Source organism: Psychrobacter sp. N25K4-3-2, from assembly GCF_015351755.1.
In the GTDB taxonomy this organism is placed as follows: Bacteria; Pseudomonadota; Gammaproteobacteria; order Pseudomonadales; family Moraxellaceae; genus Psychrobacter; species Psychrobacter glaciei.
In genome coordinates this window covers 576,714-634,384 of the sequence record NZ_JADKLX010000001.1, presented here as the reverse complement: position 1 = coordinate 634,384, position 57,671 = coordinate 576,714, and the positions used below count along the sequence as shown (strand labels likewise).

Here is a 57,671-nt window from a genome sequence, read left to right as displayed (position 1 = left end):
CGTACCACCATAAAACGCCACCAATAATAAAATAATGGTGAGCGCCGAAAATTGAAACAATGACTCAGTTTTCAAACTCATACCTCGCAATTGTTTTAAGTAAATAAGGTTTAGTAAAATTATCTATTCCAAACTATTTAGCATACGACATAGTCTAAAAAGCCCTCATACTAAATGTATGTGGCTAATCTAAATAGCAAAAACAGCAACTGTAATGTTAAGCAAGTGCTAAGTGTCGTGCCCTAGTTTTGATGTCACACATCGTGTTAATTCAAAATGACAGGGGCTACTCTCGATAGGCGTCAGTTAATGGATAAACCATGACGCTATGAATAGGCATACATAAAGGTAGCTGAGTGCTAAAAAAACTCATGTGATGAGTGTCTATAGCGGAATTACGAATAAGCACTAAGCCATGATTACATGACCTGAGCTCTATTTAGACAGCCTTATCAGCTGTAATAAGCAATAGTTAAGAGATTTTTACTCAACTATCGCATTGATGCATCACCTGTAATTTAAATACCAAATCCAATACTGTATGAATAATCAGCACAATGAACTTAGCATTAATAAATAAAACTACAGATCTGTTAAGTGTATGTAACATGTTCGTGAGGGTAGGGTAACCTATTACGTCGTTAACCTCAAACTTTATCCATTGGAATAATTTGAATAGTAAGTGACTCTGCTATCACGTAAAAATCCAGCCAATCCTAAGCCATAGCGCTCTGCAACACGAACGGCAGTACTGGTAGGTGCAGACATACCGACCAGCCAAGGTATATGACTTCGAATAGACTTTTGTACCAGCTCAATCGATAGGCGAGAGGTCATGACCACGCAGTCGATATCTGCCTTGTGTTGCAGCTGCCAACCAATGAGCTTGTCGAGGGCATTATGACGGCCGACATCTTCAAAGAGGTGCAAGTGTTGTCCTTGCATAGTTGCCGCTGCATGGACAGCGCCTGTCAGTTGGTGGGTATGTTGCATGGTATCGATTTTTTGCCGTATTTCTAATAGGTAACCAAGGCTTGGGGTATCTACTTTTACTCTTTTCTTGTCTTGGCGATAGATACTTAAGTCGGGCAGCGCTTGTGTTAAGCCCGTGATACCGCACATGCCGCATCCTGTACGCCCTGCCAGCTGCCGCCGTTGGGCTTGAATGCGCTGATGACTGCGCTGATTTAAGGTCAGTTCCACCACATAAATATCGTAGTCCTGCAGCTGTGCTAAGGTTTGCCCAAAGGAACCAGCCGTATCGTCTTCATCTGAGTGTTGAGTAAATCTTTGATAGCTTGCAACGTCTGTCAGCTGGGTGACTTCCCAATCTAATAAGTCATGGCTGTGTTGAATCAGACCTTCACTGAACAAAAAGCCTATCGCTAAATATTCTAGCTGATAAGGGCTTGCCATCAATACTGCATAATGAATGCCGTTAATGATGATAGAAATCGCTGCTTCTACGACCAAATTTGCCGATTGATCTTCAATATACGCTTGCTGGCTACCACTTGATTCCGTAGGCACATAATAATGTTTTTGTACCAAATGCGCGCGCGATAGTGGTGTCACAGTAGATTCTGCCGTCGCTTCAGGCATGTCGATGGCTGAAGCTTGAGTGTTTAATTTAGCCATCATGAATGCTGACAGCCTTTTATCATTATTAACATTACTCACCTTTCATTTTGCACACGTTTATTAGGCAGAAGCCGCCAGCTCGCCTGCATTGACGCGCTCTAAGACGACGGTAACAGACTTGTAGGCGGGAATGTGAGAGTCTGGCGCATGCGTGTCCAAATCAAACAAGTCATTACATTCAGGATAGTAGGTAGCCACGGCGTTGGCAGCGATATCCATGTCGGTAAGTACCAAAGGCCCCAATGTGCGTTGCTCACCATGGCTGTCTTGACGTGACACCATGATACTGTCGCCTTTTTGCCATCCCAATCGTGTCATTTCATCAGGATGCATAAACAAAACATCACGGCGATTGGTCTGACGATAACGGTCTTGATAGCCAAATATCATGGTATTGAATTGATCATGGCTCCGTACACTGGTTAACTGCCAGACTTTTTGTTCTATGTTTTGACTGTCATTAGTATTTTGGGCGTTTTGGGCATCAATTTTAAACGCCGATGTCTTTTCTGCCATCTGGCTTGCGACATAAGTAATTGGATACTTTGGTACTTCAAACTGCGCTTTGCCGCTATCGGTATTCCATACGCGATGACGCGCCGCATGATATAAATGAAAGCCGCGCTCAGACTCACGGATACGCACGTTAAAGTTCTCAAATCCATCGATAGCTTGGGCGATATAATCACGAATCAAGTCGAAGTCTTCTCCCATCGCTTGCCAAGGAATGGACGAGTCAGAGCCGAACATCTGGGTCGCAATATCGGCGACTATCTGTGCTTCAGATTTTAGCGTATTACTAATGGGCTTGAGGCTACCTTGAGTCGGTACTATTTGACACATCGAGTCTTCAATCGTAGCGAACTGCTCACCTTTAGCAGTGACTAAGTGTTCGGTACGACCAATACAAGGTAAAATGAGATTGTTTTCACCCGGATACAGCATGGTTTCGTTTAGTTTGGTGCCAACAAAGACGTTAAGCTTGTTTTTGGTTAATGCCTGTTGGATATTATTTGAGTCAGGCGCTGCAACCGAGTAGTTGCCGCCCATGCTAAAGAAAGCCTTAATATCACCTTGTATCATCGCTTTTGCCCCTGCAACGACATCAAGACCGTTGTCTTGTGGCATTGGGTGCTCGAACACACGTTCTAGGCTATCAAGTAAGCTTTGCTTAGGACGCTCATGGATACCCATGGTGCGATCGCCCTGTACGTTGGAATGACCTCGCACAGGTGATGCACCCGCACCGTCAATACCTATCATGCCCATCAGCAATAGCAAGTTGGTAATCATAGCGACATTGTCATCGCCCTGCACATGCTGGGTAATGCCCATGCCCCAAGTGCAAATAGTCGCTGGACTGTCTGCTACGAGCTTAGCAAGATTAATAATTTCTGCTTGAGAAATGCCGCAACCAAGCTGAATATCTGCCCATGATTGCTCGGTCAACCATTGTTTCAATGGCTCAAAACCTGAGGTATGGGTGGTAATAAAGTCGGTATTAATTTTATCATTCTCAATCAGCCATTTAGCCAGACCCGTCAGTAGAGCAGCATCACCACCGATTTGAATTTGAACGACCTCATCGACCATGTCATCGCTCTGTCCTGCTGCCATATGTGTCGGTTTTTGCGGGTTTCTAAATTTACTTAATCCTTGTTCACGCATAGGATTTATCGAGATGATTCGGCATCCTTGCTCGTGAGAGTGGGCAAGCATCTCAAGCATACGGGGATGGTTGGTTGCTGGATTTTGCCCGAACATCAATATCAGTTTGGCTTGCTCAAAATCTTCTAACTTCACCGTCGCTTTGCCGATGCCTAATTGCTTGCCAAGCATGACCGAGGTTGGTTCGTGGCACATGTTAGAGCAGTCTGGTAGGTTATTGGTACCGAAACAGCGGACGAATAATTGAAATAAAAATGCAGGCTCATTAGTGACACGGCCTGAAGTATAGAACAATGCTTCGTCAGGCGAATCAAGCTGTCCCAACTGCTCAGCGACATGCTCATAAGCGGCCTGCCAAGAAATAGGTAGATAATGATCTTGCACAGCATCGTAGTATAACGGTTCGGATAATCGACCGATATGTTCTAGCTCGTAGCCCGACCATTTCTGTAGCTCAGTGACAGTATGGTCTAAAAAGAATTTAGCGTCTGCCTTTGTGGTCATCGTTTCACTTGCCAGCACTTTGATACCATTTTCACAGACATCAAGCATTTTATGCGATTTATGATCAGGCCATGCGCAACCCGGACAATCAAAGCCACCTTGAGGTTGGTTGCTTTTGAATACGCTGACACTGCCACGCAAAAAAGTTTGATAGTCCATCAGTTTACGAGTGGAGGAAATCAGAGCAGGCCAACCAGCAGCAGGGTGAGTATAAACAGGAATTTTGCGCATGACAGACCTCATAGATGAATAATGATAAGTGGGTACTGATATATAACAACTATATAGTGACTAATGAAAAGTTTGTACAAGCATTAACTATAGATAACAAAAAACGCCTGCTATGGAACAGGCGTTTTCTATTTTTCAGCTTAGATTTATTTAACTGAATTCTTTAACTCAAAATCAAGCTGTCATCTTCCACTTTCTCACCGCGCGTTTGCTCAAACATATCGAGCAAATCATGCACCGTCATACCCTGACGCTTATCTCCTGCCACATCTAGCACCACTTGTCCTTGATGTAGCATGACAGTTCTAGTGCCATGTGCCAAGGCTTGCTGCATCGAGTGCGTGACCATCATGGTGGTCAGTTTATTATCCGTGACGATTTTATCGGTCAGCTCTAACACAAAGGCGGCTGTCTTAGGGTCAAGGGCGGCAGTATGCTCATCAAGCAAAAGTATCTTGGATGGCTGTAGTGAGGCCATGAGTAAGCTTACCGCTTGGCGTTGGCCACCAGATAATAGCCCCATACGATCCGTTAGACGATTCTCTAATCCAAGCTTGAGAACAGCCAGCTTTTCTCGAAACAGTTCACGGTTATTTGGGTTTAATGCAAAACTCAAACCGCGTTTACCACCGCGCTTATAGGCCAACGCCATGTTTTCTTCAATGGTCAGTGCTTCACACGTACCAGCCATGGGATCTTGAAAGACACGAGCAACCCAATGGGCGCGTTGGTGTGCGGTCTTTTTAGTAACATCGATGCCATTTAATAAGATTGAACCGCTATCCACACGTGTCGTACCACTTACTGCATTTAAAAAAGTCGATTTCCCCGCGCCATTGGTACCGATAACGGTGACAAATTCACCGTCAGCGATGTTCAAATTAATACCACGCAGGGCAGGGTTTTCGATGGGTGTGCCGGGATTAAAGGTCAACCGCAAATCTGTGGCTTGCATCATAATCGTTATTCCTTATATTTGCTTCAAGCTTGGCGGATGGTTATCGCCTATCATCGCTTTAGTCGTTTGATATTAAGCCCGTACTTTACGGCTCAAAAACTTGGTTTTGGCTTTTGGTAACACCAATGCGAACACCACCAGCAGGGCAGTAATCAAGTTCAAATCTTGCGGGCCAAAGCCAATACTACGCAATGTGTCGCTTGATAGTGCCACTTGAATAAATAGTTTATAAAGGATGGCACCAATGATCACGGCAACGGTAATCAACCAAATACGTTTGGCAGGAATAATCGTTTCACCGATGATGACGGCTGCTAAACCAATAACAATCGTACCAATACCAATAGAGATATCCGCGCCGCCCTGAGTCTGGACGAATAGCGCCCCTGCAAGGGCAATCAAACCATTAGATACGGCCATACCGATGATGGTCATCCATGAAGTATTGATACCTTGTGCTTGTGCCATGCGCAAGTTAGAGCCAGTCGCACGCATGGACAGTCCAGTTTCGGTATTATAAAACCAATCCAGCAACAACTTTGCGGCTATAACGACCACGCCAATAATTAAGCAGCGCATCCAGTAGCCATTACCATCGGTGACTAGCGTACTGAATACGGTAGTTTCACCCAGTAGCGGTAAGTTTGGTGCGCCCATAATACGTAGGTTGACTGAATATAGTGCCACCATGACCAAAATACTGGCCAATAACTGCAATATACCAAGCTTTACATGCAACCATGCAGTGACAATACCAGCGACCGAGCCGGCCAGCATACCAAAGGCACATGCCAGCCAAGGATTGACACCAGCAACGATAGAGATACCAGCGACTGCGCCCCCTAATGGAAAACTACCGTCTGCCGTTAAGTCGGGAAAGTCGAGAGTACGAAATGAGATAAGTACGCCAAGTGCGACGAGGCCGTAAATCAGACCACTTTCAAGTGCACCAAAAAAAGCAATTAAAGACATAAGGTATCAGTAAGTCATAATCAAGCGTTTAGCGATTATTATCATAGATAAACAGGCAAGCAGCAATGAATAGTGCTTTCTATAATCTAGAGTAATCTAAACGGCTAAGCGGTGAATTTAACAGATTAAGCAATCTGCGGTTAGGGTAAACCAAAACATCTTCCTATGAGGAATGAGCATAAAATACCTTGGTTCGAAATTCGGTTTTAATGCTTATATCACATTAAAAATAACCCAGCTCATATACCAGTAGCTGGGTTATTTTTACACTGAAATAATAGCAGTAAACACAAACGACAATCTATCATTAATATCATCGTTTGACTCGATGCTTATATTCAGAGGACGCTATTCTACCACTTCTTTTGCTTTATCAATAACGGCTTGTGGCAATGTAATGCCTTCCGCTTTAGCATTTTTTGGACTGACATATAAATCAAGTGCTTGAGGGGTATAAACAGGGATATCACCTGCTTTTTCGCCATTCAAAATACGCACCACAATTTTACCGGTTTCGCGGCCAAGGGCATAATAGTCAACGCCTAATGCAGCAATAGCACCACGTGCAACAGAGCTGGTGTCTGAGGCAACCAGTGGGATTTTGCTTTCTTTGGCGACTTGGAACAGCGACTCGTAAGCAGAGACCACGTTATTATCGGTTGACGTATAAATCATATCAACCTTGCCAGCCAAGCTACGTGCTGCCATGGCAATATCCGTACTGCGCTGAGCAGGCGCTTCGTGTACGGTGATGCCCATTGGTGTCAGTTTTTCTTTTAGATTTTTTAGGATAATAGTAGAGTTCACTTCACCCGGACTATAAACATAGCCCACATTTTTTAAGCTTGGAATAATTTGGCGCATCAATTCAATTTGTGGCTCATAAGGGAGCGCATCAGAACCGCCAGTCACATTGGTGCCAGAACCATCAAGCTTAGATACCAGTTTGGCTTCTACTGGGTCAGTCACCGCAGAGAATACCAAAGGAATAGTGCTGGTAGCTGCCGCAACCGACTGCGCTGATGGCGTACCAATGGCAACGATAACATCTGAGTTGTCTGCAACAAATTGCTTGGCAATCTGCCCAGCGGTTGCCGTGTTACCCTGTGCGCTTTGGAAATTAACAGTTAAGTTTTCACCTTCTGTAAAGCCTGCTTCAGCAAGCTCTTCAATCACCCCTTTACGCACGTCATCAAGGGCTGGATGCTCAACGATCGCCGTAATGGCAACGGTTTTCATAGCGGTTGCCGCATCGCCAGTGGCCGCGCCATCATTGGCCGTAGTGTCTTCTGCTGACTGGCTACAACCGGTCAAAATAGCGGTACAAACGCCGCCCCATAGTAAGGCTTTAGCAAAACGATTCTGATACAACATGGGTGTTACTCCTAAAAATAATAATGTGTCCATACATAAATAGTTAACGTGCTTATTGAGCGCTTACGGCTTGTACTGCGGGTTACTTGTTATCGGTTTTTGCTTTGGTATCAACGTTGACTGCGTTTTTCATCATCTCTGCTGATAGGCTAACGCCTTGTGCTTTGGCATGCTTCGGACTGACATATAAAGTTAAGTCATTCATGATCTCAGGCTTGATGGTGCTGACAGCCTCGCCATTTAAAATTCTATAAACCATTTTGCCGGTCTTGCGACCAAAGTCATAGTCATTAACGCCTAAAGCAGCAGTCGCCCCGCGCTGAACGCTAAACTCATCAGAGGCCACAATCGGCATTTTTAGCTCATTTGCGGCTTGTGTCATGGCTTCAAAAGCAGACGCTACGTTATTGTCCATTGAGGTATAGATGATATCCGCGCGTCCTTGTAAGCTACGCGTTGCCATACCAATATCGGTTGGACGGTTGGCAGGTATGTCGAGTATAGACAATCCACGCGTTGGCAAGATTTCTTTTAGCCTATCACGCAGTGCTACTGAGTTGGCTTCACCAGGGCTATACACATAACCGATGGTTTTGGCGTTGGGTTTGATTTGTTGTAATAAGTCAATTTGTGGCTCTAATGGCAACTGGCTTGACAGTCCGGTCAAGTTATCTTGAAATGGAGTGCCATCTGCATTGATGAGCTTGGCTGCAAGTGGGTCTGAAACCGCCGTATATACAATTGGCACGCTTGTGGTGGATGCTACGACCGATTGTGCTGACGGGGTAGAGATGGCCACAATAGCATCTGGATTGTCTCCTGCGAACTGTTTGGCAATTTGTCCAGCAGTTGCCGTATTTCCTTGCGCGCTTTGGAAGTTAATAGTCAGATTCTGGCCTTCGATATAACCATTATCTGCTAGTTCATCAATGATGCCGCGGCGCATATCATCTAGCGATGGATGCTCAACAATCTGCGTGATGGCCAGCGTTTTGGCTGGTTTATCTGTCGTTGTCGTGCTATCAGTAGTTGCCGTATCGTCAGTATTTGAGCAGCCGATTAGGCCGAGCGTACTGAGGGCAATGCTGCATAGGCTTAGGCGTAGAGTAGAAGCAATGGTCATTATTAGTCTGGCTCATAGGTTAGAGAGTGCAGGTCAGCCGAATGACAGCAGTATCAGTTCTGTAATATCAGTTCTGTGATGTCAATTCTGCGATAGTAGGCTAACATTGAGGTGATCGATTCCTTGATCATGATGGCTATATTATGACAGCAATGTAACTTATCGCAATAAAAAATTAATTTGCGTTTGTTATGGTGATAGATAGAATGAAAATCATAACTTTTTTTTGATATTTTAAAGATTGCCATAAGAAAAAGATGCCACTAAGGACATTTTTTTGTTCAATAGAATTACAATTAAAAAGCCTACACGCTAGCAACGCACCTATTACGAACTCACTTTATAATTAACGTAAGCTAATTTTGATACGAGAATTATTGTGAGTCTAAAATTTTTACCATTCCATTATTATGCTGGCGTGGTGAATGTACAGCACACTCTAATATCTCCTTAAGTTTTTTCGAATGAATATTTTAAGGATAATAATATGAACACTGCTAATTTTAAACTATTAACCATTGCCGGTATCACGGCTACTTCATTAATTTGCTTGCCTGCTATGGCAAAAGACAATCATGGAAATGGTAACGGTAATGGGCACGGAAACGCCAAGGGTAACTCTGCTCATATTAGTAAAGATTACAAGCATAGTGGCAACGCCCAACCAAATATCAACGCTTATCGCAATGCTAGCTCGAATGCCTCATTTAAGCGTGATCTCGATAAATATGGTTACAGAGTAGTCGGCAATATTGATAGAAGAGATTATGATCGTTCTGTCGTTTTGGACCGTTATGATGATCGTTACGTCCGTCTTCGCACGCCAGAAAATAACATTGTGACGGTGATTAATGATACGTTGCAGATCATCGATGTTTTAACCAGATAAATATAAGATTCGATTTTTAACCATTGTATAAATCAACCATAAAAAAGATGCCGCTAGGGCATCTTTTTTATTTTTTACTACTAAAAATCACCGTTAAGCAAGCACATCACCGACGATACAAGCATCAGGCAAGGTAACGACCGTCAATCCTGTCTTTGGATCACCAGTTGATAGCACCATGCCTTCTGATACGCCAAATTTCATCTTGCGCGGCGCAAGGTTGGTCACGCAAATGACCTTTTTATTAACCAGTTGCTCAGGCTCATAAAACTTACGGATACCACTGAACACATTGCGCGGCTTGTCTTCACCAACATCTAGCGTGAACTGTAATAGCTTGTCCGCACCTTCTACATGGTTACAGGCTAAGACGTGAGCCACTTTCATTTCAACTTTAGAAAAATCGTCAATACCGATATAGTCAGTTTGGTCAGCATCCGCATCTGTTGCAGGTGTTTTATCCTTTGCGGCAGACTTGCTACTTTCAGTTGCGGCAGGAGCGTCTGCTTGAGCTAATGATGCTTTAGAATCTTCAACCATCGCAGCAACATCTTTTTCTTCGATACGCTGCATGAGTGGTTTGAATTTATTGATTTTGTGACCCAGCAACCATTGGTTACGGCTTGCGAAGTCTAAGCTATCAATGTTCAAAAACTCTTTTGCATTGGCGGTCAGTTCAGGCAAGACAGGAGCAAGATAAACCATTAACTGACGGAAGATATTGATAGCTACCGAGCAGACATCTTGAACTTCTTGCTCTTTGCCTTCAATTTTGGCCAGTGACCATGGCTTTTTGTCATCAATGTATTCATTGGCCTTGTCTGCACACTGCATGATCAAGCGCATGGCACGCGAGAACTCACGGTTCTCGTAGGCAGCAGTAATCTCATCACCCGTTTTGGTGATATCTTCTAATAATGCCGATTCTACGCAAACTTCTGACAGCATACCGTCGTATTTTTTCACCAAAAATCCAGCGCTACGACTGGCGATATTGACGACTTTACCAACCAAGTCAGAATTGACCTTTTGCATAAAGTCTTCTAAATCTAAGTTAATGTCTTCAACTTTGTCAGACAATTTGCTGGCAAAGTAATAGCGCAAGTATTCAGGATGCAAATGCTCAGCATAGGTTTCGGCTTTAATAAAGGTGCCGCGTGACTTGCTCATCTTTTCGCCATTGACCATCAAAAAGCCGTGAGCAAAGACGCCAGTTGGTGTGCGGAGTTCGCTACCAGCTAGCATCGCTGGCCAAAACAAGGCGTGGAAGTAAACGATGTCTTTACCGATGAAATGATAGACTTCGGTTTTGTGCTCGTTTTCTTGCATCCAGTAACGGTCAAAATCAAGCGCTTGGTCTGTACCTGCACGTTTATCGCATAGGTTTTTAAAGCTTGCCATGTAGCCAACTGGCGCATCTAGCCATACATAAAAATATTTGTCTGGCTCATCGCTTGGCGTATCTGGAATTTGGAAACCAAAATAGGGCGCATCACGTGAGATATCCCAAGTGGCCAAACCCGCTTCAAACCATTCTTGTAGCTTGTTGGCAACAGAGGTTTGCAAACGGTTATCGCTGCGTGTCCAATCTTTTAAGAACTGCTCAAACTCTGGCAAATTAAAGAAATAATGCTTAGAGGTTTTGAGCACAGGTGTCGCGCCCGATAGCGTAGACTGTGGGTCTTTAAGTTCGGTGGCATTATATGTTGTGCCACATACTTCACAGTTGTCACCGTATTGGTCAGCTGATCCGCATTCAGGGCAAGTGCCTTTGACAAAGCGATCGGCCAAAAACAATTGCTTTTCGGGATCAAAAAGTTGCTCAACATCTTTAGTGCTGATATGCCCAGCGCTATTAAGACGACGATAAATCAGCTCAGAGAAATGCTTGTTTTCTTCTGAATGGGTTGAATGATAATTATCAAAATCAATCAAAAATTTACTAAAATCGGCCTCATGTGAAGCTTTAACTGTCGCAATCTGCTCTTCTGGTGTGATGCCGTTATCTTGAGCTTTGAGCATGATCGCCGTACCGTGTGCATCATCCGCGCAGACATAGGTAACCTGATGACCTTGCGCTTTCATCGCGCGCACCCAAATGTCAGTCTGAATATATTCTACAAGATGCCCCAAATGGATATAGCCATTGGCGTAGGGCAGCGCACTGGTTACTAGAATCTCACGCACAAAATCACCTATATTTTTATATAAACGGGTTAGTTATCGAACATCTTAAGCAGTTAGTCGCTCGTCGATGCGATGTTATTAATACTAAAAATAATAAAAATTCAAAAAGTGTGCCTATGATACCGTAATTCAGATAAATTTGTGATATTCCTTAGTAATTACTTATCGTTTGTCAGGCATCTGTCAGCCATAAACAATAGGCTTGCGCCGTATTTGATAGTTATAGAATGGTTATAGAGCAGCCACAAAAAACCCACCAAGCATTTTGCCAAGTGGGTTTTTTATTGAGGTGTTACTTATGTAGGTATTAATAGTCGATACTGAGAAGCGACTTATAGGCTAACTCAATTTAAAATGAGCCAAACATGGTACCTAAGGTAATAACAGCGACCACAGCCACTAATGGAATGACCATCGTAACCATGGCTAAGTTTAAGTAAGACTGCTTATGGGTCAAACCACAAATGGCGAGTAAAGTAATGACCGCGCCGCTGTGTGGCAGCGTATCTAAACCACCCGCTGCCATAACGGCCACACGGTGCATTAGTTCAGGGTCGATACCAGCATTGACCGCCATTCTCAGATAGTCTTCACCCAATGTCGACAGCGCAATACTCAAACCACCAGACGATGAACCTGTGATACCAGCAAGTGTGGTCATAGCGACCGCTTCTGAGATGAGCGGGTTATCAGGAGTTAAGTTTAGAATGCTGTCACGAATGATAAGAAACCCTGCTAATGAGGCGATAACCGCACCGTAACCAACTTCTGATGCGGTATTAAAAATCGGCAACATAGAATCATAAGTACCACGGTTAATGGTTTTCTGTAGATTGTTCCAATGACCAATACGCAGCAAAATTAACACCACACAAGCCAAGACTAATGAGATGATAATCGACCACAGTCCAAGCGATCCAGCTACATTTAAGTCTGGGAACTGGGCTTGTAGACTACTGAAGTCTATCGAAGGAAAAATTGCATAAGTTAATAAGGCATTCAAGCCGATGACCAATACCAGCGGAATCATAGCAACCGTAAATGAGGTCTGATGAGTGCTTAATACCTCAGCTTCTTTTGCCGTTGCGCCAACGCCGCCCACATCTTCATCATCATGCTGACCATAGCCTTCGCCTGCTGCATTGGCTTTTTTGGCGCGTGATTGCAACCACAACCAACCGCAAATAAACATGATAGTACCGCCGATAATACCCAAAATAGGCGCGGCAAATACGTTGGTGTTGTAATAAGGAATCGGTATGGCATTTTGAATGGCTGGCGTGCCCGGTAATGCAGTCATGGTAAAGGTAAATGACCCAAGCGCAATGGCAGCTGGAATTAAGCGTTTCGGAATATCCGCGGCTTTAAACAAGTCTTTGGCGATTGGATAAATGGCAAATGCCACGACAAATAACGACACACCGCCGTAGGTCAAAATGGCACAGACCAAAATCACAGCAAGAATGGCTTTGCTGGCACCGAGCTTTTCGACGACCGTATTGGCAATGGCGGTTGCCGCGCCAGAGTCAGCCATCAAACGCCCGAACAGTGCACCTAGCAAGAATATAGGGAAGAACTTGAGTAAGAATCCACTCAATGCACCCATAAATACATCAGTATAGGCAGGGATCGTACTTAAAAAATCTCCTGACAGTAAGACTGCTAGTGTCGCCATAATCGGTGCTAAGATCAGCACAGAATAACCGCGATAAGCAAAAAACATGAGTAATAATAGAGTAATGACAATAGCAAGCGTACTAAACATGACGGCCCTCCTTGGCAAAATTAAAGTAGCGAGTATTTAGAGCATATCAATAGGAGTCAATGGTAAAATTCAGCAGTACAGCATGGTAAATGGTTGTTATGTCATGCATATTTGTACTGATGAAGTGTTGATAGGCGATACACTCAGCGGCTGCGCTCTTCCTTATGGTTTCTGTCTTATGGATATCCTCTAGTCGCTATGAGAATAATGTGCTAAGTTAGCATAAGTGTTTTATATATGATATACCGATATAGAATGTATTACTTTAAATAATAGTTCTTATAATTTTGAATGTTAAGGGGTGCTCTCATTTTTATCACCATTTTTTAAAATGAGGACACGCCCTAGTAAAGCTGCATATAAAATATTAAATAAAAAAGGAGTTTAGTATGAGTCAATCAAAAGTATATAGCAGTGCCGAAGAAGCATTAAAAGGCATCGTTAGTGATGGGCAAACCCTTGCTATCGGCGGCTTTGGTCTATGTGGTATTCCTGAAGCGTTAATCGAAGCCCTGCGCGATAGTGGGGTGAAGGATTTAACTTGTATCAGTAATAACGCAGGTGTCGATGATTTTGGTCTTGGTCTGTTACTACAAACTCGCCAAATCAAAAAAATGATCTCCTCTTATGTGGGTGAAAACAAAGAGTTTGAGCGTCAATATTTGGCAGGTGAGTTAGAAGTTGAGCTGACCCCGCAAGGAACGTTGGCTGAAAAACTACGTTCGGGCGGCGCAGGTATTCCTGCATTCTACACAGCAACTGGTGTCGGCACACTGGTAGCTGAAGGTAAAGAAACACGTGATTTTGATGGCCGCACTTATGTGCTTGAGCATACATTGCGTGCTGATGTGTCATTAATCAAAGCGCAAAAAGCGGATAAATCGGGCAACTTAATGTTTAACAAAACTGCCCGTAACTTCAATCCAGACTGCGCTATGGCAGGCAAAATTACCATTGTCGAAGTAGAAGAGATTGTAGAGACTGGCACGTTCGATCCTGATGAAGTGCATCTGCCTGGTATCTTTGTGCAGCGTATTGTATTAAATAACAGCCCTGAAAAGCGTATAGAAAAGACGACAATCAAGGCAGCCGAAGGCGCTTAATTGATAGCGTTGTCGAAATATTTCTAAAAGATGACATTAATAATAAAATATTGTAATACCATTTCCGAAAATTTGAGTAGCAAGGAAAACGAGTGAAAGTGCTACATTTAGTAGACTAAGCGAGTTTGACACCGCTAATCATATTTTTTTGGGTGGTTATAAAAATAAGGAAGTTACCATGGCATGGACAAGAGAGCAGATGGCACAGCGTGCCGCAAAAGAATTAGAAGATGGCTATTACGTAAATTTAGGTATTGGTCTACCAACCCTAGTTGCCAACTATATTCCTGAAGATGTGGATGTCTGGCTACAGTCAGAAAACGGCCTGCTAGGTATCGGCGAGTTTCCAACGGCAGACAATGTCGATGCTGATTTGATTAACGCTGGCAAGCAAACAGTGACCGCAGAACCAGGCGCCAGTTATTTTGGTAGTTCAGAGTCGTTTGCGATGATCCGTGGCGGTCATGTCAACTTGGCGATCTTGGGCGCGATGGAAGTCTCAGAAAAAGGGGATTTGGCCAACTGGATGATTCCCAAAAAAATGGTCAAAGGCATGGGCGGTGCAATGGACTTAGTCGCTGGCGTGCAGCGAGTCATTGTGTTGATGGAGCAAGTCAACAAACACGGAGAACCAAAAATCCTTGCCAATTGTGAGCTACCATTAACGGGTAAAGGGGTCGTTGATCGTATCATTACTGAGCTTGCGGTACTCGATGTGACTGACAGTGGCTTGAAGTTAGTTGAGCTGGCAGACGGGGTCAGCTTCGAAGAACTCCAAGAAAAAACGCCTGTGAGTATTGCCCAATAAGTAAGCATTGCCCAATAATAGTATTCAGAAAAGCTATGTAATGAAAGGACATAAAATATGGCGACTCAATTACAGCACGATTTGACAGGGAAGGTAGCGTTGGTCACTGGCTCTGCAAGTGGTATCGGTCGTGACATTGCTGAAACTTATGCAAAAGCAGGCGCTGCGGTTGGTATTGCAGATATTAATCTTGAAGCAGCGCAGAAAACAGTTGATGCTATCGAAGCGGCTGGTGGGTGCGCATTGGCAATTGCCATGGATGTTACTTCAGAGGATGCGGTAAACGAAGGTGTGCAGCAGCTAGTCGATACCTTTGGTGGGATTGATATTCTCGTCTCCAATGCTGGTATTCAAATCATCGACCCAATCAGTAAAATGACATTTGACGACTGGAAAAAAATGCTCGCTATTCATCTAGACGGGGCATTTTTGACCACCAAAGCCGCTGTACAGCATATGTATAAAGACGATAAAGGCGGTACGGTCATCTATATGGGTTCTGTGCATTCGCATGAAGCATCAATGTTTAAAGCGCCTTATGTGACTGCCAAGCATGGACTACTTGGACTGTGCCGAGTATTGGCAAAAGAAGGTGCTGAGCATAATGTGCGCGCGCATGTGATTTGTCCTGGATTTGTCAAAACGCCATTGGTCGAAAAACAAATCCCGCAACAAGCGGCTGAAAAAGGCATCAGCGAAGAATCCGTAGTGAATGATATTATGTTGGTCAATACTGTCGACAAAGAATTCACGACGGTCGAAGACATTGCTCAGTTGGCACTATTTTTAGCAGCATTCCCAAGCAATGTATTTACGGGTCAGTCTATCGTTGCCAGTCATGGTTGGTTTATGAATTAATATACAGATATAACTATGTAAACCACAACGTCAGTCCTACTGGCGTTGTGGTTTTTTTATGCGTCCAATTCAGCTACACTGTCATCATAAAAGGTTTGGCTAACATGCTCATGAGCTATATTGTTTACGCTATTTACGACAGTATTCACTGAGTTTTTACCATACCTAACCACTTGTATAGGCAGTAACGGTCACTATGTTTAACTTTATGAAGAAAACCTCCACCAAAAAACCAGAAACACCAGAGCAGCGGGCAGAGCGCGATAGTGCTGTGGACAAGGTACTGCTTGGTTACGAAGTAGGTACCATTAGCATTGCCACCATGGTCACAGGACTTGAGCGCGATGGCGATCAGCTTACCTTAGATTTGCGTCTACCTGTAAATAGTAACCCTGAAATCATCCAACAAGAGCTCGGGCAGCTGCTACATCCGCACGGTATCAAAGCGATTCACATGAATGTCCGTCTGCCAGCACCAGCGAAAGGGACAGGATCAAGCTTACCGAAGGCAATGCCCAAGACCACCAATGCAATGGACAGCCAAAGCAAGTCGTCAGAAACGACTGGTAGTAAGACAACTGATGCCGAACCGCCGATTACCAAAGCCGCACCGACACAAGCATCATTGACAGCGCATCCGCGTATTCGTCATATTATCGTGGTAGCGTCGGGTAAAGGCGGTGTTGGTAAATCAACCACTACCGTCAATATCGCCTTGGCATTACAAAAGCTCGGCAACCGTGTTGGCGTGCTCGATGCCGATATCTACGGCCCTAGTATGCCAACCATGCTGGGCGTCGATAATGTCAGACCTGAGCTAGAGAATGAGCAGTTTGTTCCTATCAATGCGCATGGCATGGCAATGCTATCGATTGGTAGCTTACTCGACGGTGACAATACGCCTGTCGCGTGGCGCGGACCAAAAGCTACTGGTGCCTTGATGCAACTGTATAATCAAACCAACTGGCCGCAGTTAGATTACTTAGTGATTGATATGCCACCGGGTACGGGCGATATTCAGCTCACCCTAGCTCAGCGTATTCCGGTGACTGGCGCTGTCATTGTCACGACGCCACAGCATATTGCCTTACTTGATGCGCAGAAAGGCGTTGAGATGTTTAACAAAACCAATATACCAGTGCTTGGCGTGGTCGAAAACATGGCGCTGCATACGTGTAGCAACTGTAATCATACCGAAGCTATCTTTGGCACAGGTGGCGGTGAAAAAATCGCTGAGCAATATCAGGTGCCGCTATTAGGTCAGTTGCCATTGGCGAGTGGTATTCGTGCACAAGTGGATAAAGGTGAGCCAAGTGTCTTAGCCGATGATGAATTTGCCCCTTACTATATGAGCATTGCTAAAAATATCGAAGCCAATATTAATAAATTTGCCAAGCCTATCGATGATAAGCGTATTTTTTAATGGCTTCTAGTAATAGTTAAATAGCCTAAGTAAGTAAATCTTGAAGGGCTTAGATTTTTAAAAAGGGAATATTGTGAGCTTATTGATTTATCAACGTCATTTAGACAATATTCCCAAACAGTATAGGTTACTGAAATTATTCCGCCCACCGATATATGTGATTGAACTCTCAAACAATCAATTGATTGCCGTTTGCTACTATAAAGATGGGAGTAGCAAACGCTATGAAGTCCATGCTGATTTTAGTAATCGCCGAATGGTGATTGCCGATTTTTTTAAAGCATTACAGGCGCTGACTGATCTACTGCTTAAATTTCCCAAACATCCATTTGGCATAAATGGTTTTGCCGTAGCCAATGTGACTGAAGAGCTGGCAGATGGATTAACGTCGATAGAGATTAAAGCGGTGAGAGAGGCAATTTGGGCAGCGTCAAGACAGGCAAAAAGAAGCGTTATAAGTACCGCAGTCAGCTACCAAGGACAGGTAGTTTCTCAATGAACTATGGCTAGGATGCCTTAATCATGAATCAAAGTCGCAACGACCAAAACCAACAACACTTAACTACCTGCATTAAGCCAGTTGTTCTCAATGAGCTTATTCAAAACGGTCAGCCTACTTTTGGCATCTTTGCTCACGTCAAAAATATCAATTATTTGGACTATCACAGCCATCTTATCTCACAAAAAACCTTACCAAATTGGCGCAAAGAATTAAAGGCCAATCAATTCTGCTTTATCCAAATTATTCAGCCACCTTATCGAATCTGTCTAGCATTGGCGACGATTAAGCTGGCAACCAGTGCTTTTGTTTATCTTTACAACGATGAGACGGATGAGTTGGAGGTTTGTGAAGCATTGCAGCCGTTGACTCGTCATACGTTATTGGAAGGTGATTGTCATCAAGGGCAAATGGCGTTTTTCCATGCGAATTTAACCGTGACATTAGATTTTATGCCTTCACAAATTAAGGTAGCGCTGGACAGTGAATATCTTGCACTCAATGCGACACTGGCGCGGCAAGCGCAGCCACTGGCTATCTGCACACCAACTGGCAGGCGTGGCTGGACGTTTACGCAAAAAGAGCCATTAACAGCCATATCTGGTCATTTGCTTATTAAAGCCAATTCAAAATTTAACACTGATGCTCAAGCCAAACAAATCCACTTTTCCCAAACGACTATTTCCAATCTAGATTGGACGCTCGGCTATATGCGTCACAAGACCAATTGGTTCTGGACCTGTATTAACAGCTATTTACCCGATGGTCGTCATTTTACGTTGAACTTGTCGATGGGCGTCAATGAAACAGGGGTTAGCGAAAATGCGTGCTGGCTGGATGGGCAGATTTATTATCTACCACCAGTGCTATTTATACGTAAAGATTGGGATACATCCGTGCAAAATACTTGGCGTGTCTATCATCAAAATCTAGGCTGGAGCAACGTGGATATTGACTTAACCTTTACACCGATGACCGTTTATAAGAAGACGGATAACTTTGGTGTGCTTGCCAGTATCTTTGAGCAATGGCTTGGCTTTTATAGTGGTGAGATTCGCATCAAAAATGAGGTGATGAAGTTTGATAAGGTGATGGGCTTAGCAGAAGATCACTTTGCCAAATGGTAGATTGTAAAATATAGGTTGATGATAATTAGGCTATTGGACGTATTAATTTTAAAGTCGCCATTGCTCTATAAATTGAGCCCTCAATTCCGTATAATCGTCGCTATTAAATATTTGCTAAGGAACAACAATGTCTATCAAATCTGACCGCTGGATTCGTAAAATGGCCGAAGAACATGGCATGATTGAGCCATTTGAAGCGGGTCAAGTACGATTTAATGATGCAGGCGAGCGTTTAGTCAGCTACGGTACGTCAAGCTATGGCTATGATGTGCGCTGTGCCCCTGAATTTAAAGTTTTCACCAACGTACATTCAGTCGTCGTTGATCCTAAAAACTTCGATGAAAAAAGTTTTATTGATATCGTCGGTGATGAGTGCATCATTCCGCCCAACTCTTTTGCATTGGCACGCACCATGGAATATTTCCGTATTCCACGTGACGTACTAACGATTTGCCTGGGTAAATCAACGTATGCCCGTTGCGGAATTATCGTCAACGTCACACCGCTTGAGCCTGAGTGGGAAGGGCATGTGACTTTAGAATTTAGTAATACCACCAATTTGCCAGCGCGTATTTATGCGGGTGAAGGCGTGGCACAAATGCTATTTTTCCAAAGCGATGCCGATGATGTATGTGAGACCAGTTACAAAGATCGCGGTGGTAAATATCAAGGACAGCGCGGTGTGACTTTACCAAGAACCTAAGCGTCAAAAACCCAAGCGCCAAAAACCTAAGCGTTTTAAAAGCCGTTACACTTTTAGACTGACAACAAAAAAGCTGGCCGTATTCAATACGACCAGCTTTTTTAGGTAGAAAAACCGACTATTTTAAGACTTTTAAGCCTGCTTTATTATCACGTTTCGGCTTGGGTGCTGCTGTTGGGCTTTTCTTAGCAGCAACTGGTGAATCGCCTTCAGGCTGATAATTGTCATATTCATTGGGATCAAAAAACATCCCTTGCGAGTTCTCTTTCGCATAAATACCTAGCACCGCCGTCAGTGGTACCCAAATATCTTGTGACACGCCGCCAAAACGCGCACTGAAATGTATATAGTCATTTTCCATACTCATATTACCAGTGGCACGGCTGGCGATATTCAAGACAATACGACCATCTTGCACGTGTTCGGTTGGAATTTGCACGTTTTCAGCCGTTGCATCGACCATCAGATAGGGAGTCAGGTCATTGTCTTCTATCCACTGGTATAGCGCACGTACCATGTAGGGGCGGGTCGGAGTAATAGAGGTGGTTTCGCTCATCTGATGATTTCCTATACTAATGATATTTTATAATTAAAAGACAGTTATTTCAGTAATTTATCAGAGGATAAAGGCTACTTAAGGCCTGTTTTATTGGTACTTATTCTAGGGCTAATTTTTATACTTGTCTAATTAACGCACGCTTTTTTGAAAGCTACTGCGCTCAAAGACTCTCGTTTGATAGTCAAACAACGGACGACTAATAGCCCGAGGTAGTTCGATGCCCATCTCCTCAAGTCGCCATAATAAAGGCGCGAGTAGTACATCGCACCAACCAAACTCATCCGCCATAAAGTAAGACTTGTGAGCAAACAGAGGCGATAAGGTAATCAATGAATCAGCGAGTTGCTTTTTTGCCAAGGCAGCTTGTGCTTTGTTAAAGCTATCTGGATGCATAAGCAGTCGCTTACCGAGTACCAACCAATCACGTTGTATACGCCATGCCAATTGACGAAACTGAGCCCGCTCTTGTGGAGTGTCAGGCAGCAATTTATTGGCGTGATAACGTTCCTCAAGATATTCAAAGATGACGTTAATTTCATAGAGCGCAATCTCGCGCTGTTGCAGAACAGGCAAGGTGTGATAGGGGTTGAGCTCAGTCAAATCTTCAGGACGCTCAGAATGCAAACGTGATAAATAATAAGCGAGCTTCTTTTCTTCAAGTAATAGGCGTACTACATGACTGTCGTAGCCGTCATCAGCGTATAAAATCAGCTGACTACTGGGAATGTCATTCGCATCAATCATGAAAGCCTAATGTTAATAGTGAAGGTTGTCATCGTAAACAAAGTCGCTGTGTTTATCAAGGTAACTCGCGTAAATGTTGCTGGTGAGCGCTTTATTTGTCTGATGTCTTGAGTTTTCATTAGATATTAAACCATTAAAACATAAAAAAGGCACTACCGAAGTAGTGCCTTATATAATGCTTGGTTTTTATGCTATCTACTTCTATTTATTTTACATCTTTCCAGAACTCTTTGTTGAGCAAGTAGACTGGGATGAGTAAAACCAATAAGAAGATAATGACGAAGAAACCAATTACTTGACGGTCGTGACGAGCAGGCTCACCCATCCACGCCATAAAGTTAACCAAATCACCGACCTCAGACTCGAACTCTTCTTGACTCAATTTTTCTTGCATATTGTGCAAGACATGAGGCATTGCAGCGTTTGCAAGCACTAGGTTATTGGCGCCCCAAGGACGACTTGGATCTTCATAAAATGATAGTAGGTAAGTATATACCCAGTCATCGCCGCGCAGTCTTGTCTCAAGTGACAAATCTGGTGGCGCAGCACCAAACCATGAGGCCTGAACCTCAGGGTCAATCTCAGCATTGATATGATCACCGATCTGATCGGTCGTCACCATCAAGTATTTTTCGACCAGCTCAGGTGGAATCTCTAAATCTTTAGCGATGCGAGAGTGACGAACATACTGTGCTGAGTGACAACCTGCACAGTAATTCATAAAAGTCTTGGCACCGTTTTGTAGCGAGCCTTTATTGGTAAAGTCAATAGGGGCTTCACTACAGAGCAAGTGCTCTTCGACACCCTCAGCATTGGTGAATGTACCACACCCACTGCCCGCTGCCAGTGCAGTACCAGCAGTCAAAGTCAGTGCCGCGCCTAAGCCTAAACCAGCTAGGGATTTAATTAGCGTGCTCATTAGTGACCTCCGGTAACGCGTTCTGGTGGCTGTTTACACTTCTCGATAGAAGTATAAATTGGCATCAGTAAGAAAAACAAGAAATACAAGACAGTGAAGATACGAGCCATCAATGTTGCTGTTGGTGTTGTTGGCGTCGCGCCTAAGTAACCTAAAACTAAGAAACTAATCGCAAACACGGTTAAAGCAATTTTAGATAAAATGCCTTTATAACGTATAGAGCGTACCGGCGATCTATCGAGCCATGGTATCAAGAACAATACGGCAATCGCACCACCCATCGCAATCACACCACCCAGCTTGTCAGGGACTGCACGTAAAATGGCATAGAATGGCGTGTAATACCATACTGGTGCAATATGAGCAGGCGTCTTCAGCGAGTTCGCTGTCTCAAAGTTTGGTGGCTCAAGGAAGAATCCGCCGCCCTCTGGGAAGAAGAATACCACTGCAAAGAACAGGATAAAGAACACCACAATACCAACCATATCATGAACGGTGTAGTACGGATGGAACTCAATACCGTCTAATGGCACGCCGTTCTTATCTTTTAGCTTTTTAATGTCGATGCCATCAGGGTTGTTCGAACCCACATGATGCAGTGCCACTAAATGCATAAAGACCAAGCCCACGAGCACTAAAGGAATAGCGACAACGTGTAAGGCAAAGAAGCGGTTGAGGGTAATACCGGAGATAATATAATCACCACGTACCCATTCTGCAAGACCGTCACCAATCACTGGCAACGCGGCAGGTAAGTTCAAGATAACCTGTGCACCCCAGAATGACATGTTGCCCCAAGGTAGCAAGTAACCGAAGAAACCTTCTGCCATCAATGCTAGGTAAATACCCATACCGATGAGCCAAATAAGCTCACGTGGTTTTTGGTACGAACCGTAAAGCAAGGCTCTAAACATATGCAGATAGACCACCACGAAGAACGCCGAGGCGCCAGTGGAATGCATATAGCGAATAAGCCAGCCGCCTTTCACATCACGCATGATGTATTCAACAGACGCAAATGCCCCTTCGGCACTTGGGTTGTACATCATCGTTAGCCAGATACCCGTCACCAATTGGTTGACCAGTACGACCATAGATAACACGCCAAAGAAGTACCAAAAGTTAAAGTTTTTTGGTGCGTAGTACTTGGACATGTGATATTCATAGGTTTCGGTCGCCGGAAAGCGCGCGTCCACCCAGTGCATGATTTTTTTACCCATACTCATATTAAGCCTCCCCAACCGTCAAGATGGTACCATCCATATTATACTCTGGGATGGGTAAGTTAAGCGGTGCTGGAACGCCGTTAAAGACGCGACCTGCTAAGTCATACTTAGAACCGTGGCAGGGGCAGAAAAATCCGCCATACCAGTCATTACCGCCTAAGTCAGCGGCACCAACGTCAGGGCGATAGTTCGGCGCACAGCCCAAATGCGTACACACGCCTTCAACGACCAACACAGTTGGTTCTAAAGAGCGCGTAGGATTCGTACAGTATTCAGGCTGTAAAGAGGCAAGAGAGTTTGGGTCAGACAGCAATGGTTCGACTGACTCTAATCCTGCAATCATATCTTCGGTACGCTTAACCACATAAATAGGTTTGCCACGATATTTGATGACAATCATTTGTCCATCTTCGATAGAACCGATATCTTGGGTCACTGCAGCTCCTGCAGCTTCAGCTTTTGCGCTTGGCGTCCAAGAGCGGACAAAAGGTGTTGCCAAGGCAGCTACCCCAGCTGCACCAATCGCGGCAGTCGAGGCAATAAGAACTCTACGGCGTTTTACATTAACGCCTTCGGCATGGCTCATTAATACTTCCTCCAGGTGAATGAAATGGGATTATCCCACACTGGGTTTGTGGCTTAGAGAATATTGGCTTAAAAAATATAGATACAATATCAAGCCACTTTAGCTGTGCCTAATTTTGCTAATTGTTGCTATTCTAAGCTATTTTGGTCATAAAATAAATTATTGCGTTAAAAATAAAGCAACCTTGATAGGGCATAGTATGAGGTTGAACAACATTATTTGTCCACGATGGCTTGGATATCGCCGTATCGTTACTGTTTTTATGCCAGCAAGGTTTGTCAGCGCGATGACCTTATAATTAATAAGGGTATTTAGCAATAGCGAATGATACTTGAAATCGAGGGAATGTTCACTAACTTTCAGTCCCTAATCTCTGTGTAAGTGGTCGTAAACGAATAATCACCACACTATTAATAGCGTGGTGATTATTTTGGCCTTTAAATATGCCATGGATAGAAACTTGAAATATCGGTTCATGGAATGTGTCTATTTAAAAGTACGTTTTAGCGACTCATTCTAGCCTTCAAGTGTGCTCCAGCGCTCAAGCTTGCTCATCATTTCATCTTCAATCACTAGTAAGCGCTCACTAGCTCCTGTTGCCGCATCGAAGTCTTTATTAAACCATGAGCCGTCAGCCAGTTTTTCTTGCAGCTCATTTTGTTCAGCTTCAAGCACTGCAATCTCTTTTGGCAAATTATCTAACTCACGCTGTTCATTATAATTGAGCTTTTTGGCTGTGATACTGGGTTTTGCTACGGCTTGCTTGCTAGCTGATTTATTTGCTGCATTTGTATTACTTACTGGCGCTCTAGCAGCTTGTGCTGCTTGCTCACGATTTTTTTGTACCAGATACTCTTGATAGCCACCGACGTACTCTTTGACGATCCCTTTGCCATCTTCATCTTCGCCGAATACCCATGTTGAGGTAACGACGTTATCCATGAATGAGCGATCATGGCTGATGAGCAAAATCGTACCACCAAAGCTTGCGACTGATTCTTCTAATAGCTCAAGTGTCGCCATATCCAAATCATTGGTTGGCTCATCGAGTACTAGAATGTTGGCAGGCTTCAATAGTTGCTTGGCAAGTAGGACGCGGTTACGTTCACCGCCAGACAATGCCTTAACAGGTGTACGTGCACGCTCTGGAGCAAATAAGAAATCTTGCAAATAGCTCATAATATGTGTCTTACGACCGCCAACTTCGACGAAGTCTGAGCCTTCTGAGACGTTTTGTGCAACACTCGCTTCTAAATCTAGCTGATCACGTAACTGATCGAAAAACGCGATTTTTAAGTTGGTTCCTAGCTCAACGCTGCCGGTCTTCGTGACTTCGTCATCAGACATGTCGAGTAGAGCTTTAATAAGTGTGGTTTTACCCGCGCCATTAGGCCCGACAATACCGATTTTATCACCACGCATGATAGTCGTCGTAAAGTTATCAACCAATACATTGCCATCATACTCAAGATGTAAGTTCTTAACTTTGCAGACCAGCTTGCCGCTTTTCTCGCCTTGACCCATGGTGATGTTTACATTGCCCACTTGCTCACGGCGGTCGCCACGCTCTTCACGTAAGGCTTTTAGCTCACGGACACGGCCTTCATTACGGGTGCGGCGAGCTTTAATTCCTTGACGAATCCAGACTTCTTCTTGCGCCAATTTTTTATCAAAGTTAGCGTTGTTCTTTTCTTCAGCCAGTAACTGTAGCTCTTTTAGCTCTTGATAGCGTGCGTAGCCACCTTCACCTTGGGTTACGTCATAGCTGGTCAACTGACCGCGATCAAGCTCAATGATGCGCGTCGACAGTTTATTCACAAATGCTCTATCATGGGTAACGAACAATAATGTTAAACCTTGCCAATCCAATAAGAAGCGCTCTAACCATTCAATACTCTCAACGTCCAAATGGTTGGTAGGCTCATCGAGAAGCAGCACATCAGGCTTGGTAACTAGTGAGCGCGCAAGTAGTACACGGCGCTTACGACCACCAGACAGCGACGACAAGTCATCATCTGGATCAAGTCCCATCGTAGTAATAAGGCGAGTGGCATCACGCTCTAAATCCCAGCCATGTACTGCATCGATATCATGCTGTAAGTCGGCCATACGCTCACAGGCATCCATATCGCCATTGGCACACATATCGACTTGCTTATTATAGTTAACCAGCAGATCAGCAGTGCGACGACTACCACCCATGACGATATCCAGTATGCGGCCACTGGTTTCTGGTACGTCTTGCTCAAGCATCGCAACACGTACACTACTATTGATGATGACTTCACCACTATCAGGCTGCAGTGAGCCATTGATCAACTTAAACAGAGTGGATTTGCCTTCGCCATTGCGACCAATCAAACACACACGCTCGCCAGCATTGATCGCAAAATCAACGCCATCAAGAACGGGAGCCACGCCAAATGCGAGGTGAATATCTTTTAGATGTATCAGTGCCATAAAATATCTTAAGCTTATATAATAGTGAGGTAGGGGTTGTTGCAAAATTGGCAGCAGTATAACATGCCACCACCTGACTGTAGTGCGAGTAAATGGTTTATCAGTACTATTTTATTGCTATTTATTGGTAGTCAATATGCTATGCATGTTATCGCTTATGAATTGCTAGCATTTCACGGTCATCAATCAAAAATGAATATTCCAGCAAATTCAGTATATGAATGCTATCACTTAGAGAAAAATATGGATCAATCTGTCCCACCAACGACACCTTTAACCAACCCTCAAGGCAATTCATCTGCTACCCAAAGCGATCTACAACTTCAAGTGATTGAGTTACAGATGAACATGGCTCATCTGGAGCTAACGGTAGAGCGACTCGATGAAGTTATCGCTCGGCAAGACAAGCATATTCAGACTGTACAACGTCAATTGCAGCTTATTTACAAGCAAGTTGAAAGCCAAGATACCGAAGGAGGAATTGCTCCATTTGATGTTATGTCTGATAGGCCACCGCATTATTAAAAACCGTTAAAATAAGAGAAGTTGTCTCTATTTAGAATATATTCTTACTTTTGAATATGGTTAATGGTCGATGACTGTCTAGTCATAATTCGGTAATAATGTATTTTTACAGTTGTCTTAAGGTAAAAAAGACATTAGTATCCTTCTCCTTAGCTGCTGCCTACCTAGCAATTTTTGGTACGGCGGTAAAACAATGCGGATGTTTGGAGATACACAATGCGGGCCACCTTTCACCTAAAAACCCTTACAGTAGCGATTGCTGCTTTCTCTGTCGCTAGCGCTGCTAGTGCTGCTGGTCTTGATCGTTCAGGACAAGACGTTACCGCATTTTTGCAAGACGGTACCTACGCTGAAGCGGTTTACACTTACATCGATGGTGATGTCAGTGGCCATGACAATGCTTATGTCGGTCCTGATAAAAAGGCTTATGAGCAAGGCAAAAAAATCGATGATATCGCTGAGTCTTATGATTTTTTCCGTTATGGCGTAAAAGCAGATATCAATGATACATTCAGTGTTGGTATCTTATACGACGAGCCTTTCGGTGCTGCTGCTGACTATAGTGGTGATAATAATTTTGTGGCTAGAGGTGATTTGGATGCTTCGGTTAATGCCATTTCAGGTGGCAAAGCAAGCAGCGCAGCAGATGCGGGTCTGAAAATTGGTCAATTGACGGCAGGCGCAACACAAGCAGGTGCAGCAGCCGCAAATTTTGCAGCCCAAGCGCAAACCGCGACGACCCCACAAGCAGCAGCAGGATTCGCAGAGCAAGCGCAAGCTGCCCAAACCCAAGCGCAAACGCTAGCAGGTCAAGCCCAATCTCTTGGCGCAGCAGTAGCAGCAGCACGTGCAGAAGCAGCGACTACCGGTGAAGGTACTAACGTAGAAGTTCGTACCGAAAGCGTCACGGGTATCTTAGGTATGAAACTTGGTGAAAATAAAAACTTCCAAGTATATGGTGGCCCTGTGATGCAGCAAGTCCAAGCCGATGTAGCCCTACGCGGTATTGCTTACGGTCCTGCTACTGGCTATACCACTCATATCAGCTCTGACCAAGATTACGGTTGGTTAGCCGGTGTCTCTTATAGCAAGCCTGAGATTGCATTACTAGCTGCATTAACGTATCGCTCAGAGATCGATCATAGCTTGAATATTGATGAGACTTATCCGCTAGTTGCCGCATTAGGTGGTGATCCTGTTCAGGGTAACAAAATTGATATCACTACACCTAAGTCAGTCAACTTTGACTTTCAAACAGGCGTGAATCAAACGACGTTAGCTACCGCAAAAGTACGTTGGGTACCTTGGACTGATTTTGCAATCGTGCCACCCCTTTATAACGAAGTCAGCAAGCGTTCAACAGGTGATGATAAAGGTCTTCCTTTAGTCAGCTATGATGAAGATCAATGGTTAGTAGAGTTGGGTCTTGCCAAGCGTTTGTCGCCAGCATTAGCTGTTACGGGTACGGTCGGTTGGGATAGTGGCGCTGGTGATCCAGTGACCTCGCTAGGCCCTATCGAGGGATATTATAGTGCTGGTCTTGGCGCAAAATATAACCTCACTGAAAACTGGGCGGTATCAGCCGGTGGCAAGTATCTATGGTTCGGCGATGCTCAAGGTCAAATCCCAACGAAAACTATCGTTAGTGATTTTGACAGCAATGATGGCTATGCACTTGGTGTAAAAGTATCTTACCAAGCAAAATAGTATCAAACTAAAACATATCTAGTTTGGTTATCTATTTGACGATTTGGCAGCAAAAAAGCGATCCTAAGCGGGTCGCTTTTTTTTGCTCAAAATAAGGATAGTCAAATATGTACACTCTATTATCAGGGTATGCTTCTTGATGACGGAGCATGAAGAAAAAAGACGATTTTAGTCCAGTAAAAAGTAAATTCAAAAGAGAATTTTACTAAAGTAAACAAGTGTTTAGTTTGTCAGTTACATGTAATCTGTACTGTTCAGTCATATTTAGGAAATAAAGTGCTTTAAGTGTTGTTTTAGTGTCAAAAAGCCATTATTATCGAAATCAGGACACTGTTTTTATAATTTAAATTTGCGTGCACCATGGCCAATTTTAGATTCGTAGGACGGTTAAACAACTAGGATGTTTGGAGATACATAATGCGCGCTACCTTTCACTTAAAAACCCTTGCGGTAGCTATTGCTACTATTTCTGTAGCCAGCATGACGCATGCTGCCGGTCTAGATCGTTCAGGTCAGGACGTCACTGCTTTCTTTCAAGATGGGACTTATGCCGAAGCGGTTTATACCTATATTGACGCTGATGTCAGTGGTAAAGACAGTGCTAACAATGTTCCTTCTAGTAATACCTATGTCGAAGGTGGTGACACGGGTGATATCGCTGAAGCTTATGATTTTTTCCGCTATGGCGTAAAAACTGACATCAACGATACGTTCAGTATTGGTATTTTATACGATGAGCCTTTTGGTGCAGCTGCCGAGTACACAGGCGATAGCAATTTTGTATCGAAGGGTGATCAAAACGCGTCTATCCAGCAACTGACTAATGGTCAATTCAATGGTGCAACGCTTGGTCCTACAATAAATGCTTTGAGAGCTCAAGCTGCAGCAGAACCTGATGCAGAAGTAAGAGCAGGCATCGTGCAACAAATTACAAATCTTAGTACTGTAGGCGCAATCGCTCAAGCTGAGGCAGGCAATGCAGGTGAAAACACCAATGTAGAGGTTCGTAGCCAAAGTTTGACAGGTCTACTTGGTATGAAGTTTGGTGCCAATAAGAATTTCCAAGTTTATGGTGGTCCAGTAGCACAGCGTATTCAAGCTGATACGAAATTACGTGGATTGGCTTATGGCCCTGCTACAGGTTACACTTCGACCAGTAACCCTGATATGGACTATGGCTATATCGCTGGTGTGTCTTTCAGTAAGCCTGAAATCGCTTTGAAAGCTGCATTGACTTATCGTTCTGAGATCGATCACGATATACAAATATCTGAGACTTATCCGCTAGCAGGTCTTAGAGCTCTTGGAGCAGGAGCTTCTCCAGCACAAGCGGAAGCAGCAGCAAATAGAAGCAGTGACTACGAGATCACCACTCCTAAATCAGTCAACTTTGACTTCCAAACCGGTATCAATCCAACTACATTAGCCACCGCAAAAGTACGTTGGGTGCCTTGGAGTGATTTTGTCATTACCCCTCCATTATACAATGCAGTTAGCATAAGCAGTGGTCTTTATGGCGATGACGGTTTAGATTTGGTTGAATATGAAGATGATCAGTGGCAAGTCGAGCTGGGTCTGGCTAAGCGTGTAGCACCAGCACTTGCCATTAGTGGTACGGTTGGTTGGGATAGCGGTGCTGGTGATCCGACTACTTCATTAGGTCCTGTCGATGGCTACTATAGTGTTGGTCTTGGCGCCAAGTATAACGTCACCAAAAACTGGGCAGTATCAGCTGGTGGCAAATACTTATGGTTTGGTGATGCTCAAGGCGCTCTACCAACTGACAAAATCGTTGCCGATTTCCAAGACAATGATGGCTATATCGCTGGCGTGAAGCTTTCTTATCAAGCGCAGTAATTAGTGAACACTTGTTAATTAGCAGATAATAAAAAAGCGACCTGTAATAGGTCGCTTTTTTATTGGAAAACTCTAAGAAAATGATGGTAACTATCAAAGCCACATGACTACCAAAATGATGTGCCCAAATCTAGCATTATCAGCTATGACCGCAACTCTGTAAACGTTGGTTGGGGTCGTGAGTGGAAGCGAGGTATTTCTACCCTAACGACAGCGGGCTACGCTGTAAAAGAGTACGATGATCCAGCGGATGCTTATCCAGCAGGTAGTGGTGCTTTGAATGGCTATTACAATGCTGTCGGTGGTAAAGTTGGCTCGACAAGACAAGACCACCTCATTAGGCTTACAAGTCTGGAAGCGTGACTTGACTCTATATGGTCTGACACCGCGACTGGTATTTGATTATGATCAGACTTCCAGTAACTTTGATTATTATGATGATCGCGATGAGAAGTCGGCAACCATATTGTTAACCAAGACCTTTTAATACCTTATAGCTAGGGCGTGTATTTAGCTAGGGCATATATTCATTTCCATTGCTATTCTTAAAATGAGAACATACCCTAATATAATTGCTCATAATAAAAAACCTCGCCAATCATGGCGAGGTTTTTTGATAGTGATAAGATTATTTACTTATTTATTAAGGTTCAGTTCCATTTCTTCAAATTTAGCAGTTACTGAAGGTTTTGGACCGCCAGTCATAATACTAACCGCGAAGATAGCAATGGTACTTAAGATGAAGCCTGGAACGATAGCATATAACCAGCTATTTAATGCCATACCATTCATCTCGAAAGGACCATAGATCCACAGGATAACAGTTAAGGCACCAATTACCATACCAGCGACCGCACCGTTACGGTTCATACCGCGCCAGATTAGGCTGAAGATAACCAAGGGTCCGAATGCTGCACCAAATCCTGCCCAAGCGTTAGAAACTAAGCTCAATACTGAGCTATCGGGATCAGAGGCGAGCAAGATAGATACGAGGGCTACCGCTACAACTGAGATACGACCCACTAGTACTTGGCGTGCTTCAGGAGCATCTTTATCGAAGAATAGCTTGTAGACATCTTTAGTCAGCGAGCTTGATACCACCAATAGCTGCGATGAAATGGTACTCATAATCGCAGCTAAAATAGCGGCTAATAAAAACCCTGAAACCAGCGGTGTGAATAAAAACTGTGTAAAGACTAAGAATATGGTCTCAGGATCATCCAAGGTCATTGCGGTTTTTTGTACATAAGCACGACCAGCAAAACCTGTCATTAAAGAACCAATTAAGCTGACAACCATCCAGCTCATACCGATATTACGGGCCATTGGTACGTCTTTGACCGAACGTATCGCCATAAAACGAACGATGATATGTGGTTGACCAAAGTAGCCAAGCCCCCATGCCATTAATGAGATAATACCAATGATAGTCATGCCACTGGTGACATCTAATAAACTTGGATCAATGTTTCGAACGGCTTCAGTCGTTGCTGATATACCGCCAAGATCTGTAAAGGCAACAACTGGTACGATCACCATTGCAAATAACATGATGACGCCCTGTACAAAGTCAGTCATCGATACCGCTAAGAAACCACCGAATAGGGTATAGGCAACGACGACACCAGCAGTTACCCAAAGGCCCGTGCTATATGATAAGTTGAGTGAGCTTTCGAAGAGTTTACCACCACCTACTAGACTTGCGGCGGTATAAACGGTGAAAAATAAGATGATAACGATTGCTGATATGACACGCAGCATGTGCGATTTATCTTCAAAGCGGTTGGCGAAATAGTCCGGCAAGGTAATCGCGTTGTCAGCGACTTCGGTATAAACGCGAAGGCGCGGTGCCACAATGATATAGTTCAATAAGGCACCTAGTGTCAAACCAAGTGCGATCCACATACTTACGACACCATCGGCATACATATAGCCTGGTAGGCCAAGGAGCAACCAACCTGACATGTCCGACGCCCCTGCTGATAATGCAGTGACTGCGGGACCTAAATTACGTCCTCCTAACATGTAGCCTTCAGTATCATTGGCTTGCTTAAAATAAGCGTAAATGCCAATCCCAATCATCACTAAGAAGTAGGCGCCCAACGATATCAGCACGCCACTAGAAATCCCATTCATATAAACTGTCCTTAACCAACGTTGTTGGCTGTAATTATTTTAACTATATAAAATTAAGTCATCACAAGATGATGTTTATAAAAAATATTTAAAGACAAAAAAAGCCATTAAGTAGGACATAATGGCTTTTGACTTTTAGTCAGTATTTTCTGTTAGTTTTATATGATTGATACTGTTTTAAAAGTAATATTCATAAAATAGTGATTAGAGGACAACAAGCGTGGCTCAATCGCAATCTTGTCTATCGCCCTTATCTGCTAGTTTTTTACAAATGCTACTCACTTATATAATCAATCATTTAAAACCATTAAACCTACTGTTTACCATCATATATTACTCGAAGTCTTCAAAATATGACTATCAGTGTTATTCTGGTAAATTTATGTTATAAAAAACAAAGCCAAACGCATTATAACGTATGGCTGTTAAAAATGCGAACAACCGAGCTTGGCTTTGTAAAGTAAAGCTTTATACAAAGCCAAGCTCGGTTTTAAACCATCATTTGCTACTTACTAAAAGCCGTTCAATCAATTGGGGCAAGCAAGTCTAATAAGGCAGTCACGCTACTAGAGCGAGTCAGCTTTGGATTGATAACCACACCGAGGTAACGCTGTAGCTCAATATTATCTGCCATATTGATGCGCTCTAAATCTTGACTGACCAAGGTTTGAGGTAATACTGACCATCCTAGGCCAACAGAAACCAACATCCGAATGGACTCAAGTGGGTTGGTACTCATGGTGGCATAAGGTTTTAGATTATGCTTGGCAAACTCAGCTAAGGTAATTTGGCTGGTAAAAGTATTGGCAGAGGGCAAAATAGCGGGATAGCGGGCCAATTGCTCTAAAGTGACATTGGCTTTGGTCGCTAAAGGCGATAGAGTGCCGGTCATAAAGTAGAGTGGGTCTGACCAAAGCGTGTGATACGTCAAACGCTTATCGTAGACAGGTGGCAACGTTAGGAATGCTAATGATAAGTCACCATCTAACACCGCCTTGTGCGCCGTTTCAGAGTCGACAAAATGAACTTCTAACTGCACCGCAGGATAGGCTTGAATAAAGTGCTTGAGCACAGGAGCCAAATGATGCAAGCCAATATGGTGGCTGGTGCCAATGACCAATTTACCCGACACGATGTGCTGAGAGTGTTGTAAATTGATTTTGAAGTTCTCATAATCGTCGAGCCAGCGCTTGGCGTGCGGCAGCATTTCACTAGCGGCTTGAGTCGGCACAATACCGCGACCGACCGTATCAAACAACGTAATGTTAAACTCATCTTCTAAATTTTTGATGCGCTTACTGACAGCAGGCTGAGTAATAAAGAGCTTTTCTGCTGCGCCTGAGATGCTGCCTGTGTGCATAACAGTGACGAATGTCGTCAAATTTGTGGTATTCAAACCGATGTCCTTAGCTGCGTAGCGAGCTATAAATAAAAGTTGGCTGACCTAGTCACAATGTATTAGAAATAAAAGTTTGCGACTACGTAAAAATCATCAATTATTATTATAGGATTAGCCTGCTATAATCACAAGGTATCAAGACGTATTTATTCTATTAACTTGGTAATTAGCCGTTTAACGCCTGTATTGATGGCCAGTTTTATCAATTTACCTGAAAACCCATCAATTGGTGTTGATATAGATGTGTGATAGACCAATTTAATAAGTATGATCTGTGAAAAATATTTTTGATAAACAATAAGTTTATTATGAAAGGCGTCAGTAATATAACGTCACTTTATGAATAAAATGAGTGTCTTTAGATAAAAGTGTCAATTAGATAAAAATTTCAATAATGACCTCGCTTGCTGTTGTGTGAGCGGGTAAATAGATTCAGTGATTAGCAACTAATAAAGGATAGCAACATGGCCGGTCAAACGTTATATGACAAACTTTGGAATGCTCACGAAGTCACCAAGCGTGATGATGGTTCGAGCCTGATTTATATCGACCGCCATCTACTGCATGAAGTAACGAGTCCACAAGCCTTTGAAGGTCTGCATCTGGCCAATAGAGCGCCATGGCGTCTGTCGGCTAACATCGCTAGCCCCGATCACAATGTGCCAACGGTGACCAAGGAGCGTCTAGAAGGCGTCGCAGGTATCAAGGATAAAGTGTCGCGTTTACAAGTACTCACCTTAGATGAAAATTGCACTAAGTTTGATATTGCTGAATTTACCATCAATGATGCCCGTCAAGGCATCTTGCATGTGGTTGGTCCTGAGCAAGGTTTGGTTTTACCTGGTATGACCGTGGTTTGTGGTGATTCGCATACTGCAACCCACGGTGCACTTGGCTGTTTGGCGCATGGTATCGGCACATCAGAAGTCGAGCATGTGTTGGCAACGCAGTGTTTGATTCAAAAGAAATCAAAAAATATGCAAATCCGTGTCACGGGTAAGCTTGGCGCTGGCGTGACCTCAAAAGATGTGGTACTTGCTATTATTGCCAAAATTGGTACCGCTGGCGGGACAGGACATGCCATTGAATTTGCAGGGCAAGTCTTTGAAGACATGAGTATGGAAGGTCGCATGACCGTTTGTAACATGGCAATCGAAGCGGGTGCTCGCGTTGGTATGGTCGCGGTCGATGGCACGACCATTGATTATGTCAAAGGCCGTCCTTATGCACCAACCACTGAGCAGTGGGAGCAAGCGGAAGCTTACTGGCGTACCTTGTATTCAGATGATGACGCAGTATTTGATACGGTGGTTGAGCTGGATGGTAGTCAAATAGCACCACAAGTCTCTTGGGGAACCTCTCCTGAAATGGTTGTTGATATCACACAGTCAGTACCGACGCCTGATCAAGCCGCCGATGAAGCGCAAGAAGAAGGTTGGTTACGTGCTTATACCTATATGGGTTTAGATGCTGGCCAAAAAATCACTGACATCCAGCTTGATCGTATCTTTATTGGTTCGTGTACCAATTCGCGTATCGAAGATTTGCGCGATGCCGCCGCCGTGATTAAAGGTCGTAAAGTCGCAGACAATATTAAAGAAGCCATCGTTGTGGCGGGTTCTGGTCAAGTTAAACTACAAGCCGAAGCAGAAGGCTTGGATGCCTTATTTACTGAGGCTGGTTTTGAATGGCGCGAGCCGGGCTGTTCAATGTGCCTTGCCATGAATGCCGATAAGCTTGAGCCACAAGAGCACTGTGCCTCGACCTCTAACCGTAATTTTGAAGGTCGTCAAGGTAATGGTGGTCGTACGCATTTGGTCAGTCCAGCAATGGCAGCCGCCGCCGCATTGGCAGGACACTTTGTCGATGTGCGCACGTTTTAACTTTACATCTTTATAGAGCATAAAAATGAAAAGGCTGTTTGTTTTATTTTGCTTATTGAGCAGCGCTCAGTTAGCGATGGCTCTTGAATACTGTAATGCAAAATTTGCCTACTGTGTCGATGTGCCTGACCAACTAAAATGGCTACCTGAGGCAGATAATGGAGATGGACGCCATTTTAAGTTGTCCAATTCCAATGCCGATATTTTAATCTTTGGCAGTTATACACCAAATGTCTTCTTTTATACAGATAGCGATTATCTGAAAGAGAAGCAACATCGATATAAGACAGATACCACAGTTACTTACGAGCTTTTAAAAGATAACACCTATACAGTGAGCGGCTACAGGGAAAACGGTCAAGTTTTCTATCATGTTATTAAGGTTGATGACGGTAAGGAAGCTGTCCTACACCTGAACTATTCCAAAAATGAAACGGGTAGGATGACTAAGATAGTCAAGCAAATGGCACGCTCTTTTGAGCTGTATTAAGCAGCCAGAAAATTTTACGCTAGTAATCGATATTTTAAGGAAAAACCATGCAAGCTTATAACACCCAAACAGGTATCGTTTGCCCACTCGATCGCGCAAACGTCGATACCGACCAAATCATTGCAAAGCAGTTTTTGAAGTCTATTAAACGTACTGGCTTCGGTGTCAATCTATTTGATGATTGGCGCTATCTAGACGAAGGCTATCCGGGTCAAGACAATAGCACGCGAGTGATTAACCCAGACTTTGTCTTAAACAAGCCGCGTTATCAAGGCGCGACTATCTTACTGGCACGCCGCAACTTTGGTTGTGGTTCTAGTCGTGAGCATGCGCCGTGGGCATTGTCAGAATACGGCTTTCGTACGGTGATTGCGCCAAGCTTTGCCGATATTTTTTATAACAACTGTTTTAAAAATGGCATGCTACCAATTGTCTTGGACGAGGCAATTGTAGATACCCTAATGAAAGATACGCTTGCTAACGAAGGCTATGAGCTAACCGCCGATCTTGAGCGCCAAGTGGTCATTACTTCAACTGGGGAAGAGTATCCTTTCGAAGTCGATGAATTTCGCAAACATTGCTTGCTAAATGGGTTGGATGATATCGGCTTAACGCTACAGCAAAGTGATGCTATCAAAGACTACGAGCATCAAATGATGCAAAAAACGCCTTGGATATTCAATGAAGTACGCGCGTAGAGAGTAACTCATAGACCAGTGGCTATAAAAAACCGATGAACAATAGTAACGCAGCGTTGAGTTATCGTGATGAACTGGCTAGAATGAAGGGTAACTTATCTTCCATATTAAATAGTAGCCGTCATTATGAATAAACAACGTTATGCTGTCTGGACAAGTATGGCTGTCGCTGTAAGCTTATTGTTAACAGGCTGTCAGTCATTGACGGGCTATAAACAAATAGACAAGGCAGATAGTGCAAAGGTACGAGTGGGAAATATTCAACCTATCACGGGTGAGGTGAATATTTCTTGCATAGGCACCTACCACTGCGAAATTGTGCAGATAGATAAAACCTTAGTGATTGCACCGGATACCCACGAGCCGGTCAGTCCTGACATGCTGGTTCTCATGCCTATGAATAAAACCGATCAGCGGGCACGAGCACAGATGAACATCGACATGACGCCACTTTCTAATGAAGGTGCTGTCAAAATCGTTCCGTTATCTGCTTCTGGTATGCCAGGACTGACCAATTACTACGCGCGGGTTAAACCTGCAAAACGCGAAGTACAGGTAAATTTCTATCCAGAAAATAACGTCGGCTATGTTGAACGTTTTGCGATTATTCATGATTTCGTCGAGCCAGGCACTTATCAGTTACATGCTTATCAAAAAAAATCTAGCGACAACTCAGGGAGCTTATTAGACACGGCATCGCCTGAGCCTTTATGCATTGAGCTGTCGCAAGACAGTAATTTGCAGCGGCGCTTTTGTAAACAGCTGGGCGCTGAGCATCAAGGGGAATTTGTAGAGACCAGTATTATTGAGAAAAAGTCCGCTCCATTAAAAGCCGTGGCTTGATACCTAGACTCTCAATTGGATGGTTCTGCAAAACCTAGCTTAATTAAAGACAACAACCTCTTCTGTGATGGCTATCATTATTGATGGTGGTCTATTATCGATAGTGGTCGTTTTGTAGAAGACGGTAATACAGCGCTAGCAGTACCTATTATAAAAACTTACTTACCCAAAAGGATCAGTATGGCAACGATTTTAACATTAGCGGGCGATGGTATTGGCCCTGAGATCATGACTCAAGCTGTTGATGTGCTCGAAGCGATTAATAAGAAATTTTCGTTAGGTTTGACCCTTGAAACTGGATTAATCGGTGGGGTGGCAGTCGATGCAACGGGTGAGCCTTTACCAGATGAGACACTAGCACGTGCGCGTGCTGCTGATGCCGTATTACTAGGTGCAGTTGGTGGACCTAAATGGGATGGTATCGAGCGTAGCAAACGCCCTGAGCGTGGCCTGCTTAAAATTCGCAGTGAGCTGGGTTTGTTTGCCAATCTACGTGTGGCAAAGCTGTATCCGCAGCTTGTCAATGCCTCTAGTATCAAGCCTGAGATTATCTCAGGTCTCGATTTACTGATTGTCCGGGAATTGACGGGCGGTATTTATTTTGGTGAGCCACGCGGTATCCGAACATTGGAAAACGGCGAGCAACAAGGCTATAACACCATGGTGTATAGCACCAGTGAGATTCAGCGTATCGGTAAGGTCGCTTTTGAATTGGCGCAAACACGCGCACAGGCAGCAGGTACGCCAGCCAAAGTTTGCTCGGTAGACAAGGCCAATGTCCTAGAAGTCACTGAACTGTGGAAGCAGACAATGATTGAGATGCAGCAAGCGGACTATAGCGATGTGGCGTTATCGCACATGTATGCTGACAATGCTTGTATGCAGCTGATCAAAAATCCCAAACAGTTTGATGTCATGGTAACGGGTAACATGTTCGGCGATATCTTGTCTGATGAAGCGGCTATGTTGACGGGCTCTATCGGGATGCTACCGTCTGCCAGTCTTGATGCCGCTGGCAAAGGTATGTATGAGCCATGTCATGGTTCAGCCCCTGATATTGCTGGTCAAGACAAAGCCAATCCATTAGCTACGATTCTTTCTGTCGCGATGATGCTACGCTATACCTTTAAGCAAGAACAAGCTGCCCAAGCGATTGAGCAGGCAGTCAGTGATGTTCTTGATGATGGTTTGCGCACCCTTGATATTCTAGATGCCAGTGAAGCCGCCTTAAAACAAGTAGGCTGCAAAGAAATGGGGCAAGCGGTGTTGGCTAAATTGGTATAAAAAACCACGCTAATAGCTGCTAAGGTTTCCACCATATTTTAGCTGTCTTATTTCGATATTAACTCCCATAAATTGCTCAGCAGTTTATGGGTTTTTTATGCGCCAAGGATTTAGCTGGACTTAAAAAAAGTACCGAAAAATACATTAGGCCGTGTCCTCATTTTAAAAATGAGGACACGGCCTAATGTATTTTAGTCAAATGGACGTCGTATTAACACAGACACCGCAGGATAAGGCGCTTAGTAACACAAAGCTGTTATATGCTCACAAGGGAATATGGCAATATAAACAACTTATCAGCAAGCAGTAATAACCTTTATTCATGCAAAGACTGCTCATAAAGAATTAAAACGATAGAGATTAATAGTAGATTAGAGCAATAAAACTTGATAAAGAAATTTTGATAAGGCAAATAATAATTTTAGGAGCACCACATGTATCAATTGACAAAAATAAGCACTGCGTTATTGGCGATCGGTTTATCAACCACTATTTTCATAGGTCAAAGCGTGGCAGCAACCACTGAAAATATGACAGCGACCGATGAAAGCACGCCATCAAGTAGCAGTAGTAATGTTATTAACACTAACAGCACTAACAGCACTAACAGCACTATTGCTAATGAATCTGCTACTAATAAGTCTGCTACCAATACACCTGCCATGGAAGCGACTGGTAGTACAGTGAAAGATAAGTCCACTGACATGAGTCCAGTGACCAATGGCGTTAGTCAAAAGCTGACAGGCAAGAGTAAAACTACCGTATCACTGAATAAATTTTTACCCACGATTAAATATAGCACAGAAAATTTACCAGAGATTGCTCAAAAAGTGAATAGCGCCAATTGGCAGGCGGGGATGAATATTAATCGCAATACTGGCACCAAGCTACAAGCATTATTAAATTGGCAGCACAGTGGCGTGGGTCCTGTTGACGGCTATTGGGGCAAAAATACCCGCAAAGCCATGCAAGCATTTCAAAAAGCCAATGGCTTGACGGTCACAGAAACGCTGAATACAGAAACGTGGCAAGCATTAACTAAAAACGACAAGCTGATGGCGCAACCAGTATTGGTGAGCTATCAGCTGACTGAGGCGGACGTTAATATTAAAACCACCACTATCCCAGCAGGGGCAAAAGAAAAAGCCAAGCTCGAGGGGATGTATTACGAAAGTGTGACCGAAGGGCTGGCAGAAAAATTTCATATTAGTGAAAAGTATCTAAAATCGCTCAATCCCACTGCCAGTTTTAGCGCAGGCGAAACCATCACCGTCTACAATCCTGGCAACCCTAATACCAAGCCTGTCAGCCGCGTGGTCGCTGATAGAGTGACCGAAACGCTCTATGCTTATGATGCCCAGGACAATTTGGTTGCCAGCTATCCAACCACTGTAGGTAGCACGGCGACACCATCGCCAACAGGCACGCACACCGTAGAAGTAAAAGTGCATGAGCCCAATTATACCTATACTGCCGATGACGGCAGTAAGGCGATTATTCCTCCCGGTCCTAATAATCCTGTGGGAATGGTATGGATTGGGCTAAGCAAACCTTCGTATGGTATTCATGGTTCGCCAGATCCTGCTCGTATCAGTCGCCAAGCCTCAGCAGGCTGTGTGCGCTTGACTAACTGGGATGCGTTAGCGCTGTTAGGCGTCATTCAAAATGGCGCGACAGTAGAGTTTAAGTAACGGTTCAGTATTAGGGCGTGTCATTAACAGGGTCTAATACCATTCATAAAAATTAGAGTAGCAAGGAAAACGAGTGTAAGTGCTACGCATTGTAGACTGAACAAGTTTGACACCGCTAATCGTACTTTTTGGGTTTGGTATAAATAAAGACCCGCGCTAGATAATCCTAAAAGCCAGACAAAAAAATACCGCTGTTAAATAGCGGTATTTTTTATGGCAAAACTAGCAACTAGAATATGATAGGCAATAATGAGTAGGTTAGCAGTGTCATTATTATTATCAGTTAAACCACTCAAGAATTTATATTAGCCAAAACCGTTTATTAATGAAACGTCTTGATACAAATGCTGTTATAACCATTCTAGTTGATAATCGTATTAGTTTTTGCCGCGATAAGTAATGCGACCTTTGGACAAATCATAAGGTGTCATTTCGACCTTAACTTTATCACCAGTCAAGATACGAATGTAATGCTTACGCATCTTACCTGAGATGTGCGCAATGATCTCGTGTCCGTTTTCTAAACGAACTTTAAACAATGTATTTGGAAGGGTATCAATAACTTCGCCTTCAAATTCAATAATATCGTCTTTTGCCATAATTTGTATCAATCAATTAAAAATAAGCCGACATTATACGTAAGTTTGCTGATTAAAGCAATACAGCCATAGGTTTTTACTTGACAGCTTGTAACCGTTATGTATACCAGCTTATATCAATCTAGTCAGGTAAATTCAACCAAATGGGCGTCAGAGGGGCATCCGGTAATAACTGCTGGAATCGTTCAGGATAGTAGGCGTTAATGAAATATAAACCATCTCCAGAGGCGGTAGGCGGTGCAATCGTACGGTCTTTTTTGGCTAAAATACGTAAAAAATCTGCCGGTTCTAGATGGTGCTTGCCGATGGCATATAAGGTGCCCATCAAGTTACGCACCATGTGGTGCAAAAAGCCATCTGCTTGGATGTCAAAAACGATAAACTGGCCATGAGCAAATAACCTAGCATGACTGACGGTTCGTATCGGCTGATTAGACTGACAAGCGGCAGCGCGGTAGCTGCTAAAATCGTGAATACCAACGATATCGGCAGCAGCTAACTGCATCGCTGCCAAATCAAGTGGCTCATAGATGTGCGTTACTTGATGATTCAAAATAGCGGGGCGCTGTGCTTGATTAAGAGTAATATAACGATAGCGGCGAGCAATGGCGCCAAAGCGCGCATGGAAGTCCGCTGGCATCGGCTGAATCCAGCGCAGGGCGATGTCATCGGGCAGCAGGCTATTGACGCCGCGCAACCAATTGTTTGAAGGTCGATAAGCGCGGGTAGTAAAATGGGCAATCATATTGCTGGCATGCACGCTGGCATCGGTACGACCAGCAGCGATTACTTCTACCGGTTCATTGGCGACCTTACCGATGGCAGTCTCTAGCGCTTGTTGGACGCCGAGCACTTCTCGTTGACGTTGCCAACCGTGGTAATGAGTACCCAAAAACTCAACCGCAATCGCTAAGGTATAAATGGGTGAATCGTCAGACGCTATATGCTTAATCTCAGTCATGGTATGTTCAGAATGTATACAGTTGAGTAGGAGGTAGTGGTCAGTTAGCGTTTTTTGATGGTCGTACCAGCTTGAGTGACATTATTTAACCAGCGCTGTCGACGCCTTGCAGGACTGTCATAACGCAGTAATAGCCACAATAAGCGAGCGTAAATAGCGGGAATCGTTAAGCGCCCACCGGCTATCACATGATAGTCATACTGCCAACTACCCGCAGCATAACTGTCACTCACTCCGCCAAAAGGCGATTGGCTGGCACATATGACCATATGTCCATGCTCATAAGCAAGCTGTAGAGCTGATGCTAATGCGTCTGAATAAGGAACATTGCCTGCACCAAACCCCAATAGCATAATGCCAGATGGCGGCTGCGACAATAATGCTTGTAGCTGATTGCTCATCACCTCAGTGTCATTAGGCAAACAGTATAAAGCATGGATGCGTACTTGCTCAGCGCGACTTTGAATAGCATCAATTATATCGTACTGGTCATCCAGCCAATGCTGCCGTCGTGTATCTGGTAACGTTCTGATATAGCTATTGGCCGGATAAGCGGCTCGAGAATGTCCAGTAAATGCCATCAGATCGTGACTGTGTATCTTTTGCACCGTTTGTGCTGGCCATGACTCGCCACTAAAGCAGATCTTAACACCAGATTCACCAGCTGCTGCCAGTTTTAAGGCGTCCGTCAGATTGTCCCACGCGTCACTGTTAGCATCGATGCTATAGTTATGCAAAACCTCACTGTCTAACAATGGGCGCATACTTCCAGTCACAACGACACAAATATCGCTGCCAGCAAAAGCTTCCGCTAAAAACGCCCCTAAATAACTTAAAGTGTCAGTACCAGTGATTAATACAAAGCGTCTGTCACCTTGTGCATAGGCGTTCATCAGGAGCGTGTAAAAATGTATAAAGTCGCTGGGCGTGAGCTGGCTGCTGTCTTTAATTAGGGTATTGTCGAGCCATGAAATCTGAGGTAGATTGCCCGAACTATCTTGCTCAACTAGCATTTGTTGCAATGTGGGTAAAAATATTTCTGCTGATAAAGGCGCTAAGGGTCGTCCGTAGCTACCAAAAGTGCCACCAGCATAAATGAGTTGAATGGGGTCGGATAAGTTTTTTGTCATAGCAGGTGATGGCATAATATTGGCACAGTCAAGGGAGGCAAAAAAAGAGACGAGAGAGCTTAGTAATGATAGGTAATATGATGATAGATAGTATAAAGGCTAAATGCAAAAAAAATCAGCAAGTATTTATTCTAAATGATTAGAGGATACTTGCTGATACGAGATGAGGAAATTAGGGCATGTCCTCATTCTTAGCGCCATTTAGGAGCTTTCGATTTAGGCGCTTTCGATCAGATTGAGGGCACGTCCTAATTATGCAGTACGATCAAGTAGCGTTTGAGCTTGTTGCTGCTGCTCGCTATTACCTTGAGTCATGACTTCGTTTAGCAAACGTTTGGCACTGTCATATTCACCCAATTGCAAATATTGACCAGCCAAGTCTAAAGTGACTTGATTGCTATCCAAGGTTTTAACAAAATCAAAGTCTGCGGCAAAACGTAAAGAGAAATCTTCTTTTGTTTCGACTTCATTGTAAGTAACAATCTCACTGTCCACTGTACTTACATCATACTCAGCATCGACTGGAGTCGTCGCCGTCGGTGCATCTGCTAGCGAGTCAAAATCAAAATCATCGTTTGCTAATGTATCTTCATCAAACGTCAATGGCGCAGTTGGTGCCATGCTTGACGCTTCAATGTGAGTATTTTCTAAAGCATTATTATCAAGTGGTTGATCTTTAAGGCTACTGTCTTCAAAGTCATTGCTTTCGAAATTATTGTTTTCAAAGCTGTCGTTTTCAAGATCATTGTCTTTAAAGTTGTTCTCTTCAAGGATAAAATCACCTAGATCATTATCTTCTGCAAGAGCAGGCTGTTCACTTTCTAAGACATTGTCTATAGCAACTGATTCATCAATATCGTCTAAAGACAATACAAAGTCGTCGTCACTATTCTGAGTCACATCTGTTGTAGTTTCGCCAGTCGCCTTGGCAGCATTTATATCCACACCAGCCTCTAAGTCTGAAAAATCTAAGACAAAGTCTTCATCTTCTAACATGATGTCTTGAGGCGCACTGTCAGTAGTGGAGCTGACAGAAGGTTCAGTAATATTATCCGTCTGCTCAGGCAAATCAAGGCCAAAATCAAAGTCGCTGATATCGTTGTCTTGAATGATAGGCGTAGTATCGCTAGCATCTAGAGTCAGATTTTCCTCTTCGACGATGTCGACCTGACTGACAGGCATAACGCTAGTAGCGGTTGGCTCGTCGCCATCATTTTCTAGGTCATTAAGTGTCAGGTCAAACGTGTCATCGACATTTTCAACAGTAGGATTGACATCATTAAAGTCATCAGACAGTCCTGATTTTTCAGTAGGTTCATCGATTAGAGGTGTGACCCTATCTTCAGCAATAACCGTATCTTGAACAGTCGGTGTATTGACGACTTGGCTGGCAGGTAAGTCAAAATCCAAACTTTCAAAGTCAGTATTTTGAGTATCTTTTGCCGCTACCGCATACTGTGCTGCTTGGTTTTGCTCTTCAGTGAGTAATGATTTTAGTTCATCGGCTTGTGCGATGCTTTTTGGGTCACTGTGATTTTTAATGTCATCATAGACGCGATAAAAGTCATCCGTTTGATTGGTAGTTGCGTATATACCTAAGAGCTTCAGCAATAACTGACTGTCATTGGGTTTTTCTATGAGACCACGACTGAGTGTTTCAATGGCTTTGTCATAGCGCTGTTGATTTATAAAGCGCTGCGCAACCGATAGGTTATCAAATTTGCCTTCGTTATCAGCACTTTGCTGCGTAGGACTGCGCTGCTTGGCTCCAGATGTAGTCGCTGGGTTGCTGGCTGCCAAATTCTTGTCGGCCTGCACAGCCGTAGGTGCTGATGGCTTCTGCGCCTTGTTCTTGCGCATTACCAAGACGGCTATGATTAAAATAAGTACCAGTCCGGCGATGATATATAGCATATTGTCCATAGTTACTCCCACGCCTACGATCACTGTTGCAGCACACTGCGCTGATCAGTCAGGCAATTATTGATTGCGTAATTTTTTGAGACGAGCTTGAAGCTCCGCCAGTTTTTGGTTTTGTAATTGCAATTTACTAGTATAACCGTCAAGCATGTTGTTGGTTTTTGACAGGCGCTGTGCTTGTGACGCAGCTCCTTGTCTAGAGGCTTTGAGCGTTGCTAAGGTCTCTGTACTGAGACCATTGCCCGTGGCCGTTGCTGCTTTAGCATTATTGCCGTCGGCGTTGCCATTTTTATCAGTATTAGAACTAGGTGCGAGCACAGAAAAACGCGCTTTTGGTAATGTCTGGGTTTTAGTGGCGGCTGGCTTTTCAGGGCTTTCAGGGTTTTGAGCTGCTTGAGTCGTCTCAGATGCTGCCTCAGTTGTGGTTTTAGCCGCTGGTTTTGGGGGCGCTGCTTTCTTGACGGTAGGGGTGTTTGCGCTCAGTCTATACTGTCTTTGAGCATTAATAGCCGCTTCCAAGTTTTGCTGTGATGGTACGACTTCATAATTGGGTAAGCTCAGCTTAGCATCCGCTTTTAGTTGATCTGCATCTTTATTGATAAAAGCATTCGGGTTTTGTGCCTGAATTTGTTTCATGACCGTTTGAACGTCTAGGTTATTTTTTTGGGCAATTTGCTGGGCAATAACCCATAAGCTATCGTTGCGCTGTACTTGATAGTCAACGGACGTGCTAGTAGCGCGATTGGTTGCTGTGTTAATTGTAGCGGCAGTATTGCTATTCACTGTAGTCGACCCTGCGGCAACAGCGCTAGAGGGGATGCTGCTTGGTGCAGTAGTAGTAATAGCGCTATTAGAATCTGATTTTGCCATTGATGCAGTGCTGGCAGCATTGTTATTCGGCATTGGCGATGCAGGAGCGTTGGCCTTGATGCCAGTACTGGTCTTATTGCTAGGCTGTATCTGTCTTATGATTTGTATATTTAAAATATCGAACTGTTTGTCAGTGATTCCAGCAATTGTCTTATTATTATTTGCCGTTGTACTGTCAGCCATGCTTTTATTGATCATTACTTTGTTTTCGACAGGGTTGCTAGTTGCCTTGTCAACAGGACTGATATCTACAGCGCTAGCAGCCGTTGTCATGACGTTGTTGCTAGCATTCAAACGCCCATTATCCAAGCGACTTGGGGAATAAATAGGACGATTGCTCTGCGGTGCATAGGTGGCTATTACTGGCAAGTTTGAGGTAACTGTCGCTGTCGCCGCTCTAGGCGTTGATATCAGTGGCGGCGGCGCACCTTTTCTAACCGTCAACGGTTTGGCGTTGGTAGCTGAAATGATAGGCAGATTGGGTTTCTTTGCACCGGTCACGATATTTTTAGAAGGTTTGTTAAATGGCTTAATAGGTATACTGTCATCAAGAGGCATGAGCAATGTCTTGGGAATGACATTGCGTTGACCACCGTCATTAATGGCTAAGACCACATCGGCAAAAGGCTTAGAAACGGGTTGCGTGGTGTTGATCAAAACTTGCCCGCTGCTCGCTGATGTGGGTCTAAAACTCACCGTCATTGAGTCCGTTGGCGTAAGCCCCATTTGTTGATAAATAACAGGATTGGCTAAGCTGGCTGAAAATTCAGCGGCTTTAATGTCAGTCACTATTATACTGGCGGCTAAAGGCTCGTGCTGCGCAGAGGTTACGACAGTCTTACCGATCGTTGCTGCCTGCGCACTAGACGATATAGCAATAGAGCCTATTGAATAAAGTAACGCCATCGACACCGCACAATTTACAGTAGTCAAGCGATGAGATAAATGACGAGACATGTGCAGCCCTTAGAGTGTGAGTTACTTGTGCTGTTATAACAAAATACGCTTTAGTTTACCAGTTTATTTCATAGACGTTACTTTTTAGTAGCTACTAAAAAGTAACGTTGACTAATAATGCCCAATAATGTTGCAACTTTAAAGGTATTACCTGATTTTTTTGTCAAGGAGCATCGCATCGCCATAGCTAAAAAAGCGATATTCAGCTTGGATAGCATGTTGATACGCCTGTTCGATAGCGGCCTTGCCTGCAAATGCTGATACGAGCATCAATAGGGTAGACTTGGGTAAGTGAAAGTTAGTCAATAAACGATCTATGACTCCAAATTTAAATCCAGGATAGATAAAGATATCGGTGTCGCCTGACCAGCTAGCAAGTGCTTTGCCGTCAGCCGCTGTTTTTTGATACGCTGTTTCGAGTACGCGCGTCACCGTCGTACCAATAGCGATGACTTGCTTACCATTCGCATGGGTTTGATTGATAAGGTCGGCGGTCGGTTGTGGTAGATGCGCATATTCGCTGTGCATGGTGTGGTTGAGTAAGTTATCGGTTTTTACAGGGGCAAAAGTACCCGCGCCAACGTGTAGCGTGACAAACGCTGTATTAATGCCTTTTGCTGCAAGCTTGCTTAATACATTCTCATCAAAATGCAGACTGGCTGTGGGTGCGGCAACGCTGGCAAGCTTGGCTGGATCATGAAAAACCGTTTGGTAACGGGTATTGTCCGTAGCATCGGCATGACGCTCAAAGTAGGGCGGAATGGGCAATTCACCATAAAGCTCTAAATGAGGCAAAATAGGCGCGTCAAACGCTAGGATAAATAAATTGTCTTGGCGACCAATCATCACGCAGCCCATATGATCATCCGCAAGCGCCAGTCTCTGACCAAGCTTTGGGGCTTTACTGGCTTTCACATGGCAAAGCGCGACATGTGCTCTCGTAACTGGCTGCTCATCTGTCGTCATTAAGTGCAGAGTCGTTATGTCCAAATCCGAGATCTCAACCAAACGTTCAATCAATACTTCAACCTTGCCGCCGGTATCCTTTTGACCAAACAAGCGCGCTTTCATAACCTTGGTATCGTTAAATACGATCAAATCGCCTGCATTTAATAGATCAGGTAACTCAGCAAATAAACGATCTTCGGCTTGACTGACCCTATCACCATGATGGTCGGCAGGCAGATATAATAATTTTGAGGCGGAGCGTTCTGACAACGGGTAGCGAGCAATCAGAGTATCTGGTAGCTCATAATCGTAATCGTCTACGCTTAAATAGTCTAATATATCAGCGTTTGTATCAGTATGAATGGCGGTATTACTATCGGCAGCTACAGGGCGAGAGTCGGTCATAATCAGTCTTTAAATAGATAGGAATTTTGGCGTAATTGTAGCAGAAATGAGCATATGAAGGGATAGTTTGCAAAAGGATAAACTGGTATAAAAGCTATTTTGATTATTCAAATAGCCTAAGCAATTACAATAAACAGTAGCTTACTGCTTTAACAATAGAAATTCATTAGGTTATTCAAAAAGGTTTAACTGTGGCAGTAATTGCGTGGCAGGAGTTAATGAAGAATAAGTGACCCCAACTAACCTAATAGGAAGGTCACGTGGAATGTCTAAAAATAGCTTATCAAGCCAATAATGAGCAGAGTTAGCATTGGAGAATGCCGTCGATAAGGTGTGTGAGCGCGTAATTTGAGTAAAATCTGCATATTTTATTTTTAGGGTAATGGTATAAGCAATTAGCTGTTTTTTTTGCATTTGTCCAAATGCATCGTCATTTTGCTCGTAGATTTGGGCTCTTAGTGCATCATTATCACTTAAATTGTCTCGGAATGTGGTCTCAGAACCCACAGATTTATGCGTGCGCTCAGATTTGACAGGGCGCTCATCACGACCATGAGCAATATCGTGATAAAACTGGCCGCGTTTGCCAAACTCCTGCACCAATACGGCGGCTGGCATGCGTCGAAGATCAGCGCCATTGCTCACGCCCATCGCATGGAGGCGCGTAGCAGTTGCCTTACCAATACCGTGAAAACGCTCAATAGGTAGCGTACTGATAAACGCATCAGCATCGGCTGGGGTGATAATCGCTGTGCCATTCGGTTTGTTGATATCAGAAGCAATTTTTGCCAGCATCTTATTAAACGACACCCCAGCAGAGGCAGTTAATCCGGTCTGTTCTAAGATTTGCGCCCGTAACCAATTGGCCATCAAAGTTGCAGAACCTTGCTGGAATTGCAAGCCAGTAACATCGAGATAAGCTTCATCTAGAGATAAGGGTTCAACATGCGGGGTCAAGCGGTGCATGATACTGCGGATATCACTGCTGACAGCACGGTAGACATCAAAGCGTGGTCGTACAAACACCACTTCTGGACAGCGTTTGCGTGCCTCGTAACAGGACATTGCAGACCGCACACCAAATTTGCGCACTTCATAGCTCGCCGCTGCCACCACACCGCGACCATTTGGGTCGCCGCCCACTACCAAGGGCTTGCCGCGTAACTCAGGGAAGTCGCGCTGTTCAACACTGGCATAAAATGCATCCATGTCGATGTGAATAATCTTACGCGGGCTAGGGTTGATAGAAGCGGTCATGACCACTATTTTACCTGATTTTATGGTTATTTTGGTATTGATTGTTAGGTATATGAATGAGTTACAGCGATGTTTTTGAACCTATTCATGCAAAAGGAATAACGGCAATCAGCAACTTTTATTTGAAGGTTTTGAGCGTTAATGTGCTTTTATTAATGCAGCTGTCTGTATCGACCATATATAAGTAAAGAGCTGCTGCATGAGTTATTGTTAGGCATAAAAAAACCTCCGACTAGGGAGGCTTTTTTATTTTAAAAATGGTACCAGTGGTCGGACTCGAACCGACACGCTTTATAGGCAACGGATTTTGAATCCGTCATGTCTACCAATTCCATCACACTGGCATGTTAGATAATAAAGTTTATAATGCGAACTTTATTGAATTGGGCTACAGGGTTAACTCTGTATAGGCTGCGTATTATAGCAGCCTATTTTTGAGCGTCAAGAATTATTTATAATAATTGTGATTTTAATCAAATTAATCTTAACCGACAAACGCTCTTTCGACCGCATAGTCGGCTTGAACGCCCATGCGTGGTGACACAGTGAGACCGAAACCATCTAGAATCTCAGAGACTTCCGCATTAAACGGCATGCTGCCACATATCATGACACGGTCATCGTCTTTGTTAATTGGCGGTAAACCAATATCTTCAAAGAGTTTGCCTGATCTCATCAAATCGGTAACGCGGCCTTGGTTTCTAAATTCTTCGCGAGTAACCGTTGGGTAATAAATGAACTTCTCGCGGAACCATTCACCAAAGATTTCATCGTTGGGCAGCTCATTTTCGAACATATCACGATAAGCCAAGTCATCGACATGGCGTACACCATGCACCATGATGACTTTATCAAAGCGTTCATAGACTTCAGGATCACGTGCCAAGGCCAAAAATGGCGCAAGCCCAGTACCAGTCGACAGCATATAAAGGTGTTTGGCTGGTAGTAAATCATCTAAGACGAGCGTACCCGTGGGTTTTTTGCTGACCAACAGCTCATCGCCGACCTTGATGTGCTGTAGGCGTGACGTCAAAGGACCATCTGGAACCTTGATAGAGAAGAACTCTAAATGATCTTCGTAGTTGGGGCTAGCAATCGAATAAGCGCGTAAGAGTGGTCTGCCATCGACAACGATACCAATCATCGCAAACTCGCCATTGCGAAAGCGCAAACCATCGTCACGTGTGGTTTTGATGCTAAATAAGGCATCATTCCAATGATGAACCTCTGTGACCGTTTCGGTGCGAAGTTTTGACATAAAGTCCTCGTTAATAAATCACTATTTTTATCGTTAAGTGTAAATGAGTATTAAATTGAAATTTTCAATGATATGTTTTGGGGGCTAACAATATATAAATGGGTAATCATCAAAATTGCTAATAACGGCTCATACTTTGAAATATCTGTTATCTATAAACCAATAAGGTCATAAATTTATGAATCAATTTATAAGGCGTTTTTCCACTTTCATACTAGGGCGTGTCCTCAATTGAACCGATAGCGATCTAAATGGGCTAAAAGTGGTTAAATCTTGCCAAACATCGTCAATTAGCTAGGTAATATCTCGATATTATCTGCGCTATTTTCCTTGTTTGACTGCAATTTACCTCACTTTTATCCTCATTTTTAAAATGAGGACACGCCCTAGGAATTGTACAGTAATAGCGAGAGTTTTTATCCTCATGGGCAATACCGCTGTCGTATGAATGCAAGCCATTCTCAATAAATTTCTCGATCATAATACCAAACTTTAAAATAAAAATCTGTCTAGCGGCCGCTATGTAGCATGATAAAATGGAATATCGTTAGTGAGTAATTTTGTATGATTGAGCCAACTGTCTTAATAAGGGCCGTTTGCCATCATTGGAGTGGATATATGTCTGACCATAATGCATCTTTGGATGACCATCATCGAGCACCTATTATTGGCTATCATCGTGCGCCGCTTTCACAGAAGTTTGGCGCGCCAAGGCAACCGAATTTGGTGGCCTTGACCAGTGTGATTGAGATGCTAGCGCCTTATGACACCCCAGCGGCATTCATTGGTTTGGAAGCATTTAGTCATATTTGGATCAGTTGGCAGTTTCATCATAATTATGTGGATAAAACCAATCACGCGACTAAAGATAAACAGGTAAATAAAGCAGACAGCAGCTTTCGCCCGCAAGTTCGACCACCAAGGCTTGGTGGTAATCAGAAAATAGGGGTATTTGCCAGTCGCAGTATGTATCGACCATCCGCTTTGGGATTGTCTGTGGTCAAGTTTGAGCGTATTGAAATAGTACAAGGTCGAGTGTTACTTATTATCAGCGGTGCTGATATGATAGATGGCACGCCCATTATCGATATCAAACCTTATGTGGCTTATAGTGATGCATTAGTGCATGCAAAAAGTGGCTTTGCGCCTTCTGCACCCATGTCATTGGATGTGACTATAACGGAGTTTGCTTACCATCAATTTACACAAATGGTGGTCAATCAACAGCCTTATAAAGAACCTAGTGAACTATGTATGGTAGCGGCAGTCATTGACAAGGTAAGAACGCAGCTCATACGATCTGACCTCGATGCTATCAAAGCATTAATTGCACAAGATCCACGTCCTGCCTATCGCCGTGAGGAAATAAATAAACAGTTTGTTATGCGCTATAAGTCTGTCGATGTTAGTTTTCAGTTGATAGAATCGGGACAGTTGCAGATCACGGACGTTGTAGCAGTGGTTTTGTAGCGTGAGAGAGTAGCGCGTTCTGTATGTCGTTTTTATTTATACCAATTTATCGACATCATAAAACGGTTGGTTTGCAAAAAAATTCTAATAAAAGAAGAAAAATATGTCTGCTCAAAAGTATTCGATCGTGATTGATTTGCGTTGGTGCCTAGATGAATTATTGGCGGATAAGGTGATTGATCAGCGTGGCTACAATTTGGTGATTACCAGTCGTCGTGATAAGGCGCAGCATCCGCTCCTAACGATTAGTGAATTTGGCTTACCCAATGGACATGCTTTGGATAATGAGCAACAACAGAAATTGACACTGCCATGGCTCAATGAATGGCTGTCTGTCAAAGCAGATATGCCGTTCGTGCGTATCGATCCGCTGAAAGTTGATGTGCCAGCCGTCACGCAGTTGATGTCTTTTGAATATGCTCGCTCGCAGCATATTTTGCCGATTGAGGTGACAATTGATGAAGTCGTCATCGGCACCGACCAGCCTTTTTATAGTGATTGGCATGGCAATATTGAAAAGCTCATTAAGTCCAAAAGCTTTCGTACGGTATTTATCAATCCTGAACAGATCAACCGCTATCGGCAAGAGTTCTATCAAGTCACGCAAGCGATTGCAGGAGCAAATAGCATCCACAAGCGGGCGGCGGCGGATGTCACCAATGTCGAGGCATTATTGCAATTGGGTGACAATACCAACCCTGATGCCAATGACCAACATATCGTCAAAGTCGTCGATTGGTTGTTGCAATATGCCTTTGAGCAGCGCGCCAGCGATATTCATTTAGAGCCGCGCCGTGAGACCGGAAAAGTGCGTTTTCGTATTGATGGCGTGCTACATACCGTCTACGAGATGCCGCTGGCGATTATCGTCGCGGTGACGGCGCGGATTAAAATTTTAGGACGTTTAAATGTCGCAGAAAAACGCAAACCACAAGATGGACGGCTAAAAACCCGTACGCCAAAAGGTCTAGAAACTGAGCTGCGCCTATCGACGATGCCGACTGCCTTTGGCGAAAAGCTGGTCATGCGGGTATTTGACCCCGAAGTGCTGGTGCGCTCCTTTGCTCAGCTTGGTTTGTCAGGTAAGCAGCTTGATACTTGGCATGAGCTGACTGCTCATCCAAACGGCATTATCTTGGTCACTGGTCCGACTGGCTCAGGTAAGACCACGACGTTATACAGTACGCTTAAGCAGCTCGCCACTGAGCAGGTCAACGTCTGTACGATTGAAGACCCGATCGAGATGATTGAGCCAGCCTTTAATCAAATGCAGGTGAATCCAGGGGTTGATCTGCACTTCGCTGATGGTATTCGCTCGTTGATGAGGCAAGATCCAGACATCATTATGGTTGGTGAGATTCGCGATGCTGAGACTGCCAATATGGCGGTGCAAGCATCACTGACTGGGCACTTGGTGCTCTCGACGTTGCATACCAATGATGCGCCAAGTTCACTCACTCGCTTGCATGATTTGGGTATTCAGCCGTTTTTAACCTCAGCGACCATATTAGGCGTCATGGCACAGCGTCTACTACGGACATTATGTCCGCACTGCAAAAAAGCGCTGGATGTGACTGCAGATAGTGAAATTGCAGTTCAATGGCAGGAATTGGTTCAACCTTGGCGCGCGCCCGTGCCAGCACAAATTTATATAGCGCAGGGCTGCGAGCATTGCCGTCATACAGGCTATCAAGGTCGAATCGGTCTGTATGAAATTATGCCGCTATCGAATGAGCTCAAAAAACTGGTCGCTGCTGATGCCAATTTGGACGTGCTAAAGCAGCAAGCGTATCGCGAAGGCGTGCAGCCGTTGCGCTTATCGGGCGCAAAGCGAATTAGTGAAGGCGTGACGACCTTAGAAGAGGTGATGCGAGTGGTGCCATTGCATTGACATCAAATAGCCGATGCTCGCTGTGGTAAAACGTCGCTTTATGACTTGATTATTTAACGCTCCCAGCGTACATTTTGGCGAATAATTTTGGCTGGTGTACCAGCAATCATGCAGTTGGGCGTCTCGACTGGTTTATTGACAAATGCCCCAGCTGCAATGATACAACCGCTGGCGATAGAGACGTTTTTAGAGATGGTCACATTGGCGGCAATCCAAATATGGTCTCCTAAAATGACGTCTGTATGTGCCTTATTCACTCGCGCGTTAGTGTCTATATCATAGACCTTGTGAACGTCAGTCGCTCGAATTTCGATACCACGTGATATCATGCATGACTGACCAATGGTCACACTTTTATCGCGAGCCAAAATATAGCAATCGATGGCGGTGGTATGATGACCGATATAAATATGCAGATGATTACCGACAACCAATAATTGCCCCGAAAACTTAACCTGCTCTCCAATCGTGACTTGATTATGGTTGCCATTGATGTCAATTTTTAACTGATTAAATTTACCACCCTGACCGATAGTGATTTGATTGTCATGGCCTTTGCGAATGGTAATGGTCGAATTACCAATGATGCGTGCGTCTTTAGCAATACTAATATGATTATCATGCCCTTTATCTTGTAATAAAAACCGCTTTTTGTATAACCGTTTGGGTAACAATGCTTTTATGATCGGAGAAAGGCTGATGGTTTTTTTGTGGTTCATAATAAAAGGCTTATGAGAAGTGAGTAGAAGGCGTAATGTTTTCGCTAGCGCATGGCTTTTATGGTTGGTTAGCTGTCTTTATATCAAGGCTCATGTCAAGGCTCATGTCAAGAATATAGTCAGCTTTGATACCGTTTCAGACACGGTTAACCATACCTCTGATAGTGTACCGCTAAACTTTACTTGAAAACAGCTGCCTTTGGGGCAATCAATACGACTGTTACTAATATGATTGTTACCAATACGACTGTCACTTTGAAGACTTATCCCTAATATTTTTATTTATTCATTTTTATTAACGAGAGTATTTATGTTTACTGATAGCCATTGCCATCTTAATCGTCTAGATTTAACCAAGTATGATGGTCAATTGTCTGGTGCGATTGACGCAATGAAAGCCGCCAATGTTACTCGGGCAATGGCGATTATGTGTGATTTTGCTGAATATGATGAGATTGCCCATATCGTCAGCACCTATGGCGATGAGACGCTAAATCTTGGTATGAGCGTCGGTATCCATCCTTGTGAAGATATCAGTATCTTGCAATCAGCGACGGTCGAACGTTTAATCGAAACGGCTGATGCCGACCATGTATGGGCGATTGGGGAAACGGGGCTGGATTATTATTGGTCAACTGAAAATAAAAAAGAGCAGCAAGCCAGCCTTGCCCGTCACATTCATGCCAGTCAAAGTTTAAAAAAACCACTCGTCATACATATGCGCGATGCCAAAGAAGATACGATTGATATCTTAAAGGCGGAAGGCGCTGAGCACGGTATTATTCATTGCTTTACCGAAGATTGGGAGACAGCCAAGCGGGCGCTAGATTTAGGGTTTTATATCTCATTCTCAGGTATTGTCAGTTTCAAAAGCGCACAAACCATCAAAGATGCCGCAAAAAACATGCCTAGAGACCGACTGCTTATCGAAACCGACAGTCCTTATCTAGCACCTGTGCCTAAACGTGGTAAACCCAATGAGCCAGCCTATGTGCCCTACGTGGCAAGTTGTTTGGCAGATATGTATGGTTGTAGTAGTGATGAGGTTGGGGCATTGACCGCAAAAAACTTTGAAAATTTACTGGCACAGTACCATTAAAATCGTTATGCTATGACCACTCAGTCATTTATTAGATAGTCTTATTGCTTTACGCTATTTGTACTTATTATCCCGAGCGTAAGCATATGATTATTAATGACTATTTAGCAAACATAAGCATATCTCCTTTGGTGATTTTCGAGTAGACTTTGTATGACCTCATACACTTGTCACCGACGCACTAATCCATTCGAGGGTCATATGTTTAATCTTGTCAGGTTTTAGGAGAGATTATGAGTCGTCAGCATCAGTTCAAGGCACGAGAAGAAAATATCTTAGCGATGGCAGAGCAATTGCTACTTGAGTCAGGCGATGGTGATATCACTTTAGACAGTTTGGCGGATCAGCTGGACTTAGCTAAAGGGACGCTATATAAGCATTTCTCCAGTAAAGATGAGCTCTATTTGCGTATTATTATCCGCTATGAAGAGCAGTTGTTTGAGATTAATCGAATCGATGATTGTCCTTCGGCAGGCGTTGCTCGTATGATTTTTCAGCAACTGTTTAATCCACAAAAAGCCATGCTACTCAATCAAATCGAAGAGCGTTTAGCAGCATCGGTGACGGGTCTCAATCGCTTATTTGGTGAGCTGTATGATATTCGCCGTCAGCGTATGAAGCGTCTGATTGACATCATCAGTGCTTATTTGAGAGATGAGCACAGTAACTTGAGTACGCGTGACTATTTGTCCTCTATTTGGGCGATGGGTCAAGGCGGTGCGGGACTATTAAACTCAAGCTTTTATCAGCGTTATTTGGGTCGCCGTGATACCCTGCGTTATGCTTTTGTCCAGCAAATGCTTGAGTTGCCTAGTCATTATCCTGCCGACGACGAAGAAGTCATGGATGAAGATATGCAAGAGCTGGTAGAGCAAATTGATACTGAGTCAGAAGAACATCGCAATACCAATTACTAGGGCCTGTAGGCATTTACATAAATTTAAAAGCATCCGTGTTGTAATATTCTTATTGCAACACGCCAAAGTTGCCAAGGTTTGAGTGACGAGAACTCTCAAGAAATTACGCTCTGTGTGAGCCTACTATATCTATCACTCTGCTATGTTTACCACTTTATATAACAGACCCTAATCATAGGCCAATAGGTGCAATATGCCGGTCACTGCTAAGACTCAGTCCAGTTCAGTGGTCGCTTGCCATTTAGGCTTAGCAAGTCAACACTCACTATATACTGAAAAGGCTAATAGTTCGGTCGCTCGTACCGGCTGCAATGTAGCTATAGTAAAAACTCCTCCCGTTTTATCCTCTAAAATATCAAAAAACACCCATGCGCAAGCTGGTTTTACCCTCGTTGAAATCGTGGTAGTGGTGGTGATTCTGTCCATCTTT

General features: G+C 43.8%; 50 protein-coding genes and 1 tRNA gene (2 of these 51 cut by a window edge). 24 read left to right on the top strand and 27 right to left on the bottom strand.

Annotated elements, in window-relative coordinates; translation table 11 throughout:
- The 7 genes from IOD06_RS02515 to IOD06_RS02485 all read right to left on the bottom strand — a co-directional run.
- Nucleotides 1-81 carry the 5' end (the start) of a sodium:solute symporter family protein gene (locus IOD06_RS02515; RefSeq protein ID WP_227669850.1) on the bottom strand. It extends 1,590 nt beyond the left edge of the window, so only the first 81 of its 1,671 coding nucleotides appear in the window; it begins with the start codon at nt 79-81; its stop codon lies beyond the left edge, outside the window.
- A 573-nt stretch (nt 82-654) separates the two neighbouring features.
- Nucleotides 655-1,641, bottom strand: a complete 987-nt coding sequence (locus IOD06_RS02510) for a formate dehydrogenase accessory sulfurtransferase FdhD (RefSeq protein ID WP_227669849.1) — start codon at nt 1,639-1,641, stop codon at nt 655-657.
- Between the two features lie 60 nt (nt 1,642-1,701).
- Nucleotides 1,702-4,044 carry an FdhF/YdeP family oxidoreductase gene (locus tag IOD06_RS02505; protein ID WP_194618939.1) on the bottom strand — a complete coding sequence of 781 codons (2,343 nt, stop codon included), beginning with the start codon at nt 4,042-4,044 and terminating at the stop codon, nt 1,702-1,704.
- Between the two features lie 163 nt (nt 4,045-4,207).
- Nucleotides 4,208-5,002: an ABC transporter ATP-binding protein gene (locus IOD06_RS02500; RefSeq protein ID WP_189580970.1), complete on the bottom strand. Its 795-nt coding sequence runs from the start codon at nt 5,000-5,002 to the stop codon at nt 4,208-4,210.
- A 72-nt stretch (nt 5,003-5,074) separates the two neighbouring features.
- A complete protein-coding gene (locus IOD06_RS02495) occupies nt 5,075-5,974 on the bottom strand; it encodes an ABC transporter permease (protein WP_194618938.1) in 900 nt (299 codons plus the stop codon).
- A gap of 348 nt (nt 5,975-6,322) precedes the next feature.
- Nucleotides 6,323-7,348 carry an ABC transporter substrate-binding protein gene (locus IOD06_RS02490; protein WP_194618937.1) on the bottom strand — a complete coding sequence of 342 codons (1,026 nt, stop codon included), beginning with the start codon at nt 7,346-7,348 and terminating at the stop codon, nt 6,323-6,325.
- An 82-nt stretch (nt 7,349-7,430) separates the two neighbouring features.
- Nucleotides 7,431-8,471, bottom strand: a complete 1,041-nt coding sequence (locus IOD06_RS02485) for an ABC transporter substrate-binding protein (protein WP_194618936.1) — start codon at nt 8,469-8,471, stop codon at nt 7,431-7,433.
- Nucleotides 8,472-8,958: 487 nt separating this feature from the next.
- Here IOD06_RS02485 and IOD06_RS02480 point away from each other — a divergent pair, with 487 nt between their 5' ends.
- Nucleotides 8,959-9,360 (top strand): hypothetical protein, encoded by a 402-nt coding sequence (locus tag IOD06_RS02480; protein ID WP_189580985.1) that lies wholly within the window; start codon nt 8,959-8,961, stop codon nt 9,358-9,360.
- A 93-nt stretch (nt 9,361-9,453) separates the two neighbouring features.
- On the opposite strand, the gene metG is transcribed toward IOD06_RS02480, so the two are convergent.
- The gene (metG, locus tag IOD06_RS02475; protein WP_194618935.1) at nt 9,454-11,547 is read right to left on the bottom strand and encodes a methionine--tRNA ligase; all 2,094 of its coding nucleotides are present in this window, start codon (nt 11,545-11,547) and stop codon (nt 9,454-9,456) included.
- A gap of 349 nt (nt 11,548-11,896) precedes the next feature.
- Complete coding sequence (locus IOD06_RS02470) at nt 11,897-13,312, bottom strand: GntP family permease (RefSeq protein WP_194618934.1); 1,416 nt, start codon at nt 13,310-13,312, stop codon at nt 11,897-11,899.
- Between the two features lie 389 nt (nt 13,313-13,701).
- On the opposite strand from IOD06_RS02470, the gene IOD06_RS02465 reads away from it, so the two are divergent.
- The 7 genes from IOD06_RS02465 to dcd all read left to right on the top strand — a co-directional run bounded on the left by IOD06_RS02465 (nt 13,702) and on the right by dcd (nt 19,833).
- The gene (locus IOD06_RS02465; RefSeq protein ID WP_010199924.1) at nt 13,702-14,415 is read left to right on the top strand and encodes a CoA transferase subunit A; all 714 of its coding nucleotides are present in this window, start codon (nt 13,702-13,704) and stop codon (nt 14,413-14,415) included.
- Between the two features lie 178 nt (nt 14,416-14,593).
- Nucleotides 14,594-15,223, top strand: coding sequence for a CoA transferase subunit B (locus IOD06_RS02460; RefSeq protein WP_189581011.1), 630 nt, complete (start codon nt 14,594-14,596; stop codon nt 15,221-15,223).
- A gap of 57 nt (nt 15,224-15,280) precedes the next feature.
- Nucleotides 15,281-16,081 carry a 3-hydroxybutyrate dehydrogenase gene (locus tag IOD06_RS02455; RefSeq protein ID WP_194618932.1) on the top strand — a complete coding sequence of 267 codons (801 nt, stop codon included), beginning with the start codon at nt 15,281-15,283 and terminating at the stop codon, nt 16,079-16,081.
- A 196-nt stretch (nt 16,082-16,277) separates the two neighbouring features.
- Entirely contained in the window at nt 16,278-17,504 is a 1,227-nt protein-coding gene (apbC, locus tag IOD06_RS02450) for an iron-sulfur cluster carrier protein ApbC (protein ID WP_194618930.1), read from the top strand.
- Between the two features lie 73 nt (nt 17,505-17,577).
- On the top strand, nt 17,578-18,003 hold the full coding sequence (locus IOD06_RS02445; protein ID WP_194618928.1) for a hypothetical protein: 426 nt from the start codon (nt 17,578-17,580) through the stop codon (nt 18,001-18,003).
- 23 nt (nt 18,004-18,026) lie between these two features.
- Nucleotides 18,027-19,130 carry a DUF2804 domain-containing protein gene (locus IOD06_RS02440; protein WP_194618926.1) on the top strand — a complete coding sequence of 368 codons (1,104 nt, stop codon included), beginning with the start codon at nt 18,027-18,029 and terminating at the stop codon, nt 19,128-19,130.
- Nucleotides 19,131-19,257: 127 nt separating this feature from the next.
- A complete protein-coding gene (gene dcd / locus IOD06_RS02435; RefSeq protein WP_010199897.1) occupies nt 19,258-19,833 on the top strand; it encodes a dCTP deaminase in 576 nt (191 codons plus the stop codon).
- A 118-nt stretch (nt 19,834-19,951) separates the two neighbouring features.
- On the opposite strand, the gene IOD06_RS02430 is transcribed toward dcd, so the two are convergent.
- The 6 genes from IOD06_RS02430 to IOD06_RS02405 form a co-directional block, all read right to left on the bottom strand.
- A complete protein-coding gene (locus tag IOD06_RS02430) occupies nt 19,952-20,389 on the bottom strand; it encodes a ClpXP protease specificity-enhancing factor (RefSeq protein ID WP_010199894.1) in 438 nt (145 codons plus the stop codon).
- A 132-nt stretch (nt 20,390-20,521) separates the two neighbouring features.
- Nucleotides 20,522-21,136 (bottom strand): glutathione S-transferase N-terminal domain-containing protein, encoded by a 615-nt coding sequence (locus IOD06_RS02425; protein WP_010199892.1) that lies wholly within the window; start codon nt 21,134-21,136, stop codon nt 20,522-20,524.
- A gap of 205 nt (nt 21,137-21,341) precedes the next feature.
- Nucleotides 21,342-22,055, bottom strand: a complete 714-nt coding sequence (locus IOD06_RS02420) for a cytochrome c1 (protein WP_189581025.1) — start codon at nt 22,053-22,055, stop codon at nt 21,342-21,344.
- Nucleotides 22,055-23,260, bottom strand: coding sequence for a cytochrome bc complex cytochrome b subunit (locus IOD06_RS02415; protein ID WP_026037242.1), 1,206 nt, complete (start codon nt 23,258-23,260; stop codon nt 22,055-22,057). The genes IOD06_RS02420 and IOD06_RS02415 overlap by 1 nt, the downstream gene beginning before the upstream one ends.
- 22 nt (nt 23,261-23,282) lie before the next feature.
- Entirely contained in the window at nt 23,283-23,867 is a 585-nt protein-coding gene (gene petA, locus IOD06_RS02410) for a ubiquinol-cytochrome c reductase iron-sulfur subunit (protein WP_194618925.1), read from the bottom strand.
- A 516-nt stretch (nt 23,868-24,383) separates the two neighbouring features.
- Nucleotides 24,384-26,327, bottom strand: coding sequence for an ATP-binding cassette domain-containing protein (locus IOD06_RS02405; RefSeq protein ID WP_194618923.1), 1,944 nt, complete (start codon nt 26,325-26,327; stop codon nt 24,384-24,386).
- 63 nt (nt 26,328-26,390) lie between these two features.
- On the opposite strand from IOD06_RS02405, the gene IOD06_RS13550 reads away from it, so the two are divergent.
- From IOD06_RS13550 to IOD06_RS13700, 5 genes are all read left to right on the top strand, one after another.
- Nucleotides 26,391-26,852, top strand: coding sequence for a SlyX family protein (locus IOD06_RS13550; RefSeq protein ID WP_227669848.1), 462 nt, complete (start codon nt 26,391-26,393; stop codon nt 26,850-26,852).
- 216 nt (nt 26,853-27,068) lie between these two features.
- Entirely contained in the window at nt 27,069-28,559 is a 1,491-nt protein-coding gene (locus IOD06_RS02395; RefSeq protein ID WP_194618921.1) for a hypothetical protein, read from the top strand.
- Nucleotides 28,560-28,976: 417 nt separating this feature from the next.
- Nucleotides 28,977-30,416: an outer membrane protein transport protein gene (locus IOD06_RS02390; RefSeq protein ID WP_194618919.1), complete on the top strand. Its 1,440-nt coding sequence runs from the start codon at nt 28,977-28,979 to the stop codon at nt 30,414-30,416.
- Nucleotides 30,417-30,536: 120 nt separating this feature from the next.
- Nucleotides 30,537-30,779 (top strand): surface lipoprotein assembly modifier, encoded by a 243-nt coding sequence (locus IOD06_RS13705; RefSeq protein WP_320157420.1) that lies wholly within the window; start codon nt 30,537-30,539, stop codon nt 30,777-30,779.
- Complete coding sequence (locus tag IOD06_RS13700) at nt 30,697-30,903, top strand: surface lipoprotein assembly modifier (protein WP_320157419.1); 207 nt, start codon at nt 30,697-30,699, stop codon at nt 30,901-30,903. The genes IOD06_RS13705 and IOD06_RS13700 overlap by 83 nt, the downstream gene beginning before the upstream one ends.
- A 149-nt stretch (nt 30,904-31,052) precedes the next feature.
- On the opposite strand, the gene putP is transcribed toward IOD06_RS13700, so the two are convergent.
- Nucleotides 31,053-32,552: a sodium/proline symporter PutP gene (gene putP / locus IOD06_RS02380; protein WP_194618917.1), complete on the bottom strand. Its 1,500-nt coding sequence runs from the start codon at nt 32,550-32,552 to the stop codon at nt 31,053-31,055.
- 523 nt (nt 32,553-33,075) lie between these two features.
- Nucleotides 33,076-33,948: a LysR family transcriptional regulator gene (locus IOD06_RS02375; protein ID WP_010199853.1), complete on the bottom strand. Its 873-nt coding sequence runs from the start codon at nt 33,946-33,948 to the stop codon at nt 33,076-33,078.
- A 467-nt stretch (nt 33,949-34,415) separates the two neighbouring features.
- On the opposite strand from IOD06_RS02375, the gene leuC reads away from it, so the two are divergent.
- From leuC to IOD06_RS02345, 6 genes are all read left to right on the top strand, one after another.
- The gene (leuC, locus tag IOD06_RS02370) at nt 34,416-35,834 is read left to right on the top strand and encodes a 3-isopropylmalate dehydratase large subunit (protein WP_194618915.1); all 1,419 of its coding nucleotides are present in this window, start codon (nt 34,416-34,418) and stop codon (nt 35,832-35,834) included.
- Nucleotides 35,835-35,859: 25 nt separating this feature from the next.
- Complete coding sequence (locus IOD06_RS02365; protein ID WP_194618913.1) at nt 35,860-36,324, top strand: hypothetical protein; 465 nt, start codon at nt 35,860-35,862, stop codon at nt 36,322-36,324.
- A gap of 47 nt (nt 36,325-36,371) precedes the next feature.
- Complete coding sequence (gene leuD / locus IOD06_RS02360) at nt 36,372-37,022, top strand: 3-isopropylmalate dehydratase small subunit (protein ID WP_194618911.1); 651 nt, start codon at nt 36,372-36,374, stop codon at nt 37,020-37,022.
- 126 nt (nt 37,023-37,148) lie between these two features.
- The gene (locus IOD06_RS02355; RefSeq protein ID WP_194618909.1) at nt 37,149-37,865 is read left to right on the top strand and encodes a hypothetical protein; all 717 of its coding nucleotides are present in this window, start codon (nt 37,149-37,151) and stop codon (nt 37,863-37,865) included.
- Between the two features lie 180 nt (nt 37,866-38,045).
- Nucleotides 38,046-39,149, top strand: coding sequence for a 3-isopropylmalate dehydrogenase (gene leuB / locus IOD06_RS02350; protein WP_194618907.1), 1,104 nt, complete (start codon nt 38,046-38,048; stop codon nt 39,147-39,149).
- 434 nt (nt 39,150-39,583) lie between these two features.
- Nucleotides 39,584-40,840, top strand: coding sequence for a L,D-transpeptidase family protein (locus IOD06_RS02345; protein WP_194618906.1), 1,257 nt, complete (start codon nt 39,584-39,586; stop codon nt 40,838-40,840).
- Nucleotides 40,841-41,217: 377 nt separating this feature from the next.
- Here IOD06_RS02345 and infA read toward each other — a convergent pair whose 3' ends face one another.
- The 9 genes from infA to IOD06_RS02300 form a co-directional block, all read right to left on the bottom strand.
- A complete protein-coding gene (gene infA / locus IOD06_RS02340) occupies nt 41,218-41,439 on the bottom strand; it encodes a translation initiation factor IF-1 (RefSeq protein WP_021814850.1) in 222 nt (73 codons plus the stop codon).
- 121 nt (nt 41,440-41,560) lie between these two features.
- Nucleotides 41,561-42,400 carry a tRNA pseudouridine(38-40) synthase TruA gene (gene truA, locus IOD06_RS02335; protein ID WP_194618905.1) on the bottom strand — a complete coding sequence of 280 codons (840 nt, stop codon included), beginning with the start codon at nt 42,398-42,400 and terminating at the stop codon, nt 41,561-41,563.
- 44 nt (nt 42,401-42,444) lie between these two features.
- Complete coding sequence (locus IOD06_RS02330) at nt 42,445-43,530, bottom strand: asparaginase (RefSeq protein WP_227669847.1); 1,086 nt, start codon at nt 43,528-43,530, stop codon at nt 42,445-42,447.
- A gap of 252 nt (nt 43,531-43,782) precedes the next feature.
- On the bottom strand, nt 43,783-45,453 hold the full coding sequence (locus IOD06_RS02325; RefSeq protein ID WP_194618903.1) for a FimV/HubP family polar landmark protein: 1,671 nt from the start codon (nt 45,451-45,453) through the stop codon (nt 43,783-43,785).
- Between the two features lie 57 nt (nt 45,454-45,510).
- Nucleotides 45,511-47,277 (bottom strand): FimV family protein, encoded by a 1,767-nt coding sequence (locus tag IOD06_RS02320; RefSeq protein WP_194618902.1) that lies wholly within the window; start codon nt 47,275-47,277, stop codon nt 45,511-45,513.
- Nucleotides 47,278-47,424: 147 nt separating this feature from the next.
- A complete protein-coding gene (gene queA / locus IOD06_RS02315) occupies nt 47,425-48,630 on the bottom strand; it encodes a tRNA preQ1(34) S-adenosylmethionine ribosyltransferase-isomerase QueA (protein ID WP_194618901.1) in 1,206 nt (401 codons plus the stop codon).
- Nucleotides 48,631-48,801: 171 nt separating this feature from the next.
- Nucleotides 48,802-49,887, bottom strand: coding sequence for a DNA polymerase IV (gene dinB / locus IOD06_RS02310; RefSeq protein WP_194618899.1), 1,086 nt, complete (start codon nt 49,885-49,887; stop codon nt 48,802-48,804).
- Nucleotides 49,888-50,145: 258 nt separating this feature from the next.
- Nucleotides 50,146-50,231: transfer RNA gene (locus IOD06_RS02305), tRNA-Leu, on the bottom strand.
- 140 nt (nt 50,232-50,371) lie between these two features.
- A complete protein-coding gene (locus tag IOD06_RS02300; RefSeq protein WP_010199805.1) occupies nt 50,372-51,145 on the bottom strand; it encodes a ferredoxin--NADP reductase in 774 nt (257 codons plus the stop codon).
- Between the two features lie 618 nt (nt 51,146-51,763).
- Between IOD06_RS02300 and tsaA the strand changes: the two genes are divergently transcribed.
- Nucleotides 51,764-52,615, top strand: a complete 852-nt coding sequence (gene tsaA, locus IOD06_RS02295) for a tRNA (N6-threonylcarbamoyladenosine(37)-N6)-methyltransferase TrmO (RefSeq protein ID WP_194618897.1) — start codon at nt 51,764-51,766, stop codon at nt 52,613-52,615.
- Between the two features lie 103 nt (nt 52,616-52,718).
- Nucleotides 52,719-54,506, top strand: a complete 1,788-nt coding sequence (locus IOD06_RS02290) for a GspE/PulE family protein (protein ID WP_194618895.1) — start codon at nt 52,719-52,721, stop codon at nt 54,504-54,506.
- Between the two features lie 53 nt (nt 54,507-54,559).
- Here the strand turns inward: IOD06_RS02290 and IOD06_RS02285 are convergent, their stop codons facing one another.
- Complete coding sequence (locus IOD06_RS02285; protein WP_189581111.1) at nt 54,560-55,225, bottom strand: acyltransferase; 666 nt, start codon at nt 55,223-55,225, stop codon at nt 54,560-54,562.
- A 310-nt stretch (nt 55,226-55,535) separates the two neighbouring features.
- On the opposite strand from IOD06_RS02285, the gene IOD06_RS02280 reads away from it, so the two are divergent.
- From IOD06_RS02280 to IOD06_RS02270, 3 genes are all read left to right on the top strand, one after another.
- Entirely contained in the window at nt 55,536-56,324 is a 789-nt protein-coding gene (locus IOD06_RS02280; RefSeq protein WP_189581114.1) for a TatD family hydrolase, read from the top strand.
- Between the two features lie 233 nt (nt 56,325-56,557).
- Nucleotides 56,558-57,241, top strand: coding sequence for a TetR/AcrR family transcriptional regulator (locus tag IOD06_RS02275; protein WP_194618893.1), 684 nt, complete (start codon nt 56,558-56,560; stop codon nt 57,239-57,241).
- Nucleotides 57,242-57,434: 193 nt separating this feature from the next.
- Nucleotides 57,435-57,671, top strand: the 5' portion of a protein-coding gene (locus IOD06_RS02270) for a prepilin-type N-terminal cleavage/methylation domain-containing protein (protein WP_194618891.1). Its footprint extends 585 nt past the window's final position; only the first 237 of its 822 coding nucleotides appear in the window; its start codon is at nt 57,435-57,437; its stop codon lies beyond the right edge, outside the window.

Excerpts from the sequence above, each read along its gene's own strand:
- IOD06_RS02405 (WP_194618923.1), bottom strand. The coding sequence starts at position 26,327 with ATGGCACTGATACATCTAAAAGATATTCACCTCGCATTTGGCGTGGCT.
- IOD06_RS02485 (WP_194618936.1), bottom strand. The coding sequence starts at position 8,471 with ATGACCATTGCTTCTACTCTACGCCTAAGCCTATGCAGCATTGCCCTC.
- IOD06_RS02505 (WP_194618939.1), bottom strand. The coding sequence starts at position 4,044 with ATGCGCAAAATTCCTGTTTATACTCACCCTGCTGCTGGTTGGCCTGCT.
- petA (WP_194618925.1), bottom strand. The coding sequence starts at position 23,867 with ATGAGCCATGCCGAAGGCGTTAATGTAAAACGCCGTAGAGTTCTTATT.
- IOD06_RS02425 (WP_010199892.1), bottom strand. The coding sequence starts at position 21,136 with ATGATTGATGCGAATGACATTCCCAGTAGTCAGCTGATTTTATACGCT.
- IOD06_RS02365 (WP_194618913.1), top strand. The coding sequence starts at position 35,860 with ATGAAAAGGCTGTTTGTTTTATTTTGCTTATTGAGCAGCGCTCAGTTA.
- IOD06_RS02465 (WP_010199924.1), top strand. The coding sequence starts at position 13,702 with ATGAGTCAATCAAAAGTATATAGCAGTGCCGAAGAAGCATTAAAAGGC.
- IOD06_RS02395 (WP_194618921.1), top strand. The coding sequence starts at position 27,069 with ATGCGGGCCACCTTTCACCTAAAAACCCTTACAGTAGCGATTGCTGCT.
- IOD06_RS02345 (WP_194618906.1), top strand. The coding sequence starts at position 39,584 with ATGTATCAATTGACAAAAATAAGCACTGCGTTATTGGCGATCGGTTTA.
- truA (WP_194618905.1), bottom strand. The coding sequence starts at position 42,400 with ATGACTGAGATTAAGCATATAGCGTCTGACGATTCACCCATTTATACC.
- IOD06_RS02455 (WP_194618932.1), top strand. The coding sequence starts at position 15,281 with ATGGCGACTCAATTACAGCACGATTTGACAGGGAAGGTAGCGTTGGTC.
- leuD (WP_194618911.1), top strand. The coding sequence starts at position 36,372 with ATGCAAGCTTATAACACCCAAACAGGTATCGTTTGCCCACTCGATCGC.
- IOD06_RS02285 (WP_189581111.1), bottom strand. The coding sequence starts at position 55,225 with ATGAACCACAAAAAAACCATCAGCCTTTCTCCGATCATAAAAGCATTG.
- leuC (WP_194618915.1), top strand. The coding sequence starts at position 34,416 with ATGGCCGGTCAAACGTTATATGACAAACTTTGGAATGCTCACGAAGTC.
- IOD06_RS02420 (WP_189581025.1), bottom strand. The coding sequence starts at position 22,055 with ATGAGCACGCTAATTAAATCCCTAGCTGGTTTAGGCTTAGGCGCGGCA.
- IOD06_RS13550 (WP_227669848.1), top strand. The coding sequence starts at position 26,391 with ATGCCACCACCTGACTGTAGTGCGAGTAAATGGTTTATCAGTACTATT.
- IOD06_RS02490 (WP_194618937.1), bottom strand. The coding sequence starts at position 7,348 with ATGTTGTATCAGAATCGTTTTGCTAAAGCCTTACTATGGGGCGGCGTT.
- IOD06_RS02460 (WP_189581011.1), top strand. The coding sequence starts at position 14,594 with ATGGCATGGACAAGAGAGCAGATGGCACAGCGTGCCGCAAAAGAATTA.
- IOD06_RS02440 (WP_194618926.1), top strand. The coding sequence starts at position 18,027 with ATGAATCAAAGTCGCAACGACCAAAACCAACAACACTTAACTACCTGC.
- IOD06_RS02480 (WP_189580985.1), top strand. The coding sequence starts at position 8,959 with ATGAACACTGCTAATTTTAAACTATTAACCATTGCCGGTATCACGGCT.
- tsaA (WP_194618897.1), top strand. The coding sequence starts at position 51,764 with ATGTCTGACCATAATGCATCTTTGGATGACCATCATCGAGCACCTATT.
- dcd (WP_010199897.1), top strand. The coding sequence starts at position 19,258 with ATGTCTATCAAATCTGACCGCTGGATTCGTAAAATGGCCGAAGAACAT.
- IOD06_RS02325 (WP_194618903.1), bottom strand. The coding sequence starts at position 45,453 with ATGGACAATATGCTATATATCATCGCCGGACTGGTACTTATTTTAATC.
- leuB (WP_194618907.1), top strand. The coding sequence starts at position 38,046 with ATGGCAACGATTTTAACATTAGCGGGCGATGGTATTGGCCCTGAGATC.
- IOD06_RS02330 (WP_227669847.1), bottom strand. The coding sequence starts at position 43,530 with ATGACAAAAAACTTATCCGACCCCATTCAACTCATTTATGCTGGTGGC.
- IOD06_RS02320 (WP_194618902.1), bottom strand. The coding sequence starts at position 47,277 with ATGTCTCGTCATTTATCTCATCGCTTGACTACTGTAAATTGTGCGGTG.
- IOD06_RS02300 (WP_010199805.1), bottom strand. The coding sequence starts at position 51,145 with ATGTCAAAACTTCGCACCGAAACGGTCACAGAGGTTCATCATTGGAAT.
- putP (WP_194618917.1), bottom strand. The coding sequence starts at position 32,552 with ATGAATGGGATTTCTAGTGGCGTGCTGATATCGTTGGGCGCCTACTTC.
- IOD06_RS13700 (WP_320157419.1), top strand. The coding sequence starts at position 30,697 with ATGGCTATTACAATGCTGTCGGTGGTAAAGTTGGCTCGACAAGACAAG.
- apbC (WP_194618930.1), top strand. The coding sequence starts at position 16,278 with ATGTTTAACTTTATGAAGAAAACCTCCACCAAAAAACCAGAAACACCA.
- IOD06_RS02290 (WP_194618895.1), top strand. The coding sequence starts at position 52,719 with ATGTCTGCTCAAAAGTATTCGATCGTGATTGATTTGCGTTGGTGCCTA.
- IOD06_RS02510 (WP_227669849.1), bottom strand. The coding sequence starts at position 1,641 with ATGATGGCTAAATTAAACACTCAAGCTTCAGCCATCGACATGCCTGAA.
- IOD06_RS02470 (WP_194618934.1), bottom strand. The coding sequence starts at position 13,312 with ATGTTTAGTACGCTTGCTATTGTCATTACTCTATTATTACTCATGTTT.
- IOD06_RS02500 (WP_189580970.1), bottom strand. The coding sequence starts at position 5,002 with ATGATGCAAGCCACAGATTTGCGGTTGACCTTTAATCCCGGCACACCC.
- IOD06_RS02355 (WP_194618909.1), top strand. The coding sequence starts at position 37,149 with ATGAATAAACAACGTTATGCTGTCTGGACAAGTATGGCTGTCGCTGTA.
- infA (WP_021814850.1), bottom strand. The coding sequence starts at position 41,439 with ATGGCAAAAGACGATATTATTGAATTTGAAGGCGAAGTTATTGATACC.
- IOD06_RS02415 (WP_026037242.1), bottom strand. The coding sequence starts at position 23,260 with ATGCACTGGGTGGACGCGCGCTTTCCGGCGACCGAAACCTATGAATAT.
- IOD06_RS02430 (WP_010199894.1), bottom strand. The coding sequence starts at position 20,389 with ATGAGCGAAACCACCTCTATTACTCCGACCCGCCCCTACATGGTACGT.
- IOD06_RS02495 (WP_194618938.1), bottom strand. The coding sequence starts at position 5,974 with ATGTCTTTAATTGCTTTTTTTGGTGCACTTGAAAGTGGTCTGATTTAC.
- IOD06_RS02390 (WP_194618919.1), top strand. The coding sequence starts at position 28,977 with ATGCGCGCTACCTTTCACTTAAAAACCCTTGCGGTAGCTATTGCTACT.
- IOD06_RS02280 (WP_189581114.1), top strand. The coding sequence starts at position 55,536 with ATGTTTACTGATAGCCATTGCCATCTTAATCGTCTAGATTTAACCAAG.
- IOD06_RS02275 (WP_194618893.1), top strand. The coding sequence starts at position 56,558 with ATGAGTCGTCAGCATCAGTTCAAGGCACGAGAAGAAAATATCTTAGCG.
- dinB (WP_194618899.1), bottom strand. The coding sequence starts at position 49,887 with ATGACCGCTTCTATCAACCCTAGCCCGCGTAAGATTATTCACATCGAC.
- queA (WP_194618901.1), bottom strand. The coding sequence starts at position 48,630 with ATGACCGACTCTCGCCCTGTAGCTGCCGATAGTAATACCGCCATTCAT.